The following is a 53,563-nucleotide window of genomic DNA, read 5'->3' on the forward strand; positions in this document are numbered from 1 at the left end:
GGGTGGTGGAGGCGGAGGGGGAGGGGGAGGGGGCGGCGGGGGAAGCGGTGGTGGCGGTGGGGGTGGTGGCTTCGGCGGTGGCGGTGGCGGTGGTGGCTCCGGCTCGGACGCCGCGACGCAGCCCCCGTCGCCCGCCACGGCGACCGAGGAACTGCCGTCGCCCTGCCCGATCGAGGCCACCGCGCAGTTACCGGCGGTCGCCGGCAGCGGTACGGCTGTCAGCCAGAGGAGTGCGGCGGCTGTCGTCAGCCGCGCGATGCGTGATCCGTACACGACGGGGAGCATGATCCACGCCGCCGGAGGACACGTGGTACCCGCGGGTGATTCGCCTGATCGTGGGAATAGTCGGCCATTCGTGTTTGCCTCGCGATTTTCGACCGCCGAATTCTTCTCGGCCTTCCTTTGAACACGACCCCGTCGGCCCCCCGTACCTAGGGCCATGAACGGCGCGGTCCCGCGCCGGCATCACAAGCGGTACGACGAAGCACCACGGGAGTCGACATGAACACCTGGCGCAACGCCTCGCTCGCGGTCACCGCCGCGGCTCTGTTGACGCTCACGACGGCGTGCGGTCAGGAGCAGGGCACCGCATCGCCCAACGGCCAGTCGGTGGGCAACGCCGCCCCGGCCCAGCAGCCCGCCGACAGCGGGTACGGATCGGCCGGCGGTGGATACGGATCCGGGGCCGACAAGGAGGCGGCGGAACCGAGGGAAGCCGGTCAACTGGCCGTCCAGGAAAGCAAGAAGCTCGGAAAGGTGCTCACCGACAGCGAGGGCTTCACGCTCTACCGCTTCGACAAGGACACCGCGAACCCGCCGAAGTCGGCCTGCGAGGGCGCGTGCGCCGAGATCTGGCCGGTGGTGGCCGCGGGCGGCGCCACCGCCGCGGCCGGCACCGACGCCGATCTCCTCGGGGAGGTCAGCCGCGCCGACGGCACCAGCCAACTCACCGTCGACGGCTGGCCGATGTACCGGTACGCGAAGGACACCGCCCCGGGCCAGGTCAACGGGCAGGGGGTCGGCGGCACCTGGTTCGCCGCAGCCCCCGACGGCAAGAAGGCGGCGAAGAACGCCGACAGCGAGGGCGTGGCCGAACCGGCCGACCCCGCGGGCCTTTCGGTCCGCAAGGACCCGGAACTCGGCGACATCGTGGTGGACGGCCGGGGTATGACGGTTTACCGCTTCACCAAGGACTCCGCCTGGCCGATGAAGACCGCGTGCACGGGCGACTGCCTCAAGAAGTGGCCGGTAGTGGCTCCCATGGCCAAGAACGCGGTGGACGGGGTGACGACGAAGGGATTCGTCACCTTCGACCGCCCTGACGGTGTCAAGCAGCAGACCATCGACTGCTGGCCCATCTACACCTTCGCGGGCGACGCCAAGCCCGGCGACACCAACGGGCAGGGAGTCGGCGGCACCTGGTATGCCGTTTCCCCCGATTCCGGACTCGTCGGCGCTCCCAAGTAATCACGGGCCCCGGCGAACAATCGCCCAGGAGCCCCAAGTGGCCCCGAACCACCGGGAAACGGCGTCCGGAGTGCCGGTCCGTCGCTGCGCGCATACGCGCAGCGACGGACCGGCCGTTGATGCCACCGGAGTGTGACCAATAACGGATCGCTAATTTCCGTTTCCACTCGCTCTCTTGGCGGCCGATCAGTAGCCTCTGGTCAACACTGACCATGAACATGGCCGGATCGCCGTGGCGAACTTGTTGGAGACATCGATGGAGCGTCCCGCCTGGGCACCGCAAGGCATAGATATCTCGGTGCCGAGCGTGTCTCGCATGTACGACTTCTATCTGGGCGGATCGCACAATTTCGAGGTGGACCGGGAAGCCGCGCGCAAGGCCATGGAGTTCCTCCCGGGCCTTCCCAAGATCATGCAGGCCAATCGCGCCTTTATGCGCCGGGCCGTCCGCTACGCCGTCGACTCGGGCATCGACCAGTTCCTGGACATCGGCTCCGGCATACCGACCTTCGGCAACGTCCACGAGGTCGCCCAGGCCGCCGACCCCGCTGCCAAGGTGGCGTACGTCGACCACGACCCGGTCGCCGTCGCCCACAGTCAGGCCGTGCTGGAGGGCAACGACCGCGCGGTCATCGCCGCCGCCGACCTGCGCCGCCCCCAGGAGATCCTCGCCACCCCGGAGATCACCGGACTGCTCGACCTGGACCGCCCGGTGGCCCTGCTGCTGGTCGCGGTACTCCACTTCGTCGAGGACGCCGACGACCCGCGCGCCGCGGTCGCCGAACTGCGCGAGGCGCTGGCCCCCGGCAGCCTGATCGTTCTGACCCACGCCTCGTACGAGGGCATCCCGCGGTCCCGGGAGGAGGCGGCCGGCACGGTCGGCGTCTACCGGAACATCCGCAACCCGCTGGTCATGCGCTCGCGCGAGGAGATCGGTCAGTTCTTCGAGGGCTACGAGATGGTCGAGCCCGGCCTGGTGTCGATGCCCGCGTGGCGGCCCGACACCCCGCAGGCGCCGGAGCAGGAAGACCCGTACGCCTTCTCGGGCTTCGCAGGGGTTGGGCGCAAGGCGTGAGCATTCCCGCCCAGGCGTCCGGGGAGCCGGACGCGGAGCCCGACGGACCGGAAGGCCGGCTCCGGAGATTCGCCAGAATCTGGAGCCGGGCCATCTTCCCCCTGACGGCCACCTCTCTCACCCGGCCGGAGTTCGAACAGCATCTGCTGCCCCTGGCACGCGAGCTGAACGGCATCCTGCACGCCCGCCCCTTCGACGCCTCGCCCGCCCAGCGGATCGGCGCTGCCCTGGTCGACGTGCACTGCACCGACCCGGACGCCCTCAGCTCCACGCTCGGGGTCGTCGACTCCTACCTCGTCCTGTACTGCGGCGGCAACGGACCCGGCACGCTGTCCACCGAGGACGGCCGGGCCCGCTGCGCACGGATCCAGCACACGCTGGCCGCCGGATTCTCCGCGGCCCTGCGCGAGCGCACGCTCGCCGAGCAGGAGGCCATCGCCCGCTCGGCGCTGACCGCCCGCTCGCACGCCGAACAGGCCCTGCACGCCACGGAGGCACGGTTCCGCGCGGTCTTCAAGGACGCGGCCATCGGCATCGGCATCGCCGACCTGGACGGCAACATCCTGGAGATCAACGACACCCTCACCAAGATGTTCGGCGGTCTTGAGCACCACGTCCGCAGCCACAAGGTGAACGAGTGGGTCCACCCCGAGGACTCGCCGCAGGTGTGGAAGTACTACGACGAGCTGGTACGCGGCGAACGCGACCACTACCGGGTCGAGAAGGCGTACTACCGCAACGACGGCACCGTCCTGTGGACCAACCTCACCGTCTCCCTGCTGAGGGACTCCGAAGGGCGTCCCGAGTACCAGCTCGCGCTGATGGAGGACACCACCGAGCGGCGGCTGCTCAATCTGCGGCTGCGCTACGAGGCCACCCACGACGCGCTCACCGGACTGCCCAACCGGACGCTGTTCTTCGAACGTCTGGAGAAGGCACTCGCCGCCCAGGAGGGGATCCGCTTCGGCCTCTGCTACCTCGACCTCGACGGCTTCAAGGCCATCAACGACAGCCTCGGCCACGCCGCCGGCGACCGGCTGCTCGTCGAGATCGCGGACCGGCTGCAGAGCTGCGCGCCCGCGCCCGGCGAGATGGTCGCCCGGCTCGGCGGGGACGAGTTCGTAGCCCTCACCACCGGCCCGGACACCGCCGACGAGGTGGACGAACTGGCCGGCCGCATTCTGAACGCGCTCGCCTCCCCCATCCGCCTCGACGGCCGTGAGCTGACCGTCCGCGGCTCGATCGGCGTCGTCGAGGGGCCCTCCGGGGAGCGCAGCGCCGCCGAGGTGCTGCGCAGCGCCGACATCACGATGTACCGGGCCAAGGCGGCGGGCGGCAACCGCTTCCAGCTCGCCGACGCGGAGGCCGACGCGCGCGCCATCACCCGGCACGGGCTGACCACCGCGCTCCCGGCCGCCCTGGACCGGGGTGAGTTCTTCATCGAGTACCAGCCGCTCGTGCACCTGGGCGACGGCACCGTGCACGGTGCCGAGGCGCTCGTACGGTGGTGTCATCCGCAGCACGGAGTGCTCGGCCCCGACCGGTTCATCCCGCTCGCCGAGCACACCGGGCTCATCGTGCCGCTCGGGCGCTGGGTACTGGAGGAGTCCGTACGGCAGGCGAACTTCTGGCAGGAGCGGCACAGCGACGGAGGCCCGCTGCGGATCAACGTCAACCTCTCGCCGACCCAACTGCACCACCCCCGCCTCGTCGCCGAGACGGTCGACGTGCTGGAACGTTCCGGGCTGGAGCCGGGGGCGCTCTGCCTGGAGGTGACCGAGTCCGCGCTGATCGGCGCGGACGACGATCTCCTCAAGCCGCTGCGGCAGCTCGCGGAGATGGGCGTCGACATCGCGCTCGACGACTTCGGCACGGGCTACTCGAACCTGGCGAACCTGCGCCGGCTGCCGGTGAGCGTGCTGAAGCTGGACCGTTCCTTCACCCGGGGCATGCAGCAGCACCCGGCGGACCCGGTCGACATGAAGATCGTCGAGGGCATCGTGTCGCTGGCCCACAGCCTGGAGCTGGCCGTCACGGTGGAGGGCGTGGAGACGGGCGCCCAGGCCGAGCAACTGCGCCGGCTGGGCTGCGACACCGCCCAGGGCTGGTACTACGCCCGCCCCGGGGCCCCGGACCGCATCCACTCCCTGCTGCTGGCGGACGCGGTCTGAACCGTCGCCGGGCGGGGCCAGAGCGCCCGGCACACCGGCAGGCCGCCCGGCACACCGGCAGACCAGCAGCCCGTCCTCCCGGCAGACCGTCAGGCGGCGCGTGGCGTGCCGTCCCGCCCGCCCCGCCGTCCCGCCCCCAGGTCAGCCGGGGGCCGGCCCGTGCTCCAGCAGCATCCGCTGGAGTTCGCGCGCGGCCCGGGGCGGGGCCACGTCGCTGCGGTGCGCCAGCGCGATCGTGCGCCGCAGCCCGGGCCCGGCCAGCGGGGTCCTCCGCAGGTCGTGGCCGGCCCGGGCGGCGGCCATGCCCGGCACCACGGCGATGCCGAGCCCCGCCCGTACGAAACCGAGCACCGCGTCCATCTCGCCGCCCTCGACGGTGAACGAGGGCTCGAAGCCCTCCGCGCGGCAGGCGGCGAGCGTCAGCTCCCGCAGGTTGTACCCGTGCCGGAACATCACCAGCGGAGCCCCCTCCAGATCCGCGATCCGGATCGATCCGCCCCGCCCCGGGGCCGGCTCCGCAGCCGAGGACACCACCACCAGGTCCTCGTGCAGCAGCTCCACCGTGGTCAGCGCGGGGGAGGCGGCCGGCAGGGGCAGCACCACCAGCGCCAGATCGAGCGCTCCCCGTGCCAGCTGGCGTACGAGGTCGTGCGAGCCGCCCTCCTCCAGCAGCAGCCGCACCCCCGGGTGCCGGTCGTGGAAGGCGCGCAGCACATCCGGCAGCAGCCCGGTGCACAGGCTCGGCGTCGCCCCCAGCCGCACTCGGCCGCTGCGCAGCGAGACCAGTTCCTGGACCTCCTGGCGCGCCGTCTCCGCGTCGGCGAGGATCCGCCGGGCCAGCGGCAGCAGCGCCTCGCCCGCGTCGGTGAGGGCGATGTTGCCCCGGGCCCGGCTGAACAGATCGGCGCCCAACTCCGTCTCCAGCGCCCGGATCTGCTGGGAGAGCGAGGGCTGCGAGACATGCACCGCCTCGGCGGCCCGGGTGAAGTGCCGGGCCTCGGCGACGGCCACGAAGTAGGTGAGCTGCTGGAAGTGCATACGCCCACGATAACGTCTGTCGATAGTTGATACCTATGGAGATCAGCCGTTTCATGTCTTGGACTGATCGCTTCCTTCGCCCCTACCGTCGTGTCCATGGCATTGGCAACGCGGACGGACCGACGGCCGTCGATGACGCGTACGCTCTGGGACTCGACCGTCGGCAAGAAAACGATCATGGCGGTGTCCGGCCTGATCATGCTCGGGTACCTCGTCGCCCACATGGCGGGGAACCTGAAGATCTTCTTCGGGCCCGGTGAGTTCGACGGGTACGCCCACTGGCTGCGCACCATGGGTGAACCGATCCTGCACTACGAGTGGGCGTTGTGGATCGTCCGCGTGGGGCTCGTCGCCGCCGTGGTGCTGCACGGCGTCTCGGCGTACCAGCTGAGCCGCCGCGACATCAGGGCGCGCCCGGCCAAGTACGTCCACAGGAAGCCCCGTGCGAGCTACGCCACCCGGACCATGCGCTGGGGCGGGATCATCCTCGCCCTCTTCATCGTCTGGCACGTCCTCGACCTGACGACCGGCACCGTCCACACCGGCTTCGAGGCCGGGCACCCGTACCGGAACGTCATCGACACCTTCTCGACCTGGTACGGCAACGCCATCTACATCACCGCGGTGCTCGCCATGGGCCTGCACGTCCAGCACGGCTTCTGGAGCGCCGCGCAGACCCTGGGTGTCGGCAACGCGACCCGCGACCGCATCCTCAAGACCCTCGCCAACCTCCTCGCGGCAGTGCTGACGCTGGGCTTCATCTCCGTACCCGTCGCCGTCATGACCGGAGTGGTGAGCTGACATGCCCGACTACACGCAGTACCGCACGGGCGAGCCCGCCGTCGACACGAAGGCCCCCGCGGGCCCCGTCGCCGATCGCTGGGACACCCGCCGCTTCCAAGCGAAGCTCGTGAACCCCGCCAACCGGCGCAAACACACGGTCATCGTCGTCGGCACCGGACTGGCCGGCGGAGCGGCCGGCGCCACCCTCGCCGAACAGGGCTACCACGTCGTCCAGTTCTGCTTCCAGGACTCACCCCGGCGCGCGCACTCGGTGGCCGCCCAGGGCGGCATCAACGCCGCGAAGAACTACCGCAACGACGGCGACTCCATCCACCGGCTGTTCTACGACACCGTCAAGGGCGGCGACTTCCGCGCCCGGGAGTCCAACGTCCACCGGCTCGCCCAGATCTCCGTCGAGATCATCGACCAGTGCGTCGCCCAGGGCGTCCCCTTCGCCCGCGAGTACGGCGGGCTCCTCGACAACCGCTCCTTCGGCGGCGTCCAGGTGTCCCGTACGTTCTACGCGCGCGGCCAGACCGGGCAGCAGCTCCTCCTCGGCGCGTACCAGGCGCTGTCCCGGCAGATCGCCGCGGGCGGCGTCGAACTCCACGCCCGTACCGAGATGCTGGACCTGATCGTGGTCGACGGAAAGGCGCGCGGCATCGTCGCCCGGGACCTGGTCACCGGGAAGATCGACAGCTACTTCGCCGACGCGGTCGTCCTGGCCACCGGCGGCTACGGCAACGTCTTCTACCTGTCGACCAACGCGATGAACTCCAACGCCACCGCGGTCTGGCGGGCCCACCGGCGTGGCGCGTACTTCGCCAACCCCTGCTTCACCCAGATCCACCCCACCTGCATCCCACGCACCGGCGACCACCAGTCCAAGCTCACCCTGATGAGCGAGTCGCTGCGCAACGACGGCCGTATCTGGGTCCCCAGGGCCAAGGGCGACGACCGCCCCGCCAACCAGATCCCCGAGGACGAGCGCGACTACTACCTGGAGCGCCTCTACCCCGCCTTCGGCAACCTCGTGCCCCGCGACATCGCCTCCCGCGCCGCGAAGAACGTCTGCGACGAGGGACGCGGCGTCGGCCCGGGCGGGCAGGGCGTCTACCTGGACTTCGCCGAGGCCATCGGCCGGATGGGCCGCAAGGCCGTCGAAGCGAAGTACGGCAACCTCTTCGACATGTACCAGAGGATCACCGACGAGGACCCGTACACGGTCCCCATGCGGATCTACCCCGCCGTGCACTACACGATGGGCGGCCTCTGGGTCGACTACGACCTCCAGACCACCATCCCCGGCCTCTTCGCCATCGGCGAGGCCAACTTCTCCGACCACGGGGCCAACCGGCTCGGCGCCTCCGCCCTGATGCAGGGCCTCGCCGACGGCTACTTCGTCCTGCCCGCCACGATCAACGACTACCTCGCCCGCAATCCGCACACCGGGACGGTCGACGCCCAGCACCCCGCCGTCGCCGAGACCGTCGCCGAGACCGAGGACCGCATCAACCTGCTGCTCTCCGTCGACGGCGACCGCACCCCCGACTCCTTCCACCGCGAGATCGGTGAACTCATGTGGGAGTACTGCGGGATGGCCCGCACCGAGGACGGTCTGCGCACGGCGCTCGCCAGGATCCCGGAGATCCGGGAGGAGTTCTGGCGGCGCATCAAGGTCCCCGGCACCGGCGAGCAGTTCAACCAGTCGCTGGAGAAGGCGAACCGCATCGTCGACTACCTGGAGCTCGCCGAGCTCATGTGCCTCGACGCACTGCACCGCGCCGAGTCCTGCGGCGGCCACTTCCGCGCGGAGTCCCAGACCCCGGACGGTGAGGCCGAGCGGCGCGACGAGGAGTTCTCCTACGCCGCCGCCTGGGAGTTCACCGCCACCGGCGCCGCCCCCGTCCTGCACAAGGAAGACCTCGTCTTCGAGTACGTCCACCCCACCCAGCGGAGCTACGCATGAAGCTCACCCTGCGCGTCTGGCGCCAGCGCAACGCCGAAGAGCCCGGCGCCATGGCCACCTACGAAGTCGACGGCATCTCCGCCGACATGTCGTTCCTGGAGATGCTCGACACCCTCAACGAGGAACTCACCCTCGCCGGAGACGAGCCCGTGGCCTTCGACCACGACTGCCGCGAGGGCATCTGCGGCGCGTGCAGCCTCGTCATCAACGGCGACGCCCACGGCCCGGAGCGCACCACCACCTGCCAGCTCCACATGCGGTCCTTCGCCGACGGCGACACGATCGACATCGAGCCCTGGCGGGCCTCCGCCTTCCCGGTCATCAAGGACCTGGTCGTGGACCGCTCCTCGTTCGACCGGATCATCCAGTCCGGCGGCTACATCTCCGCCGCCACCGGCACCGCCCCGGACGCCCACGCCACCCCGGTGCCCAAGCCGGACGCCGACTTCGCCTTCGAGCACGCCGAGTGCATCGGCTGCGGAGCCTGCGTCGCCGCCTGCCCCAACGGCTCGGCGATGCTGTTCACCTCGGCGAAGGTCAACCACCTCAACGTCCTGCCGCAGGGGGCGCCGGAGCGCGAGACCCGCGTCCTGGACATGGTGGCCCAGATGGACGACGAGGGCTTCGGCGGCTGCACCCTGACCGGCGAGTGCGCCACGGCCTGCCCCAAGGGCATCCCACTGCCCTCGATCGCCGCGATGAACAGGGAGTGGCTGCGGGCGACCCGTAAAGTCCGCCGCTGAAAGAGGAGTTGATCCCGTACGACTCCGAACTCGTGGGAGGCGTACGGGATCAGCGCCGCAGCGCCTTCGCCAGAAACGGCGCCGTACGGCTGCCGGCCTCCCGTGCCACCTCCGCCGGCGTCCCGGCCGCCACGATCCGGCCGCCCCGGTCCCCGCCCTCGGGGCCCAGGTCGATGACATGGTCCGCGCCTGCCACCACGGCCATGTCGTGCTCCACGACCACCACCGTGCTCCCGGCGTCGACCAGGGAGTGCAACTGCCTCATCAGCACCTCCACATCGGCCGGATGCAGTCCCGTCGTCGGCTCGTCCAGCAGATACAGGGTGTGCCCGCGCCGGGTGCGCTGGAGCTCGGCGGCCAGCTTGATGCGCTGCGCCTCACCGCCGGACAGCTCCGTGGCGGGCTGGCCGAGCCGCAGATAGCCGAGCCCCACGTCCAGCAGGGTGGTCAGCGCACGCTCGGCGGCCGGCGTCCCGGCGAAGAACCCGGCGGCCGACTCCACGGTCAGATCCAGGACCTGAGCGATCGTCAGGCCCTCCAGGGTGACGTCCAGCGTCTCCGGGTTGTAGCGGGCGCCGTGACAGTCCGGGCAGGGTGCGTACGTGCTCGGCAGGAACAGCAGCTCCACCGAGACGAAGCCCTCGCCCTGGCAGGTCTCGCACCGGCCGCCGCTCACATTGAACGAGAACCGCCCCGCGCCGTAGCCTCGCTCCCGAGCCCTCTCCGTCCGCGCGAACAGCTTCCGTACGGCGTCGAACAGACCGGTGTACGTGGCCAGATTGGACCGGGGCGTACGGCCGATGGGCTTCTGGTCGACCTGGACGAGCCGGTCCACCGCCTCCAGACCGGTGGCCGCCGCGCAGTACAGCTCGCCCGCCCCGGCCTCCTCGCCCGCCTGCCGGTCCGCCAGCACCCCGGCGAGCACCTGGCCGACCAGGGTCGACTTGCCCGAGCCGGACACCCCGGTCACCGCCGTGAACACCCCGAGCGGGAACGCCGCGTCGACGCCCCGCACGTTGTGCCGCTCCACGCCGGCGAGCCGGATCCACCCGGACGGGGTGCGCGCCTCGCGCACCGGCTCGGTGTCCTGGCCGTCCTCGGGGAACAGGAAGCGGCGCGTCGCCGACTCCGGGACCTGGGCGAGTCCCTCCGGCGGCCCGCTGTGCAGCACCCGCCCGCCGTGCTCCCCGGCCAGCGGGCCCACGTCCACCAGCCAGTCCGCCCGCCGCACCACGTCCATCTGGTGCTCCACCACGAAGACCGAGTTCCCGGCCTCCTTCAACCGCCCCAGCACCCCGAGCAGCGCCTCGGTGTCCGCCGGATGCAGCCCGGCCGACGGCTCGTCCAGGACATAGACGACACCGAAGAGCCCCGACCGCAACTGCGTCGCCAGCCGCAGCCGTTGCAGCTCACCGGAGGAGAGCGTCGGGGCCGTCCGGTCCAGGCTCAGATAGCCGAGCCCCAGCTCCGTCACCGTCCCGATCCGCGCCAGCAGATCACCCGTCAGCACCCGGGCCGTCGCCTCACCGCCCGCCCCCGCCCCGGCCAGCACCTCGGCCAGTGCGGACAGCGGCAGCCCGGCCAGCTCCGCGATGGTCCGCCCGGCGAACGTCACCGCCATCGCCTCGGGCCGCAGGCGGCTCCCGCCGCACACGGGGCACGGGGCACTGGTCAGGAAGCGCTCCGCCTTCGCCCGCAGGGTACGGCTCCTGGTGTCGGCGAAGGTGTGCAGCACATAGCGCCGCGCGCTCATGTACGTACCCTGGTAAGGGCGTTGGATCCGGCCGGCGTCCCGCACCGGATGCACCGTCACCACCGGCTGCTCGTCGGTGAACAGGATCCACCGCCGGTCCTCGGGGTCCAGCTCGCGCCAGGGCCGGTCGACGTCGTACCCCAGCGCGTCCAGCACATCGCGGAGGTTCTTGCCCTGCCAGGCGCCCGGCCACGCGGCGATCGCCCCGTCCCGGACGGACAGCGAGGGGTCCGGGACGAGCAGTTCCTCGTCCGTCCGGTGGATCCGCCCCAGCCCGTGGCACTCCGGGCACGCGCCGACGGCGGTGTTGGGGGAGAAGGAGTCGGAATCCAGCCGCTCGGCCCCCGGCGGATAGTCCCCCGCACGGGAGAAGAGCATGCGCAGTGAGTTGGAGAGCGTGGTCACCGTCCCGACGGACGACCGGGCCCCCGGGGCGGAGCGCCGCTGCTCCAGCGAGACGGCGGGCGGCAGCCCGGTGATCTCCCCGACGGCGGGCGCGCCGACCTGATGGATCAGCCGCCGGGCGTACGGGGCCACGGACTCGAAGTAGCGTCGCTGGGCCTCGGCGTAGATGGTCCCGAAGGCCAGCGAGGACTTCCCCGACCCCGACACGCCCGTGAAGACGGTCAGGGTGTCGCGCGGGATGTCGACCCGGACGTCCTTCAGGTTGTGCTCGCGGGCGCCGTGCACCCGGACGTACGGATCGTGGGGGGAGGGCATGGGGCTCGGCTCCGTACGCGTGGGGTGCTGACACCGGAAGGGACGACCGCAAGAGACGACCGGAAGGGACAAACAGTCCGATTCTAGGCGTGTGCTCCGACGGTGGGCGCCCGGGATCCGGCGGCGCGCCTCACGGGGTGCAGGCGCGGACGACCGCGTCGGTGTCCCAGTAGAACGGCCGCACCTCGGTGATCCGGCCGTCCCGGACGGTGAGGGTCTGGAGGATGGGGAACGTCAGCTCCCGCGCGGTCGCCCGGGACCTGGCGCGGACGATGGTGCGTACCACCGACGTCTCCCCGGTGGCCAGGAAGTCCTGCTCCACCAGCTCGAACTCGGTCCAGGTGTCGCTCATCGCCCGGAAGAACCGCTCCAGGCCCCGGTGTCCGCGCCAGACTCCGCCGTACGGGAGCGCCGCCGCCTGATGCAGGACCACATCCGGTGCGAAGCAGGGGGCCAGCAGGTCGAAGGAGGCCGTGCCCGGCCCGCCGGCCGCCAGATACAGGGTCTCGGCTTCGTACATGGCGGTGAGGACCGCCCGGGTGTCCGTCGTCTGGGTGTGGGTCATGCCTCCCAGCCTTCCGGGTCGTCGCGCGTGGGTCCGGCGGCTATCGGACGTCGAGGCTCCGTCGCGGAACCCGCTCGTCGGCCCGGCCCCGCGGGCGGGTGATCCGGGCGAGCCGCCGCAACGAGTCCACCAGCCCTGCCCGGTCGTACGTGCTGGTCGTGACGAGCACCTCGTCCGCCCCGGTCTCCTCGATCGCCCGCTCCAGCTGACCGGTCACCTGGGCCTCGGTACCGTGGACATGGCCGTCGAGCCCTTGCTCGTACAGCCTCCGCTCCTTGGCCGTCATGGGAAGGGCCTCGACGCGCTCGGCCGGGGTCAGCGGCGGGAAGTCCCCGTGCGTACGGGAGTACGCCATGGCCCACGCCTCCGGTACGAGCAGCCGGCGGGCCGCCTCCTCGGTGCCCGCGACGGCCACCGTGCCCGCGACGATCACCTCGGGCCGCTCGGCGCGGGCGGAGGGGCGGAAGCGGCGGCGGTAGACCTCGATGGCGCGCAGCACCTTCGCCCGGCCGCGCAGATCGCCGATGACGAGGGGGAGCCCGGCGGCCGCGGCGACGGACGCGCCCTCGCCGATCGCCAGGACGTACGCGGGGATGCGCAGGCCCTCCGCCGGATGGGCGTGCACCCCGGGGTGGGCCTGCTGGGTGCCGTCGATCCAGCCGAGCAGTTCGGCGAGCCGGCCGGGGAAGTCCTCGGCGTCCTGCTTGCCGTGGCCGAGCGCCCGGCGGACGCCGTCGGTGAACCCGACGGAGCGGCCGAGCCCCATGTCGATCCGGCCGGGGAAGAGGGAGGCGAGCACCCCGAACTGCTCGGCGACGACCAGCGGCCGGTGGTTGGGCAGCATCACTCCGCCGGTGCCGACCCGGATGGTGGAGGTCGCGGCGGCCACGGCGGCCGCCAGCACCGTCGGCGCGGACCCCGCGACCCCCGGCACGCCGTGGTGCTCGGAGACCCAGAAGCGGTGGAATCCGAGCGCCTCCGCCTCCCGCGCGAGGTCGACGGTGTCGCGCAGCGCCCGGGGGGCCCCGTGCCCCTCACGGATGCGGGAACGGTCCAGGACGGAGAAGCGGGTCGAGGCGATCACAGAGCTCACGTCTTGTTCAACGCGCTCGTTCCGTAGGGATTCCCGGGGCGTTTCCTAAGCTGGGGGAGTGAACAACGACGCACGGCCGCTGGCCGTATTCGATCTGGACGGCACGCTCGCGGACACCGGTCACCGGCAGCACTTCCTGGAGGGCACGAAGCGCGACTGGGCCGGCTTCTTCGCCGCGGCCCCGGCCGACCCGCCGCTCCCGGAGGGCGTACGGATGGTGCTCGCCAGCGCCGAGGAGTGCGCGATCGTCTATCTGACCGGCCGGCCCGAGCGGTGCCGCCGCGACACCGTGCGCTGGCTGAACCGTCAGGGGCTGCCCGAGGGCACGCTGTTCATGCGGCGCAACGACGACCGGCGCCCCGCACGCCGGACGAAGCTGGACGTCCTCCGGCGGCTGGGGCGGACGGGGCGGGTGCGCATGCTCGTGGACGACGACGAGTTGGTCTGCGATGCGGCCGAGGTGGCCGGATTTGCTGTGGTGCGGGCCCGCTGGGCCGACCCGTCGGCGGCGCTGAAGGATGCGCAGGAGCGTGAGGGGCGTACCTGATCAGGTGCTTTCGTCGAGCCTGAAGCCCACCTTCAGGCAGACCTGATAGTGCGCGATTCGGCCATCTTCGATATGGCCGCGAATTTCACCGATCTCGAACCAATCGAGATTGTGCAACGTTTCCGCCGCTCTTGCGACACCGTTCCGGATCGCCGCGTCGATGCCCTCCTCGGAGGTTCCTACGATCTCGGTGACCCGATAAGTGTGATTCGGCATTGTTTGTCTCCTCTCCTGTGACCACGTTGCCCCAATGCATGGCGCCCCGCGAGGGGGAGGGTGGGGCGAGTCGGGACGAGCGCCCGCCTTGACCTACCCATTGGTCCATACCAAAATTCAGCCAACCGCCCGTGCGAGCGCCGCCCGCAATCCCCCACACCGGGTCCCGATTTCGTTGTGCCGTTTCGCAGAAGGTGACCACGTGAAGAACCGCATACTGGCCGGAGCCGTCGCGCTTGTCTCATCCGTCGCACTCTGCGGATGCGGCTACATATCGGGCTCGGACAGCGGTGACCGCACGGTGACGGTCTGGCTGATGAAGGACAGCGTCTCGCCCGGCTTCCTGGACAAGTTCACCCGCTCGTACGAGGAGGAGAACCCCTCGATCGAGCTGGACTTCAAGATCCAGGAATGGAGCGGCATCGGCCCCAAGGTCCTCTCCGCGCTGGAGGGCGACGACGCCCCGGACGTGATCGAGGTCGGAAACACGCAGGTCGCGCAGTACGCGGAGAGCGGCGGCCTGCGCGACCTGACCCTCGAGTCGATGCGTGACCTGGGCAGCGAGGACTGGCTGCCCGGCCTGGCCCAGCCCGGCAGCATCAACGGTGTGCAGTACGGCATCCCCTGGTACGCGGCCAACCGGGTGGTGATCTACAACAAGGACATCTTCGAGAAGGCGGGCATCGACTCCGTCCCGAAGACGCGCGCCGAGTGGATCGCCGACACCGAGAAGCTCAACAACGCGGGCGACCAGGGCATTTATCTGGCCGGTCAGAACTGGTACGTGCTCGCCGGATTCATCTGGGACGAGGGCGGCGAGCTCGCCGACGAGAACGGCGGCGACTGGCAGGGCGCCCTGGACACCCCGGAGGCCCTGGCGGGCATGCGGTTCTACCAGGAACTCCAGGCGCTCGGCGACGGCCCGACCGACGCCGACGAGGAGAAGCCCCCGCAGACCGACGTATTCGCCAGGGGTGATGTCGCGCAGATCATCTCGACGCCGGGCAGCGCCGCGCTCGTCGAGCAGAAGAATCCCGAACTCAAGGGAAGGCTCGGCTACTTCCCCATTCCCGGCAAGACCGCGAAAGCCCCCGGCTCGGTATTCACCGGCGGCTCCGACCTCATCGTCCCGAAGAACGCCGACGAGCGCAGCGCCGGCATCGCCGTCGTCAAGGCGCTGGCGAGCGAGAAGTGGCAGACGGAGCTCGCCCGGGGCATGAGCTACGTCCCGAACAAGCCGAGCCTCGCCCATGTCATCGAGGGCGACGAGGGCACCGCGGCGATGGCGGAGGGCGCCACCCGCGGCCGCGCCACTCCCAACTCGTCCCAGTGGGCCAGGGTCGAGGCGGAGAACCCGATCAAGCCCTACATGACGGCCGTCCTGGAAGGCGGCGACCCGGCCCGGGAGGCCAAGGCCGCCTCCGAGCGCATCACCGCCATGCTCACCGGCAGCGGCTGATCCCTTCCGGACGGGCCTGCCCGGGAGCGCCGCGTGCCCGGGAGCAACTCGTGCCCGGGAGCGCCGCCTGCCCAGGAACGCCGCGTGCCCGGGAGCACCGCGTCCCTGGGATTCAGCCGTCGCACATCCCCGCTCCCCACAGCGGTCACGTCGAATCCAGCCGGTGACGGAAGAAGTAAGGGGCCGGGCCGCCGCACTCCCGCGACGACCCGGTAGCGCCCCCTGCCGCTTCCGCCTTCGGAGACCGCCATGACCGTGCTGCCCGTCGCCCCTCACACCCCGCTCCCCGCCGCTCCCACGCCCGTCCCCGTGCCGGCCCCCGAACCGGCCGGCACCTCCGAACCGGCCTACCGGGTGTCCCTCGCCACCTGCCAGGAAGACGTACGCGCGGCCCAGCGGCTGCGCCACCTGGTGTTCGCCGGGGAGCTCGGAGCCCGGCTGGAGGGACCCGAACCCGGCCTGGACAGCGACGCCTTCGACGCGTACTGCGACCACCTCCTGGTCCGTGAGACCGCCACCGGGGAGGTCGTCGCCACCTATCGGCTGCTGCCGCCGGACCGCGCCCGGATCGCCGGCCGCCTTTACGCGGAGAGCGAGTTCGACCTCACCCGGCTCGCCCCGATCCGCGACGACCTCGTCGAGGTCGGCCGCTCCTGCGTCCACCCCGCACACCGCGACGGCGCGGTCATCGCCCTCGTCTGGGCCGGGCTCGCCCGCTACATGGAGCGCACCGGCCACACCTGGATCGCGGGCTGCTGCTCCCTGCCGCTGGCCGACGGCGGCGCCCTGGCCGCCCGGAGCTGGAACACCGTTCGCGCGGGACACCTCGCGCCGGAGAAGTACTGGGTCACCCCGCACCGCCTCTGGGACTCCTCCGCGCACGGCACGGAGACCGGCTCCCGGGCGGACCTCCCGCCCCTGCTGCGCGGCTACCTCCGGCTCGGCGCGCAGGTCTGCGGAGCCCCCGCGTACGACCCCGACTTCAACGTCGCCGACCTGTACGTCCTGCTCTCGCTGCGCCGTACCGACCCGCGCTACCTGCGCCACTTCCTCTCCCTGGCCCCGCTGCGATGAGCACCTGGCTGCCCTTCGCCCCGTGCACCCCGCACGGCTGCGCCCGGCACACCGGAGCCGTACGCGCCCCGCTGCCCGCCGTACTCCGGCTGCTGGCCGGCTGCACACTGGTGCTGCTGGGGGTGGTCTGCGTCCCGCTGGTCCGGCTGCTCGGGGCCGCCCCCCGCGAGCTGCTGGTGCGGCGCTGGGCGCACGCCGTGACCCGCGCCTTCGGCGTACGCCTCACGGCCCGGCGGCACGCGCCGGAACCGGCCACCGGCGGCGAGCTCGTCGTCGCCAACCACATCTCCTGGCTCGACGTCCCGCTGATCGCGTCCGTACTGCCCGGCCGGATGCTCGCCAAGAGCGAGATCCGGCGCTGGCCCCTGCTCGGCCCCCTAGCGGCGTCCGGTGGCACCCTGTTCATCGACCGCGACCGGCTGCGCGCCCTGCCCGCCGCCGTACGGACCGTCGCGACGGCCCTGCGCTCCGGCTCCCGGGTCGTGGTCTTCCCCGAGGGCAGCACCTGGTGCGGACGGGGCGGCGGCGCGTTCCGGCCCGCCGTGTTCCAGGCCGCGATCGACGCCGGCGCGACGGTCCGGCCGGTGCGCATCGCCTACCGCACCGCCGCGCACGCACCGGGACCGACCGCCGGCGCCGTGGCGTTCGTCGGGGACGATCCGCTCGCCGCCTCGCTCTGGCGCGTGGTGCGGGCGGCCGGGCTCACCGCCCGGGTCGACGTTCTCGCACCGATCCCGGTGAACGGCGAGGACGGCCGCCGCGCCCTGGCCCGCAGGGCGCGAGCGGCCGTCCTCGAACCCGGAGATCCGCTCCAGGCCTCTCAGAGCCTGTCGGGTGACCTCTGACCGGGCGGCCACGCCCTGGCACGCACGCTTCCGGCGTCGGCCGAAATGCCCTGGCAGCTCCGCTACGAGGACCTCTCGGCGCCTTGGAACCGCACGCACCGGACTGCGTCCGCTTTCCGGTCGAAGGCCCCCCGACAGGCTCTCAGACCGCCGTGGCCAGTGACAGGGCGAACCGCTCCGCCGAGTCCGTCCACCACTGAGCCAGCCGCATGCCGGCGGCGGCCAGCTCCTCGCGGACGTCCTCCTGACGGAACTTCGCCGACACCTCCGTACGCAGCTCCTCACCGGCCTCGAACGGCACCACGAGGTCCAGCTCCGGGATCTTGACGGTCAGCGCCCGGCGGGCCCGCAGCCGCATCTCGATCCACCGGTCCGCCGGATTCCACACCGCGCGGTGTTCGAAGTCGCCGAGCGGGAAATCGGCCCCCAGCTCCCGGTTGACGACGCTCAGGACGTTCTTGTTGAAGGCCGCCGTCACCCCGGCCGCGTCGTCGTACGCGGCCACCAGCGTCTCCTCCTCCTTCACCAGGTCCGTGCCGAGGAGCAGCGCGTCCCCCGGCGAGAGCAGCGAGCGCACCGACCGCAGGAACGCCGACCGCTCCTCCGGCAGCAGATTGCCGATCGTGCCCCCCAGGAACACCACCAGCCGGGGTCCCGGCGTCCCCGGCAGGGCCAGACCGCCGGTGAAGTCCGCGATCAGAGCGTGGACGGACAGCTCGGGGCGCTCGGCGAGCAGCGACTCGGCCGCCCCGGTCAGCGCGCTCTCGCTCACGTCCACCGGAACGTAACTGTGCAACCCGGGGAGGACGTCCAGCAGATGGCGGGTCTTCTCGGACGACCCCGAGCCCAGCTCGATCACGGTCCGGGCACCCGACGCCGCGGCGATCTCCTCGGCGCGCGCGGAGAGGATCTCCCGCTCCGCGCGGGTCGGGTAGTACTCCGGCAGCTGGGTGATCTCCTCGAACAGCTCGCTGCCGCGGGCGTCGTAGAACCACTTCGGCGGCAGGGTCTTGGGGTGCCGGGTCAGGCCGCTGAGGACGTCGGCGCGCAGCGCCGCGTCCGTCGCGTCCACCGGCAGGGTGCGGGTCAGCAGGAAAGGACTCACGCGTTGGGCTCCTTGAGCGGGGTGAGCAGGACGTCCGTGGAGGTGGCGACCAGCAGGGTGCGGTCGGGGACCTCGCGCCAGAGCGGGTCGTCGTCGTAGGGCTCCGAGGCGACCGCGGTGCGAAGGCCCGGCATCGTGAGGTACCAGAGGGTGTCGCCCCAGGCGGTCGCCGTGATCGTCTCCCCGTCGGTGAGGAGCAGATTCAGCCGGGATCCCGGCGCGGCGGCCGCGACCTCGCGGACGGTCTCCGCGACGGCGCGCGGCACATCGTCCCCGGCGTCGGTCCGGTGCCGGATCAGCGCCCAGACCAGCGCCGAGTCGTTACGGGCGGCCAGCGACAGGAGCCTCTCGGCGGGCAGGGCGGCGGCCGCGCCGGCGAGCGAACCGGGCCAGCCCCTGACCGCCCCGTTGTGGCTGAACAGCAGCCGTCCGGCGGCGTACGGCGCGGCTGCGGCCTCCCCGTCCGCACCCGCCTCGGTGGCGTCCCGTACGGCGGCGAGCAGCGCGGTGCTGCGGACCACCCGGGCCAGATCGGTGAAGGTCTCGTCGCCCCATATCGGGCCCTGACGGCGGTAGCGTCCTGGCACCGGGTCGCCGTCCGCGTACCAACCGACTCCGAAGCCGTCCGCGTTGACCGTGCCGTAGCGCTGGCGGCGCGGTTCCCAGGACTGCCGCACCAGCGAGTGCGGGGGCCGCAGGAGAAGCTCGCCGAGCGCCGCCGGCTCGCCCACATAGGCGATATGGCGGCACATCAGGCATCCCTCGCGGTGCGGAAACCGGAGAAGATCTGCCGACGCACCGGAAGGTCCCAGTTGCGGAACGTGCCCCGGCAGGCGACCTGGTCCACGGCGAACGAGCCGCCGCGCAGCACCTTGTGCCCGGGGCCGAAGAACACCTCCGAGTACTCCCGGTAGGGGAACGCCACGAACCCCGGGTAGGGCAGGAAGTCGCTGGAGGTCCACTCCCACACGTCGCCGATCAACTGCCCCGCCCCGGAGGGCGACCGGCCTCCCGGATACGCCCCGGACCGCGCCGGACGCAGATGGCGCTGCCCCAGATTGGCCCGCTCCGGCGTCGGGTCCTCGTCGCCCCAGGGGTAGCGCCGGGAGCGGCCGGAGACCGGATCGTGCCGGGCGGCCTTCTCCCACTCGGCCTCCGTGGGCAGCCGTCGTCCCGCCCAGCGGGCGTACGCGTCCGCCTCGTACCAGCTGACGTGCAGCACCGGCTCGTCGTCCGGCACCGGCTCGGTCACCCCGAACCGGCGGCGCAGCCACTGACCCGCCTCCCGCCGCCAGAACAGCGGTGCGGCCAGGTCGTGTCCACGAACCATCGCCCAGCCCTCGGGGGCCCACCAGCGTTCGTCGCCGTACCCGCCGTCCTCGATGAAGCGACGGTACGCGCCACAGGTGACCGGCGAGGTGTCCAGGTGGAACGCCGCCACGTCACGCCGGTGCGCGGGCCGCTCGTTGTCCAGGGCCCACGGCTCGGCGGAGGTCCCCATCGTGAACGGGCCCCCGGGGATCAGGACTTCGTCCGCAAGCGCCTCGGCGCCGTCGGGCGCGGGCGGGGCGGGAGCGGTGAGCGCCGCCGGTCCCGCACGCAGTTGATGAGTGATCAGCATCGTCTCGTCGTGCTGCTGTTCGTGCTGGGCGATCATCCCGAAGGCGAACCCGGCCCGTTCCAGCGGGCGTCCGCCCTCATGCAGGGCTGCGCCCTCCAGCAGGTCCAGCGCCCGCCCCCGTACGTCAAAGGCGTAGGCCCTGGCCTCGGCGGGAGCCAGCAGCGGCAGCGAGGGGCGTGCCGCGCGCGTGTGCTCGAAGGCGTTGTACAGCCCGTCGATCTCCGGGCGCAGTGCCTCCCGGCCGCCGACGGCGCGCAGCAGCCACTGCTCCTCCTGGTTGCCGATGTGCGCCAGGTCCCAGACCAGGGGCGACATCAACGGGGAGTGCTGGGCGGTCAGTTCACCATCATCCACACTGTCGGTGAGCTGGCTGGTGCGCTCGCGCGCGGTCAGCAGCGCGTCGAAGGCACGGCGGCGCAGGGTCTCCGGATCGATGCCGGGGGCGACGGGGAAGCCGTCCGAGGCGGTGGAACGGGCCGGATCGAAGGCGTCGGAATGCCCGCGGCCTTCTCGGTGCTGGGCGTCTTCACGGTGCTCGATCATGCGGAGGCCGCCTTTCCGGGACGCGGCGGGATCGTCGGCCGGCCGGGGAGAAGACCCTCGTGGACGCCCACGGGCCGCTCGGGCGGTCCGGTCCCCAGGTCGGGGCCGGAGAGCGGGCTCACCTCGGTCAGCAGGCTCAGATCGGTCAGGTCGCCGGGCTCCGGCAGGTCGTCGGCCGGACATCGGCCCCGGGCGACATAGCGGTCGGTGAAGGCCGCCACGGCGTCGCGCACCGCCTCGCTCGCGCCCATCCGCTCCAGCGCCGGGAGCGCCGCCGCGAAGCAGACGGTGGCCGCGGCCCGCAGCTCCGGGTCGGCGAGGCCCTCGCGGGCGGCCGTCGTCCAGAGCGGGTTGCGCGGGGCCGCCGGTGCGCCCGCCGTCTCGGCCAGCGGCTTCACGGTGCGGTACACGCTCTCGGCGGCCTCCGGGTCGTCGAACAGGGCCGTGGCGACGGCGAGCGGTACCAGCCACCCGTCGGGCCCGCTCTGCGCGTCGATCATGCGCAGTTCGAGATGACCACGCGGCCTGACGGGCGGGAACAGTGTGGTGAGGTGGTAGTCGAGATCCGCCTGCACCGGCGGGCGGGGCGAGCCGGTGCGGATCCACTCGCGGAAGGTGAGCCCCTCCGGCACGTCCCACGGGCCCGCCTCGCACCGGATGCACAGCACGGAGGTGTCCAGCACATGCGCGGCCCATGCCTCGCGCGGGGCGCGCCCGAAGCCCGGCGCGAGGGTCCGGCCCGGGTCGAGGTCCGCCCACAGCGACTGCCGGGTGGAGCGCCAGCCGGTCCGGCGGCCCTGCTGGAACGGCGAGTTCGCGAACGCCGCCACCAGCACCGCGCCCAGCAGGTGCGCGAGCTGCCAGCGCCGCCCGTAACCGAGCGGACCCGGCTCCTCCTCGCCCGCGTCCAGGCAGACCTGGACCGACGCGGAGGTGCACATCATCGCCCGCCCGGCCGGGCCCGTGCGGTCCAGCGCGGCCTCCATCGCCTCGTAACGCGGCTCCCGCAGCCTGCGGCGCGGCGGCTGCCAGGGGTCGACGCCGAGCCCCACCGGCACGAGCCCCGCCGCGCCCAGCGAGGTACGCACCGCCGCCAGATCGGCCGCGGTGGTGTCGACGCACTCCATGAGGGAGCCGGCCGGCTGTGAACTGAGCTCCAGCTGCCCGCCCGGCTCGAACGTCAGCGCCGCGCTGAGCGGCAGCGCACGGACCGCCGCGACGGCGCTGTCCAGCCGCTCCTGGCCGACCGGTAGGTCAGGACGTTCCCGGTCGTGGATGAGCCATTCGAGTTCCACCCCGACGGTTCGGGGAGGGCCCGTCTTGAAACATATGCCGCGCAGTAAATCCTCTGCCGCGCTCTCGTCGAGAGGCGCGGCGTCCGGGCGTGAGCCGGATACGCCGGGAATGTCCAAGCCCATGTGGGCCTCCTTCACAGCTGCTTACCTACCAGCCAAACCCGTACCCGGAGATCGCACAAGAGTGCCCCCGGGCCGGGAAATCCGGTTGCGCCCAAGCCGGGTTCCCCATCAGCATGCCCCGTATGCACCACACGGGGGAGCGCCGGTGAGCGCGCGGCTGCGCGGCATCGCGCGCGATACGGAAGCGGTCGTCGAGGCCGGGCGATATCGCAACGCGGCAGGTCAGGACGTGTCCATCGAGCGGGCCGTGACCGCCGCGCTGTCCGGCACCAGGCTCTACGGGCCGGACCCGGTGCCCGTCGCCGCCCTGGACACCGACCGCACCCCGCGCTTCGAGGTCACCGGCGAGAGCAGCCTCGCCGCCGCCCGACGGATGACCGGCGAGGCGCCCGGCCGGGTCGCCGTCCTCAGCTACGCCTCGGCCCGCAACCCCGGCGGCGGCTACCTCAACGGCGCCCAGGCCCAGGAGGAGGCCCTGTGCCGCGGATCCGCCCTCCACACGACCCTCCTGCGCGCCCCCGAGTACTACGCGCACCACCGCGCCGAACGCAGCGCCTTCTACACCGACCGGGTGATCCACTCGCCCGCGGTGCCGGTCTTCCGCGACGACCGGGGCCGCTTCCTGGACGCCCCGTACACCGTCGGGTTCCTCACCTCGCCCGCGCCCAACGCCGGGGTGATCCAGCGCCGGACCCCCGAGGAGGCGCACCGCATCCCGGCCACCCTGGCCTCCCGCGCCGAACGGGTGCTGGAGGTCGCGGCCGTACGGGGTTACCGCAGGCTCGTCCTGGGGGCCTGGGGCTGTGGAGTCTTCCGGAACGACCCGGCGCAGGTGGCGGAGGCGTTCCGGGAACTGCTCGGCGCGGGCGGCCGGTTCGGCGGCCACTTCGAGCAGATCGTCTTCGGGATCCTGGACCGGGACCCCGACTCCCCGGTCCGGGCCGCCTTCGCCCGGGCCTTCACGTGAGGCGGGTCCTGCCGGGCCCGCGCCGCGGCAGGACCGCTCGGCTCCAGCCGTGCCGTCGGCGCGGGGGTCGCGAGGCCCGCCTGCCATCCCCCGCCCCGTCGCCGCTCAGCTCCAGCCGTACCGCTCGCGCAGCCGCCCGGTTACCCGGTCGAAACGCTCCCGGTCCAGGGCGCACGCCTCCCGGCGCATCCCGTCCTCGTGGACCCGCAGCACTCGGTCCAGATCGACCCAGGACGGCCGCCCCGAGCTGTCCCACGGGCCCGCGCCCAGTGCCACCCACTCGTGGTCCCGGTCCTGCTGCTTGCTGGAGAGCTGGACGGCGAGCAGCGTGCCCGTCTCCTCGCGGGCCACGACGAGCACCGGCCGGTCCTTACCCCGCCCGTCGTTCTCCTCGAAAGGCACCCAGGTCCAGACGATCTCACCGGGGTCGGGATCGCCGTCGCGGTCGGGGGCGTAGGAAGTGCGCACGGGGCCCACGTCGTCGGGATCGGCCTGTGCGGTGGCGGTCGGCCCGCTGCTGCCGGGCACGTCAAAGGGGTTGTCGGATCGGTACGCGCTGTCGTGGAACGTCATCGCAACACCGTAGAACCTCCACCGCCCGGTCACGGGAGCGGGGCGTCGGGCCGGGGCCGTGGGGCGGCGTTCCGGCCCGCGTGACCGAAGCTGCGGGCCCCGGGCCGAAACCCGCTCCCACGGGTCTGGAAGACTGCCCGACGCCATGAGCCAGTTACCCAAGCAGCCCGCCGAAGTCTCCGTTCCGACCAGCGCCGATGTCGCGCGCCTCGCCGGAGTGTCCCGGGCCACCGTGTCGTACGTACTGAACAACAACGCCACCGTCCGGATCAGTGAACCCACCCGACGCCGGGTCAGGGAGGCCGCCCTCCAGCTCGGCTACGTTCCGCACGCGGCTGCCCGCAGCCTGCGCGCCGGACACAGCCGCATGGTCCTGCTGCCCTCGGGACACATACCGGCGGGACCGCTGCACCAGTACTTCTTCGAGGAACTCCAGTCGGGGCTGCGCCGCCTGGACTACACCGTCGTCCAGTACGGCAGCGTCGGTCTCACCGCCGACGAGGCGGCCACGGCCTGGGCCGAACTGCGGCCCGTCGCCGTCGTCGTACCGCCGGGGATCGCCCTCACCGCGCACGGCACGGGCATCCTGACCCGCTCCGGCGCCAAGGCGGTGATCACCCTGGGCCCCCACCCGGTGGCCGGGGCGCACGGCCTGGTCCTGGACCAACGCCAGGTCGGCGGCAGCGCGGTGGAACATCTGCTCGCCCGCGGCCGTCGCCACATCGGCGTGGTCATGCCGCAGGAACCGGGCCGGGCACTCTTCTCCGAACCCCGCCTCGCCGGGGCGCGGCGCGCCGCCGAACCGGCGGGGGCCCGCGTCTGCCCGCTCCCGCTGCGGTACGAGGAGGAGTCGGCTCACCAGTTGGCCGCCCGCTGGCCGGAACTGGGACTGGACGCGGTGTTCGCGTACAACGACGAGTACGCCATGCTGCTGATGCGGGCCCTCCAGGACGCGGGGGTCGCCGTACCCGCGGACACGGCGGTGATCGGCGCGGACGACTCCCTCATCGGCAGACTGCTGCGTCCGAGGCTGAGCACCGTCCGCATGGAGCTCGCCATTCCGCACCCGCTGGCCGAGACGATCGACCGCATGGTCCAGCACCCTGGCGGGCCGCCGGTCCACCACGACCTGCTCCGCACCAGCGCCGTACACCGGGAATCCAGCTGACCGCCTCCGGCGCGACGACATGCGCGGCGCGCGGCGGATGTCTAGCGTCGGAGGCATGAGCCATCCGCAGAGTTACGAACTCCTCCTGATCCCCGACCACAGCCGGACCCGGACGGGAGCCCCCGGCCGGCCGATCCGGTCCGCGGTCGTCGCCGCCACCGGCGAGACGGGGGCCTCGGGCTACCCCCGGTACGCGGGCGAGGGCATGGAGGCGGACGTCGACCCGGAGACCCGGACGGTGGAGGCGGTGCTCATCGACGGCGAGGAGCTGGACTACGGCATGTCGGTCCGCGTGGCGGGGGCCGAGGGCGGACGCCCGGCGTCCTGAGAGCGCGTGCTCGCCGCCGCGGGCACGCACGGACCGAGGGCCCCGACCGCGAACACCGTGTCCACGGTGTCGGTCAGGGCCCCTCACCCGGTGCGGTGCGCCGGACGGGTGGCTACTGGGGCTCCGGCCGGCCCTGCCCCGCCTCGGCCGCCCGCTTCTGCTCCTCGACGGACTTGTGGACCTCGTCCATGTCCAGCTTCCGGGCCTGTCCGATGACGTCCTCGAGAGCCGCCTCGGGCAGTGCGCCGGGCTGCGAGAAGACCGCGACGTTGTCGCGGACGATCATCAGTGTCGGGATGGACCGGATCTCGAAGGCCGCCGCCAGCTCCTGCTGCGCCTCCGTGTCGACCTTGGCGAAGACCAGGTCGGGGTGGCGCTCGGAGGCCGAGTCGTAGACGGGCGCGAACTGTCGGCAGGGGCCGCACCACGAAGCCCAGAAGTCGATCAGGACAAACGCGTTGTCACTGACGACCTGATCGAAGTTTTCCTTGGTGAGCTCGACGGTGCTCATGGTCGGGGTACCTCTTCCTGTGCCCGTGGGGGTCCTGTCGGGTCCTGTCCGGCACAACGGTGACTGCACGTGCGCTATTCCGCCTGCCCATGTGGCCGGGGCGCACACCCGCGACGACACTGTTTCCATGACTGACGCAGTGAAGAACTCCGAGCGCTCCGATTACGACGTCGTGGTCATCGGTGCGGGTCCGGTGGGGGAGAACGTGGCCGACCGGGCCCGCGCCGCCGGGCTTGCCACCGCGGTGGTGGAGTCCGAGCTGGTCGGCGGCGAATGCTCCTACTGGGCCTGCATGCCGAGCAAGGCGCTGCTGCGCCCCGTCGTCGCCCGCGCCGACGCCCGCCGGGTGCCGGGCCTGAGCTCCGCCGTACAGGGCACCCTGGACGTCCAGGCCGTCCTCGCCCACCGCGACGAGGAGACGAGCCACTGGAAGGACGACGGCCAGGTCGCCTGGCTGGAGAGCGTCGGCGCGGACGTCCACCGGGGCATGGGCCGCCTCACCGGCCCCCGCGCGGTCACCGTCACTGCCCCCGACGGCACGGAGCACCGGCTCTCCGCCCGGCATGCCGTCGCCGTCTGCACCGGCAGCCGGGCCGTCGTCCCCGCCCTCCCCGGCATCGAGGAGGCACGCCCCTGGACCAGCCGTGAGGCCACCAGCGCCAAGGAGGCTCCCCGCCGGCTCGTGGTCGTCGGCGGGGGAGTCGTGGGCGTGGAGATGGCGACCGTCTGGCAGGCGCTCGGCTCCGAGGTGACCCTGCTGATCCGGGGCAGCGGCCTGCTCCCGAAGATGGAGCCCTTCGCGGGCGAGCTGATCGCCGACGCCCTCACGGAGGCCGGGGCCCGGATCCGTACCGGCGTCTCCGTCACCGAGGTCCGGCGCCCCGCACCCGACGGCCCGGTCACCGTCGACCTGGACGACGGCGACCGCATCGAGGCCGACGAGATCCTCTTCGCCACCGGCCGGGCCCCGCGCACGGACGACCTGGGCCTGGAGACGATCGGCCTCGAACCCGGCTCCTGGCTCACCGTGGACGACAGCTGCCGTGTCGAGGGCACGGACTGGCTGTACGCGGTCGGGGACGTCAACCACCGCGCCCTGCTGACCCACCAGGGCAAGTACCAGGCCCGGATCGCGGGCGCGGCGATCGCCGCCCGCGCCCGGAAGGCCCCCCTCCTGGAGACCGGCCCCTGGGGCGCCCACGCGGCCACCGCCGACCACGCGGCCGTTCCCCAGGTCGTCTTCACCGACCCCGAGGCCGCATCCGTCGGCCTCACCCTCACCGACGCCGAACGCGCCGGCCACCGCGTACGCGCCGTCGACTACGACCTCGCCTCGGTCGCCGGCTCCGGCCTCTACGCCGACGGCTACCGGGGCCGCGCCCGGATGATCGTGGACCTGGACCGTGAGATCCTCCTCGGCGTCACCTTCGTCGGCCCGGGCATCGGGGAACTCCTGCACTCGGCGACGGTCGCGGTCGCGGGGGAGGTCCCCATCGACCGCCTGTGGCACGCGGTTCCGGCGTACCCGACCATCAGCGAGGTGTGGCTGCGGCTGCTGGAGACCTTCAGGGGGTAGGAACCGCCGTCGAGTGCACCCAGCGGGGAGACCGAGGTGGCCTTCTTGGGGTGGCTCCCCGCATTCCGTCCGCAGCCCACCCTCCGGGCGCTCGGCCTGTTTGCCCGCCATCTGCGGGCCACCGGCCGCGACATCGGTATACGGCCGACCGGCAAGGAGGGGGGACGGACCTGTCGCAGTGCGTCATGGGGTCGGCTTTCGTCTTCCGGGGAGCGGGGGAGGCATCAGGTGCCGGCGGGCCACGGCCACGAGCAGGACATAGGCGAGCACCACCAGCACGACCGTGATGATCCACGCACGCGATCCGGTCGGCCCGTAGACCCGTCCCGCGTTGCCCACGTCCACGGCCGGCGCCGTCTGTCCGGCCTCGAACGTGTCCCGGCCGCTCCCGTACAGCTTGACGCCCACGAGCTCCACAGTGCCGTCGTCGGACCGGAACGTGCCCGACCACTCGCACGTGGTGTGCCCGGAGTGACCCGCGCACACGAGACGGGCGGCGGTGAAGGTACCCCGCGGCCCGTCCGCCGTGGCGGCCCTGGCAGCGGTGCCGAGGTTCGGCACCGTCACCCAGAACAGCAGGACTCCGGCCAGCAGGAGCAGCAGGGACACGAACCCGGAGGGCCTGCTCCCGCCCGAGGCCATGCGTTCAGTCCTTCGGCGCGCAGGCACACCGTGCGGTGGCGTTGTCCGGCCGGTCCGCGCGGGTGTGCAGGTACATCGCCACCACCATGGGGATCGTCACCAGGGTGTTGTAGAAGAGGTGCAGTTCCACCCGGGGCATGATCAGCTGAACCAGGCTCATGGGAGCGGACTTGCCCAGCAGGTGTGCTCCCGCGAGCACTTGGACCAGGAGCAGCAGGTGCTCCAGGTGATGCCACACCTGGATCCCCAGCGACACCTTCCACCAGGTACCCGAGCGGCCGGTGAAGCCCGGGCGAAGGAGGAACAGGCCGACCATCATCACCAGGGCGTAGCCATAGTGCATCCACTCCGAAGTGACGAGCCACGGGAACGGCATCCCCAGCACGCCGCGCGCCTCCGGGATCGGCCAGCCCATGACGTAGATCTGGTACGCCTGGACCAGGTGTTCCGCCCAGTGCGCGACGACGATGAACATGAAGAGACGCAGGCCGAGTTGATGATGACGGCTGTTGAGCGAGTCGAGCCCGCCTCGCAGGATCTGTGGTGAGGCTCCCGTGCTGATGGCCATGCCTGAACCTCCACGGTCGGGGAACGGTGGCTCATTACATCAGCACCGCGCATGGGTGGGCTTCTCCCGGAGTGCTCTTCTTGAGGGCCGGTTCGCGGACGCCCGCGCCCCTGCCGAACGGCCCGGGGCACACCCGCGGTGTGCGCGGCGCCGGACGCCCCGGCAGCCGCCGAACAGATGCCGCTGCTCCGGGGCTTGATCGCAGGAGGACGGGGCGTCCCTTCCTTGTGCTCGGTCGGAGGTCCGGCCGTGACACCGGGTGTTCCCTTGTTCCGAGGCGCAGTTGCCACGGACAGGACGGTTCATTAGCTTCCTGGCATCACGAGGCCCGGTCGCTCCGCCGCCACTTGACCCTCGCCGGACGTCTGTCTCCCCCTTCTCCTGGAGGAAGAGCCATGCCCCATATCGCACTGAACAACGACCTCCCCGGAATCACCGGACTGATGGCCCACCGTCCCGGAACCGGCGGGCCGCTGGGCGACCTCGCGGACGCTCTGCTGAGGGCGCCGTCCTCGCTCGAAGCGGGAGAGCGTGAGCTGATCGCGGCGTACGTCTCGCGGCTCAACGGCACCGAATTCTGCTCCTCCTCGCACGGGGCTTTCGCCGCCGCGCAGTTGGCCGGCGGACAGGAGCTGGTCCGGGCCGTGCTGGCCGACCCCGAAACCGCACCGATCAGTGGCCGGCTGCGTGCGTTGCTGGGCGTGGCGGCCGAGGTCCGGAGTGCCGCGCGTCCGGTCTCCGACAAGGCGATCGCGGCGGCTCGCGCCGAGGGCGTGGACGACACTGACCTGCACGACACCGTTCTGATCGCCGCGGCGTTCTGCATGTACAACCGCTACGTCAGCTGCCTCGCAACGGAGCTGCCCAAGGACGACGAGTACTACCAGCACGCCGCCCGGCGGATCGTGGCCGACGGCTACCGGGCCGGGATCGTCCGGGGAAGCGGGTCTGCCGTATGACGGACAGGGCCGCTGAACCGCTGCCGGACACCGTCCACCACCTCACCTACCGCGCCTGTCGGGAGAACATCACCCGACTCGTCACCTCGGGCCCGTCGGTCGCGGAGCTCCCCGTGCCGGCCTGTCCCGGCTGGAGCGTGCGCGATCTCGTCGGACACCTCGTGGTGGTCTGCCGCATGGCCGTCGACGAGGAGCCGGGCGAGATCAGCGAGCCGCCGCCTCCCCCTCCGGACATACCTGTCGCCGAACTCGTCCTCACTTGGGCCGAGTTGGAGAAAGAGCTGCCAGGGGTGCTGCCGCGTGCGGACTGGCTGCGCCGCCGCATACTTCCTCTGGACGCGCTCTCGCACGAGCTCGATCTCCGTTCGGCCCTTGGCATACCCCCGCCCGACCGTTCCCCCGCCCTCGCCGACGCGCTGGATCTCGCCGTCATGGGCTTCACCCTGTCACTGAACGGGCATGGCCTGCCTCCGTTGCGTATCCGGACGCCCGACCGGGTGTGGACCGCGGGGGAGGGCGAACCGGCCGCCACGTTGCGCGGAGGGAGTCTGGAGATCTTCCGCGCTCTGACCGGGCGGCGTACGGTCCGGCAGGTCGGCGAGCTGTCCTGGAGCGCCCCGTCGGCCATGTGGCTGCCCGCGTTCACCTGGGGTCCCTTCACGCCGCCGACGCGCACCGTCGAGGGGGCGGCGCCCACCGGTCCGGCACCGGGCCTCCACTCCCGCAACTGATGATCGTCGCCAACCGGGAGGCCGAGTGGCGACGATCATCAGAGCCCGGGGCCGCGTACTCCCGTCGGCTCCCGCTCAGCCGGCTGTCTCCAGCCGGCGGCGCCGCTCGCCGGCGGGGCGGCCCGACGCCGCGCGGAAGACGATGGGGCGGGCGATGGCCTGGAAGTCCACGTCGGGGTCGAGACGGCGGACCGTCTGCTCCACCATGAGGAGCGCGAGGAGGGGGAACACGAACTCCGACGAGGCGTAGATGCCGTTGCGCCGTTGGCTGGCGAACAGCTCGGTGGAGAAGGCGATCAGGTCGAAGTCGCGGGCGGTGGTGCCGCCGTACCGGTCGACGAGGCGGGTCATGTCCGCGGTGAAGGCGGCGGTGTCGCTGCGCCGGTCGACCAGTTCGGCGCTGGCCAGGACCGCTTCGGCGCACCGGGGGCCGTTGCGGAAGCCGAGGTTGAGGAAGAACAGGGCCAGGTTCTCCCGTACGACTTCGGGGACGCGGTAGACGAATCCGGCGTCGAGTACGACCACGGAGCCGGAGCGGGTGAGACGCAGGTTGCCGGGGTGCAGGTCGCAATGGACCAGCCCGGTGCAGAACAGCATCTCGAAGACGGCCCGGAGAGTCTGGTCGGCGAGTGCCCGCCGGCGCTCCGTGCTCAGCTCGGCCACCTCGACGTGGTCGTGCACTCCGGGCACGAAGTCCATGACCACACAGGCCTCGCCGCTCAGCGCGGCTACGGGCGCGGGTACGGCGATGAACTCGAGGGTGGAGAGGTCGTCGTGGAGCAGGGCGAGGTTCCGCGCCTCGGAGTCGAGGTCGAGTTGGCGGAGCACGCTCGCCCCGACGGCGTGCGCCATGTCGGCGAGAGGGGCTCCGCGCAGGCCCGGCAGGCGTCCCGCGAGCGCGAAGACCGTGCTGAGGATGGTGACGTCGCGGCGGACCGTTTCGGTGAGTCCGGGCCGGCGGAGCTTGACCGCCACCCGGGTTCCGTCGCTCAGACGGGCCGGGTAGACGCAGGCGATGCTGCCCGACCCCAGGGGCTCGGGGTCGAAGTCCGTCAGCGACTGCGCCCAGCCGGGGCCGAGATGCTCCGCCAGCACGTGATGGACGTCCCGGGGCCGCATGGGTTCGACGCTGTCGTGGAGCCGTTTGAGCGCCGTGCAGGCGCGGGGCGGCAGGACGTCCTCGCGAGTGCTGGCGATCTGGGCGAACTTGATGAAGGCCGGGCCGAGTCGCTCGACGATCCGCGCGAGCTCCTCGGGCCAGTCCGCAGCGGTGACCGGCCGCCCCCTCAGGCGCCCCCAGGAGCGTCGCACCAGGTGGCGGGCGGTGCCCGCGGAGACGGTCGACAGGATCCGGCCGAGGCGCAGGAGGGCTGCGGTGGTGGTCACGGAGGGCAGATCAGGACGTTCAGCTCGTTCCATATGGCCACACGTTCCTTAAGTAGATGATCTACGGGACCCAGTATCCGCCAAGGCGCCCCTGGAGGCATCGTGCTTGACAGGTGGATGTGACTTAGTTTTCATATAACTACCTCGCACGGGGTGCACTACCTAACTGCGGAGGAAACATGACCCAATCGATCGAATCCCGGATGCAGGAAGGCCTGGTGGCCCTCACGCCGCCGCCGGCCGCCCGGTACAACGACCCCGCGGAGTACCTGGACTTCGCCCGGCCGATCACCGAGAAGTTCCTGCCGTACGACACCCGTAGCGACACTGAGCTCCGGGAGGTCACCGAAGGGCACGAGAGCCCCCTGGAGCGCGAGCGCGCGCTGTGGGAGTTCGCCGACCGCAACCCGGAGGAGAGCCTGGCGTTCATCTCCGACACGATCGGCACCGAGAAGGACCGCCTGGTCCGCTCGGGCGCGCTGTGGCTGGCCCTGCGTTCGGCCGGCCCGAGGGCCATGGACGTCCTCGCGAAGTACGCGACGGACGACGACCCCGAGGTCGCCGACTGGGCGCGCGTACTCACCGGTGACATCACCGGCGTGAAGCCGCAGCGGGTGTACAGCGAGGCCGAGGTCGAGGAGACCGGGTACTTCGACCAGACGGTGCCGCTCATCATCGGCGGCCGGGTCGTCATCATGACCCCTGGCGTCGGCGCGGTCCGTGCGGTGCTCTCGCCGCTGTGGTTCGACTCCATCCTCGGCCGTGTGCTCGCGAGCACCAACGTCGAGACGATCCGGACCGACCTCACCGTCGAGAAGGAGCTCAAGGGTCTGAACGAGGACGGCTCGTGCCACTACGAGATCTTCCCGTTCCGCGGGCTGAGCGTCGAGTACGACGGCAACAACCTGGAGCACAACTACCTCTCCGAGACGCTGCGTCCGTTCTACCCGAGCGGCTTCGTCGGCAAGGGTGAGATGGTCGAGGTGCCCGTGTCGCTCGGCCGTATCGCGCTCACCTCGCTCGCCCGCAAGGGCGAGGTGGCCATCCAGGGCGACGGTCCGCGTGCGCAGCGCCTGCGCGACGCCGACATGCCGTTCGTGGAGAGCGTGCGCGGTCGGTACTACGGCTGGGCCGCGGTCAACCTGGACCGCACCTTCGACCGTGGCACCGTCGGCGCCGGCGACGTGCAGCTGTCGAACCCGACGGACCCGATCGCGGGCCCGATGACCAACGCCAAGCTGTACGGCACGTTCCGCGGCAAGACGGGTGACTACACCGGCGCGGGCCGCTACACGCTCAACTCGATCAAGTGCCACGGCCGTCCCGACGGCAAGATCGACGTGGTCCAGGGCGGTGCCGAGCTGGCCGCCGAGTGACCTGTGTCGTGACGTGACGGTGCACCCCCACGAGGTGTGGGGGTGCACCGTTGTGTCGTGCCCGGACCGGTGCCGGGTGTCGAAGTGGCCGGGCCCGCGGGCCGGTCCGCCGGCCCGGGCGGCTCAGAGCCTGTCGGGTGACCTCTGACCGGGCGGCCACGCCCTGGCACGCACGCCTCCGGCGTTGCCGAAATGCCCTGGTGGCTCCGCTACGAGGACCTGTCGGCGCCTTGGAACCGCACGCACCGGACCGCGTCCGCTTTCCGGTCGAAGGCCACCCGACAGGCTCTCAGTCCAGGCCGAGCATCAGGGTGCAGCGGAGCACGGCATCCGGGTCGCCCTTGATCCGAACGTCGCCGGTGGCGAGGGCCTGGAACGGGGAGAGCAGCCGCGCCCCCACCCGGACGAACGTACCGGCGTCGCACTCGATGGTCAGCGCGGGCTCCGCAACCGCGCCGCGCTCGAAGGACACCAGGCCGTCGCGCACCAGGATCTGGAAGGTCTGCTCGCCGACCCTGAACTCGTAGACCTCGTCCACCTGGGGGACGGCGTCGTCGACGATCATCGCCTGCACGGCGAGGAAGCCCCACTCGGCGCGGGTCGCCCCGTCGGCATCCGACTCGTCGAGGAACTTCAGGCCCCAGCGCGCGAGCGTGAGGACGGGCTCCCGCAGCTCCTGTCCGGACTCGGTGAGCCGGTAGAGCCGGGCGCGCCCGTCGTCGGCCACGGACGTCTGCTCCACCAGGCCGTGGTCGCCGAGCATCCGCAGCCGGTCGGTGAGCAGGTTGGGGCCGATCCCGGGAAGGTTCTCCAGCAAGCTCTTGAAGCGGGCGGGACCGATCAGCAGCTCCCGCACGATGAGGAGTGTCCACCGCTCACCGATGACGTCCAGCCCGGCGGCCAGACCGCAGAACTGTCCGTATTCTCGTTTCACGGCGGCCTCCTTTACTCTCGTTGTCGATAGTAACATTCGTGCTCTTTACAAGGGAGTGCGGAGAGGCCGGTGGGCGGGCGGTGCGACGGCCGGCCGGGCTGGTGAGGCGATCCTCGCGTCGGGTCCGGGTGGGCGGGTGCGGCGGGGCAGTGCCGGGAGGCCGCGTCGAGCCGCTGCGGGGCCCCCGTCGGCCCGGTTGGTCCCGAGGGGGCCGACAGTCGCCACCACCCCTGCTGGACAAGGCAGTTCAGCTGTGGAGCGGAGGCGCCACGTCTCCCATGTCCGCCGTACCGTGGGCAGGCCGGGACGGCGGATCCCCGTCGGTCCGCCGTGGCGGGGGCATGTGCCGACGGCACGGTGCCCCGGCGGGCGGACCTGGTACGGATGCGACGTCATGCGGGTCGTGGGGCGCCCGACGTGATCCTTGCCACTCACTACGTATTCGTATAGCCTCCTGCCGGACAGCTCGATTCACAGGCCTCTTTTCCGGGGCTCAAATCTCGCTGGGGTGGTGGATTCCGTGTATCTCATCTGGTTCCTGCACAGGGTGCCCAGGTCACGCGAAGAGGATTTCCGCGCCGTCGTCCACGACGCCGTAGAAGTGTTCCGGCGGCACGGTGCCATCGGCGGCACCGTGATGGAGGTGAGCGACCCCGAGGCGAAATACGGCTGCTCGGACATCGCCTCCGGTGTCGACGTGGCGCCGGACGAGGTGATCTACGCCGAACTCACCTACTTCCACGACCGGGCGCACTACGACGAGGTCATGCCGAAGGTCGACGCCGATCCCGAGTTGGCGGAGCTCTACGAAAAGCTCGTGGAGACAGTCGATATCTCAAGGATTCTGCGCAGCGAGATGAGCACGGTATTCGAGCTGATGAACACCGAGGAGTACGCCAAGTACCGGCGGACTCCGCACAGGCATTGGCATCCGGCGCACCAGGAGACAGCGTGACGACTGAACACCAGGACGGGACCGATTCGGCGACAGCCGAACCCCCGTGGAACTTACGGGCCGTCACCTGGTTGTCCGGCACTCAGTTCTTCATGTTCGGCATCGCCATCGGTGTGATGACGGTCGCCTGGGCGGAGGTCATCCGCTCCCTCGACCTGAGTGACGGGTTCTTCGGCACCGCGCACCTGCTGCTTCCGGTCGTCGGACTGCTGACGCTGCTCGCCGCCAAGCGGATCTACCGCTACCTGGATCACCGCTGGATCGGCATCTACGGCCAACTCGCCCTCATCGGACTGCTCGTGATGCTGGCCGTGAGCGACCACTTCGTGGGTCTGCTGATCGCCTTCGTCCTCGCCGGCCTCGGGTCCGCGCTGGTCGACACCGCCACCAACAGCGTGTTCATGGAGATCCAGGCCCGCGGCGGCCGCGAAGTGATGAACATGATGTACGCGATCAACAGTGGCGGCACGGTCATCAGCGCCCTCGGCGCGGGCGCGCTGATCAGCCTGGGCATGGACTACCGCTGGGTCGCCGTGCTGTTCGCCGTCATCATGGCGCCGGTGCTCGTCGCCTCGTTCGTGATCAGGTACCCGCCGGTCAACCGGGACGAGCCCGAGGAGGCGCCGAGCGGCGCCGAGGCAGCCGAGGGCGACATCGGCCTCATCAAGCTGATGCGCAACCCGCTGTTCCGCGTGGTCTTCGTGATGACGGTCCTCGGCATCGCGGTCGAGAGCATCGTGCAGGTCTGGTCGGTCATCTACGTCGACCAGCTCCTCGACGCCCCCATCGTCTACGGCGGCGCGGCCTTCGCGCTCTTCAGCCTCACGATGATGATCGGGCGGATGATCAACGCCTGGCTGGTGGCCACCCTCGGCATCCGCAGGTCGTTCCTGATCTCCGCAGCCGGAACCGCCCTGTCCGGGGTGCTGCTGATGGCCGCCTTCGACCTGTGGCTGTCCGTCTTCGCCTTCCTGCTGATGGGCATCGCCGTCGCCGGCGTACAGCCCACGTGCCTCAGCGCCGCGGCCCGGGTGGCGCCCAGCCGCGTCAACATCGTCGCGGCGGCCATGATGGTGCCCGCGTACGCGGCGTTCATCGCGACGCCGACGGCCTACGGGTGGCTCTCCGATGCGACCTCCCTGAACACCGCCATGGTGCTCGTAGTGATCGCGGGCGTCGGCATCGGCGTGCTCGCCCTCGGCCGCCCGATCGCCGAGGCCGACCGCGCGGCAGCCCCGGCCGCGTCGGCCGAGTCCGGGGACTCCACGCTCACCGCCCAGACCTGACCGACCCGGCCCCGCCGTGTACCGCCCGCACATCCCTCCATCGCTGGTGCCGTGACCGGCGACGTCCGCCCCGTCGCGACGCCCGGCACGCTCGCTCCCCGCACCGGCCGGAATCCCGAGTACGTCCGGTACGAGGGCTTCCGGCCGGCACACCGGGAGCACGCACCGGACGCCACTCCTTGACGGGCAGATGTCGCCTGCCACGGCACCAGGACTCGCAATCCCCCTGCCCGCCCACGCACAGAAACGGAGTTCATGATGAGCGGATCGCTCAGCGCCCTCGGAACGGCATCGCGTACGGCACGCACGGCGAGGCTGGACCGGGTCCTTCCGGCGACGCCCGACGAGGTGTGGCGGGCCTGGACCGAACCGGACCGGCTGCCTCACTGGTTCGGCCCGGTCCTCGAGGGCATACCGGGGCCTGACGTGGAGTACGTCCTCGAGGGCCGCGGCGAGCACGGCGACACCATCGTCTGCCGTGTTCTCGCCTGGGAGCCCTCCACCCGGCTGCGCATGACCTGGCGCTACACCGGCGAGACCGAGTCCGAGCTGCGGCTGGACCTGTCCCCTGCGGACGACGGCGGCACCCGACTGGTCCTGGAGCACGTGGGGTTCGGACCGGAGGCCGACCCGGTCGACTACGCGGCCGGCTGGCACATGTACACCGACAACCTCGAAGCACACCTGGCCGGCACGCCCGGTGTGGCGGACTCCGACGCGCGCTGGATGGAACTGATGCCCGTCTACGCCGCCGCGTCCGCCGACTGAGTTCACAGAACCAAGGAGAGAGCACGGCATGAGCACCACCGACGAGAACGGCATTCCCCGGGGCGCCGTTCAGGTCCCTGACATCCTGCATTCCACGCTGGTCCGCGCGGCGCCCGAGGCCGTGTTCGACCTGCTGTCCAGTGGCACGGGCTGGGACAAGTGGTTCACCAACGGCTCAACCTTCGGCCCGTCCGAGGGCAGCCCGGTGCACCTGGTCTGGCGCGGGTGGTCGGACGACGGCAGCGATGTCACCGACGACGGGGTGGTCATGGAGTGCGTGCGATACGAACGCTTCGCGTTCACCTGGGGCACACCGCCCTCGCTGGTCACCTTCACCACCGCGGAGCACCCGGACGGCACCTGGCTCACGGTGGTGGAGAGCGGACTGCCGCAGACCGCGGCCGGTCTCGCCCGGTTCGGGGAGTGCGCGCCCGGATGGGGCGAGGCCCTGACGCTCGTCCGCTGCTACGCCGAACACGGAATCCGCCTGTCCACCTGAGCGGGCACCGCCCCCGCCGACACTGGAGCTGATGTCCATGACCGACCCCCGCACACCATCACGTGTCGCTCTGATCACCGGCGCCAGTACCGGACTCGGCGAGACCATCGCCGAGTTCCTCGGCGGTGCGGGCTGGCGACTGGTGCTCACCGCACGGACCGAGTCCGACCTGACGGCGGTCGCCAAGCGGCTCACCGACCGGGGCGCCACCGTCGTCGCGGTGGCGGGGGACGTGGGGGAGGCCGCGCACCGGGAACGGCTGATCACCGAGGCCGGCTCGCTCGGACGCCTCGACTGGCTGGTGAACAACGCCTCCCAGATGGGGGTCAGTCCGATCAGGCCGCTGCTCGACCACCCGGTGGACGTGTTCGAGAAGGTACTCCGCACCAATGTGGTCGCCCCCGTGGCACTGGCGCAGCTCGCTCTGCCGCTGCTGCGGGAGACCGGCGGGCTGGTGGTCAACCTGTCCAGCGAGGCGGCCGTGGACGTGTTCCCGTGCGCGGGTATCTACGGGGCCAGCAAGGCCGCCCTCGACCAGGCCTCGCGCATCATCGCGGAGGAACTGGCCGACACCGGCGTGGGGGTCACCTCCGTCGACCCGGGCGGCATACGCACGCGCGGCTACGCCGAGGCGGAGCCCGGCTTCGACCTGTCGGGCGTGCCGACCCCGGACGTGACGCTGCCGTTCTGGAAGTGGCTGGCACAGACCACGTCGGGGGAGGTCACCGGCCGGCGGTACATGGCGCAGGCCGGCCCGTGGGACGCGAGGTGAGCCCCCGGCCGGAGGCGAGCGACGGGTACGGGGCTCCGTACAGCGCGCTCGCCCAGGTCTACGACCGGTGGATGGCCGCGGACCGCGTCCCGTACGAGCAGTGGCTCGGTTTCACGGGGAAACGATTCGTCGAATCCGGTCTCGAGGTGCGGAACGTACTCGACGTCGCCTGCGGCACCGGTATGACGATCAAGGCGCTGCAGGACCACGGCTACGAGGTCACCGGGGTCGACGCGTCCGCCTCGATGCTGGACGTCGCCCGCACCCGCACCGCCCCCGGCACCGAACTGCTCTGCCTGGCAGTCCCCGACGAACGGCTCGCGGAACTGGGACCCTTCGACGCGGCCCTCGTCTGCTTCGACGGGGCGAACTACCTGACGGGCCAGGACGCCCTCGCCACCACCCTGCACCAGCTCGTCGGGGCGCTCCGGCCGGGCGGGGTGCTCGTGTTCGACCTGAGTACCCGGCGCACCTTCGAGGAGATCGCCGCCCTCGGCGAGTTCGGCGAGGACTTCGGCGACTTCGCCTACATCTGGAACACCCGGCACGAGCCGGACACACCCGTGTACGAATACCTCGTGTCCCTCTTCGTGCCCGAGGGAGAGCTGTTCCGGCGATCGGTCGAGCAGCACGCGCAGCGCCACTTCACCCGTGACGAGGTCCACAACGCGCTGCGCGCCACCGGGTTCACCGACATCGCCGTCTGGGACAACTACACCGAACGCGACGCGACCGACACCTCCCGGCGGGAGACCTGGAGCGCTCGCCGCACGACCGGCTCCATCCCACGATGACGCCCAGGAGGCTCTGATGCTGCACCGTTTGTGCACCGCCACGCTCGCCACCGCCATGTTCTGCGGACTGATGACCGGTGCCGCCTCGCAGGCCGGGGCCGGCGGACGGCTCGACGTGGTCGCCGAGAACCTGGTGACCCCGCGCGGGCTCACCTGGGACGCCCACGCCGGGCGCGTCCTGGTCACCGAGGCCGGCCGGGGTGGACCCGGCCCGTGCGCGCCAGGCGTGGGCGGGTACCCCGCCTGCTTCGGCGCCACCGGGGCCATCACTGCGTACACCCCGGGGAAGAAGCGCGGGACCGAGCGCATCGCCACCGGTCTCCCCTCGGTGATCAACGAGTTCAGTGTGCTCGGCCTGCACGACGTCGACGCGAGCCGCGGACGGATCTCCGTCGTCTTCGGCCTCGGCGGCGAGATGGCCACCCGTAACGGTCTGGGCCCGGCCGCGCGGGGGCTCGCGCAGACCGGCACCATCGACCGGAAGGGCCGCCTCCACCCGGTCGGAGACCTCCTCGCGTTCGAGCAGCGGTACAACCCGCACCGCGCTGACGTCAACGCCAACGCCTACGGGATCGTCCGGGTTCCGGGCGGGACGCTGGTGGCGGAGGCCGGCGGCAACAACATCCTGTCGGTGACCGACAACGGATCGGTCCGCATGGTGGCCCTGATGCCCGACCAGATCGTCGACGGCAAGACGATCGAGTCCGTGCCGTCGACCATCGTGAAGGGGCCCGACGGCGCCTTCTACATCAGCGAGTACAGCGGCGAGCCGACCCAGCTGGGCAAGGCCCGGATCTGGCGCATGGAGCCCGGACGGAAGCCGGTCGTCGTGACGAGCGGGTTCACCGGCATCATCGACCTCGCCTTCGACCGCCAGGGACGGATGCTGGTGCTCGAACTGGCCGAGAAGGGCTTCGATTCGCCCGACCGCACCGGGCGACTGGTGCGCGTCGAGAGGGACGGACGCCGGACGGTCCTGGCGCGCGAGGGGCTGGAGCACCCCGGCGGGGTCACCGTCGCTCCGAACGGCGACATCTACCTGACGAACCGGACGACCTCGCTCGGCGAGCCGGACGGACAGCTCCTGCGGCTGCGTCCGGGCCGATGACCCCCGGGGCCGCCGGCGACGGCGTGGACCGTCCCGCGGCGGCCCCGGCACCGGGCGGCGGCGTCAGGAGTCGCAGTGGCCGCAGCCGTCCTCTCCGGTCCCGTCGCCGTAGTCGTCGTGGTGACGGACCCAGTTCATGATCCCGGCCTCCTCCTGGCGCCCGAGGGGGGTCAGGTCCAGGTAATTGAAGGTGCCGTTGAGGAGATCGGTGCCACGCGAGTACGTCGAGTAGGTGTGGAACACACGGTCGTCCTCGCGGAGGAAGACGCTCAGACCGTGCTGCTCACCGCTCAGGGCCCAGGAACCGATTCCGGCCTCCCGCAGTTCTTCCTTCGTGCGGAAGTTGAAGAGAACGGGTGTCACGGATTCATCCATCGTGACGTGGAAATCGTAGTTGAACGACGTTCCGTGGGAGGAGAACCAGGGGAAAGTCCACCCCATGCGTTCGCGGAACTTCGTGATGTTCGAGAGAGGTGCGCGGGAGACCGCGGCGAATGACGTGCCGGCCGCGCGCAGATGGGCCAAGTGACCGATGTTGTCGGCGAGGAGCGAACACCCGGTACAGCCGGCGTCCCAGTCGGGCGCCAGCATGAAGTGATAGACGATGAGTTGACTGCGGCCGTCGAACAGGTCGATGAGGGTTGCCGCGCCGTCCGGTCCTTCGAAGACGTACGGCTCGGTGATCTCGACCATCGGCAGGGCCCGGCGCTGTGCGCTGAGCGCGTCCCGTTCCCGGTCGAACTGCTTCTCCCGAGCCAGCAGTTCCTTCCGGGCCGCTAACCATTCTTCCCGCGACACAATCGCCGGACCGTTCATTCTCCGGGCCTCGCCTTCGTCGTGCTTTCCCAGCAGGGCGAACCCTACCGGAAGAGCGACGGCCGCAGCGTTCGGTCTCCGCTGGTGGCGCCCGGTTCATTCACGCCCCGGACCGGGCGTCGAAACCGCGCTCCCACGCGCCGGTGTACGGGACCGGGAATAGGGAGCGCACATTTCGAGTAGACAGCGGACCGGAACCGCCGGGTACATTCGGCATTGCTTTTCCGCACCGGCTTGAGGCACCCAAACGAGGGGGTACCGCACAGTGACGGCTGGATTACGTGCGCTCCGGCGCAGAATATTGACCCCCGCCCTGTCCAGCACCAGTCTGGAAGTACGCGGATTCCGGAAGAAGAACCCCGCGGCCCAGGAACTGTTGGAAACCGTCGGCCGTAGCTTCCTCGAAGGCTACGGGCAGATCGCCGAGGCACCGGATGCGCGAGCCGCGGAACCCCGACTGGAAGCGATTCCCCGGGAGTTCCGGGGATTCGCCTACGAGGGTGCGGCCATGGCGTGCTCCGTCATGGACGCGCTGCCCGGCAGCAAGGGGCAGCGCCTGAGCGATCTGCTGGCCGGACGCGGCGGAGCACACACGTACATGGCCTACGTCGGTATCGGCTGGGCCATGGCCCGGCTGCCACGCATGCTGCACCCGGACACGGAGGACGCCGACCCGCTCCTGCGGTGGCTGATTCTGGACGGATACGGCTTTCACCAGGCCTACTTCCACACCGACCGCTACGTTCGCGGGCAGCATCGTGAGCGGAAGCTGCCATGGCCGCAGGACCAGGCCTCCTACGCGCACCGCGCGGTGGACCAGGGGATCGGCCGGGCGCTGTGGTTCGTCGGCGGCACCGACGTCGACGCCGTCCTGGCGCTCGTAGACGCCTTCCCGCCGGCCCGACGCGGAGACCTGTTCGGCGGGGTGGGCCTGGCCGCGACCTACGCGGGCGGCGCCGGTGCGGACGAGTTGCTGCGTCTGCGGGAGAGAGCCGGCGAGTACCGGCCGCAGCTCCTCCAGGGCTCGGCGTTCGCCGCGGAAGCACGCGAGCAGGCCGGGCTGACGGTGCCTCACACCCAGCTCGCCACCGAGGTGCTGTGCGGCATGAAACCGCACGAGGCGGCACGCGTCTGCCGGGAACTGCGGCCGGGCGCGTCCGACCGGGTGGACCCGCCCGCGTACGAGACATGGCGTCAACACATAGCCGGAGCACTCGTTTCCGAGGGAAGGAGCTAGTCACGTGTCAACCGTGCGATCCCGCCTCTATCTCAAGCTCCCCGGAATCGTCGCCGTCCTGCTCATGGTGGTGACCTATGTCGTGGTGCGCCCGGCGACACCGTCCGCGGCGCAGACGGACGAGCTGGCGAGCTCCTTCGCCTTCACCCCCAAGACCATCGCCATGCCCGCGGGCTACGACCAGCAGGAGATCCGCGAGGTCAACAAGGCCTACCGGCACATCGAGGCGTGGATCTCCTCGGTGGGCGCCGGCATCGCCATGAACGACGTCGACGGCGACGGCTTCTCCAACGACCTCTGCGTCACGGACCCCCGGATCGACCAGGTCGTCGTGACGCCCGCCCCCGACGAACGCGGCGACCGCTACACGCCGTTCGTCCTCGACCCCGCCCCGCTCCCCATGGACGACGTGATGGCCCCGATGGGCTGCGTCGCCGGGGACTTCAACGAGGACGGGCTCAGCGACCTGCTCGTCTACTACTGGGGCCGCACCCCGGTCGTCTTCCAGGCCCGGACCGGCCGTGACGACATGACCGCCGACCGCTTCGAACCCGTCGAGCTGGTCGCCGACGTGGGCGGGGCGCGGTACACCGGGCCCCGGTGGCACAGCAACGCGGTGACGATCGCCGACTTCGACGGTGACGGCCACGACGACGTCTTCATCGGCAACTACTTCCCGGACAGCCCCGTCCTCGACCCCTCCGTGCGGGGCGGCGTGGTCATGAACGACTCGCTGTCCAACGCCCTCAACGGCGGCGAGGACCACATCCTGCGGTGGACCGAGGACGGCTTCGTCGAGGCCGAGGACGTCATGCCCCGCGACATGCGCATCGGCTGGACGCTCGGCGCGGCCGCCACGGACCTGGACGGCGACCAGCTGCCCGAGCTCTACGTCGCCCACGACTTCGGCACCTCGCGACTGCTGCACAACAGGTCGAAGCCCGGCATCATCAAGTTCGGCGAGGTGAAGGGCGCGCACAACCCGATGGTGCCCAAGTCCAAGCGAATAGGCGCCAGTTCCTTCAAGGGGATGGGGATCGACTTCGGAGACCTGAACCAGGACGGGCTGTACGACATGTTCGTCTCCAACATCACCACCTCCTTCGGTCTCCAGGAGAGCAACTTCTCGTTCATGAGCACCGCCGACGACACGGACGACGTGCGCGCCCGGATGAGCCGGGGCGAGGCGCCGTACGTGGACCGCAGCGGTCCCCTCAACCTCGCATGGTCGGGCTGGGGCTGGGACGTGAAGATGGGCGACTTCGACAACGACAGTCAGCTGGAGATCACCCAGGCCACCGGTTTCGTCAAGGGCCGGAACAACCGCTGGGCCCAGCTGCAGGAGCTGGCCACCGCCAACGACGGCCTGGTCGCCCACCCCGGCTGGTGGCCCCACGTCAGGAAGGGCGACGACCTGGCCGGAGACCAGACCATGCGGTTCTTCGCCAGGACCCCGGACGGCGACTACGCGAACCTGTCGGACCGACTCGGCCTGGCCGTGCCCATCCCCACCCGTGGCATGGCCGTCGGGGACTCCAACGGCGACGGCAGGCTCGACCTGGCTGTGGCGCGGCAGTGGGGTGAGCCCGGCTTCTACCTGAACGAGAGCCCCGCCGCCGGCGACTTCCTGGGCCTGAAGCTGACCCACCCCTCCGGATCACCGGTCGTCGACGCCCAGGTGACCGTGACGCTGCCTGACGGCACCCGGCGGGTCAGCCGGGTCGACGGCGGCGGCGGCCACTCCGGCAAGCGCAGCCACGACGTGCACATCGGCCTCGGAGAGCAGAGCGGCACACCCCTGCCGGTACACCTGAAGTGGCGCGACCGCTCCGGCGCGGTCCACGAGAAGGACCTGCGGCTGGCCCCCGGCCGGCATGACCTCCAGCTCGCGTCCGACGTCAAGGAGAAGTGATCGCGATGACCGAGGCACCCACCACACCCCCACGGCACGACCCGAAGATCGTGACCGCGCTGCGTCGGTTCGCCATCTCGATCACCGTGCTCAACATCGCCGGCTACACCGTGCTCGGTTTCGAACAGCCCTGGCTGTGGCCCTTCATCGCGGTCGCCGTCGCCTACTCCGTCGAAACCGTCCTGGAGTTCATCGGAGCCCGGGTCGAGGGGCGCCGGCCGCGCTACGCCGGGGGCGGGGTGAAGGGGGGCCTGGAGTTCCTGTACCCCAGCCACATCACCGCGCTCGCCGTCAACATGCTGCTCTACGTGAACGACCGGCTGTGGGTGATGGTCCTCGGGGTCGTCATCGCGGTCTCCGCCAAGTGGGTCCTGCGCGCACCGGTACGGGGCAAGCCGCGGCACTTCATGAACCCGTCCAACTTCGGCATCGCTGTGGTGCTGCTGCTGTTCCCCTGGGCCAGCATCGCGCCCCCGTACCAGTTCACCGAGTACACCGACGGTGCGGTCGACTGGATCATCCCCGCGGTGATCGTCGTCCTGGGGACCCTGCTCAACGCGAAGCTCACCGGACGCATGTGGCTGATCGGCGGATGGCTGGTGGTCTTCGTGCTCCAGTCCGTGTTGCGGGGAGTGCTCTTCGACACCGCGATCCCCCCGGCCCTGGGCATGATGACCGGGGTGGCCTTCGTCCTGTTCACCAACTACATGGTCACGGACCCCGGCACCACGCCGTCGCGGCCCGTCGCGCAGGTCGCCTTCGGCGGCGGCGTCGCCGTGACGTACGGGATCATGACCGGGCTGGGCATCGCGTACGGGCTGTTCTTCGCCACCGCCGTGGTCTGCCTGGTGCGCGGCGGCTACCTCTGGCTGGTGCACCTGCGCACCGAGTCGGCCGCGACGACCGGCCCCGCCCCGGTGCAGGCCGTCGAGGGCCGGGACGTCCCGTCGGAGACCGGGAAGGCACCGGTGGCGGCATGACGCGCGTAGCGATCATCGGCATGGCCTGCCGGTTCCCGGACGCCGCGTCGCCCCGCGAGCTGTGGGAGAACGCGGTGGCAGGCCGGCGCGCCTTTCGCCGCATCCCCGACGTACGCATGCGCCTGGACGACTACTGGGATCCGGACCCGGCCGCACCCGACCGGTTCTACGCGCGTACGGCCGCCGTACTGGAGGGCTACGCCTTCGACCGCGTCGCGCACCGCGTCACCGGCAGCACCTACCGTTCGACGGACCTCACGCACTGGCTGGCCCTGGAGACGGCCGGCCGGGCGCTGGCCGACGCCGGATTCCCCGAGGGCGGCGGACTGCCGCGAGCCAGGACCGGTGTCGTCGTCGGCAACACTCTCACCGGGGAGTTCACCCGGGCCGGCGGAATGCGGCTGCGCTGGCCGTACGTACGCCGCGTGTTCGCGGAGGCGCTGCGAGGCCAGGGCTGGGACGAGGACCGGCTCGCCGTGTTCCTCAACGGCGTCGAGACTGCCTACAAGCAGCCGTTCCCCGCGATCGACGAGGACTCGCTCGCCGGAGCCCTGTCGAACACCATCGCCGGCCGGATCTGCAACTACTTCGGTCTGGGCGGTGGCGGCTACACCGTCGACGGAGCGTGCTCCTCCTCGCTGCTCTCGGTCACCTCCGCGGCCGGCTCCCTGCTGAGCGGGGATCTCGACGTCGCCGTCGCCGGCGGTGTCGACCTGTCCATCGACCCGTTCGAGATCGTCGGCTTCGCCAAGACCGGTGCCCTCGCCCGGTCCGAGATGCGCGTGTACGACCGCGGCTCCAACGGATTCTGGCCCGGCGAGGGTTGCGGCATGGTCGTGCTGATGCGTGAGGAGGACGCCCGCGCGGCCGGCCTGCGCCGCTACGCGACGATCGCGGGATGGGGTGTCTCCTCGGACGGGCAGGGAAGCATCACCCGCCCCGAGTCGGGCGGCTACCGGCTGGCCCTGGCACGCGCCTACGAACGGGCCGGGTTCGGGATCGAGACCGTGCCGTTCTTCGAGGGGCACGGCACCGGCACCCCGGTGGGCGACGCCAACGAGCTGGGCGCGCTCACCGCCGCCCGTGCTGAGGCCGACCCAAGCGCACCGGCCGCCGCCATCGGCTCCGCCAAGGCGATGATCGGCCACACCAAGGCCGCCGCCGGGGTCGCCGGACTGATCAAGGCCGTGATGGCGGTGGACGCGCGCCTCCTGCCCCCCACCATCGGCTGCCAGGAGCCGCACGAGCTGCTCACCGGACCAGAAGCGGGCCTGCGCGCGCTGCGTACCGCGGAGCCGTGGCCCCGGGACATGCCGCTGCGCGCCGGGGTCACCGCGATGGGCTTCGGCGGCATCAACACCCATGTCGTCATCGACAAGGAGGAGCCCCCGCGCCACCGGGCGCCCCATCGGCGCCATCTCACGCTCGCGGGCTCCCTCCAGGACTGCGAACTGCTCCTCCTGGACGGCGAGTCGTCGGCAGAGCTGCGTGAGCGTCTGGTCAAGGTGGCCGGCCTCGCGCCCCGCCTGTCCTACGCGCAACTCGGCGATCTGGCCCACAGCCTCCAACGCGACCTGCGGGAACTGCCGTGGCGCGCGGCCGTGGTGGTGACCTCGCCGGACGACGCGGAACGCCGGCTGAGGCAGTCGATCGACGCGCTGGACCAGGACCCGGGCCAACTGGTCACCGTCGACGACCGGGCCTTCATCGGGTGCGCGGGAGGCGAGGCCGGGAGCATCGGCTTTCTCTTCCCCGGCCAGGGTTCCGGCCGGGGCGCCGACGGCGGCGCACTCCGTCGGCGCTTCGCCCAGGCCGCCGAGGTCTACGAGCGGGCCGGGCTGCCCGGCGCCGGGGACCCGGTGGCGACCGACGTGGCGCAGCCGCGGATCGTCACCGCCGCCACCGCCGGACTGCGCGTGCTCGAGTGGCTGGGCGTGGAGGCCGATGCGGCGGTCGGGCACAGCCTGGGCGAACTCGTCGCCCTGCACTGGGCGGGAGCCCTGGACGAGGCGCGGCTGTCGGAGGCGGCCCGGGTGCGTGGCGAGGCCATGGCGACGTACGGCGAGCCCGGCACCATGGCGTCCCTGTCGGCGACCCCCGAGCGGGTACGGGAGCTGACGTACGGCATCGACGTGGTCATCGCCGGGTACAACGGTCCCGAGCGGACGGTCGTCGCCGGACCGGCCGAGGCCGTGGCAGCCGTGACGGAGCGGGCCTCCCGACAGAGCGTCGCCTGTACGCCGCTCGCGGTGTCCCATGCCTTCCACTCCCCGCTGGTCGCATCCGCCGCCGACGTCTTCGGGGGCTGGCTGGTCGACATACGGTTCGGGCCGGTGCGGCGCCGGGTGCTGTCCACCGTGACCGGGCGGGAACTGGCCGAGGACACCGACCTCTGCAAGCTGCTGCACCGGCAGATCACCGAGCCGGTGCTCTTCACCCGGGCGGTCCAGGAGGCGGCTCGGGACGTCGGCCTGTTCGTGGAGGTGGGGCCGGGCCAGGTGCTCAGCTCACTGGCCACCGGCGCGACCGGCGTTCCGTCCGTCGCGCTGGACACCGACGAGCAGTCCTTGCGAGGTCTGCTCCGGGTCGCCGGAGCCGCATACGTGATCGGCGCCCCGCTGATGCACGAGCGGCTGTTCACGGACCGGCTCACCCGGCCCCTGGACCTCGACGCCGAGTTCGACTTCCTGGCGAGTCCCTGCGAGAGCGTCGCGCCTGACGGGCTGTCGGCCGTGCCGTCCCCGGGGGAGCGGCGCGGGAACGCAGCCGGGTCGGCCGGCGGGGATCCGCACGCGAGCGGCGACGGCGGGCCGGCCGTCGGCGAACCGGTTGGCGGCGAGGGGCAGTCGGCCATCGAGGTGCTGCGCGCCCTGGTGGCCGAGCGGACCGAACTCCCCGTGGAGCTGGTGCGGGACGACAGCAGCCTCCTGGACGACCTGCACATGAGCTCCATCACCGTGGGGCAGATCGTCAACCAGGCGGCCACCCGCCTCGGCCTCGCCACCGCCCACGCCCCTGCCAACTTCGCCACCGCCACCTTGGCCGAACTCGGCGATGCACTGGAGTCGTTGGCCGGCATCAGCCCGGACGGCGGCGCCGGGACGGGCCCGGCCGTGCTGGGCGCCGCCTCCTGGGTCCGGGCCTTCGCCGTGGACCTGTCCGAGGAGCCGCCCGCGGCGGTCCAGGCCGAAGCATCCGACGGCGACTGGGAGTTGTTCGCGGAAGACGAGCACCCGTACGCAGAGGAGCTGCGGAGCGCGCTCCGCAGCGCCGGAGTGGGGCCCGGAGTCCTGGTGTGCCTGCCGCCGCGGTGTCCCCGCGACCGGCTGAGGGTGGCGCTCGACGGTGCGCGACGTGCCCTCGTGGGCGAGGCAGGGCAGCGGTTCGTCCTGGTCCAGGAAGGTCTCGGCGCGGCCGGTCTCGCCAAGTCCCTCCACCTGGAGGCCTCCCACCTGCGGACCACTGTCGTGGACACCCCGGCAGTGGACGGGGTCGTGGACCGGATCGTCGCCGAGGTGGCGGCGACCACGCGGTTCACGGAGGCGTGCTACGACGCCGCCGGGATCCGCCGGGTGCCCGTGCTGCGGATGCTGCCGGTGCGCGGTGAGCACACCGACCAGGTGCTGGACTCCTCCGACGTCCTCCTGGTGACCGGGGGCGGCAAGGGCATCACCGCTGAGTGCGCGCTCGCGGTGGCCGCCCGGACCGGGGCCGCCGTGGCGGTCGTGGGCCGCTCCGACCCGGCCCGCGACGAGGCCCTCGCCGCGAACCTGCGGCGGATGGCCGACCGGGGCGTCCGGGTGGGCTACGCCCGCGCGGACGTCACCGACCCGGAGCGGGTGAGCGCGGCGGTCGCCGAACTGACCGCCGAACTCGGGCCAGTCACCGCGGTGCTGCACGGCGCCGGACGCAACGAACCCGCCGCCCTCGCCGATCTGACCGAGGAGGACTTCGAGCGGACCCTCGCACCGAAGGTCGACGGGCTGCGGGCCGTCCTCGCGGCGGTCGACCAGAACGCCCTGAAGCTGCTGGTCTGCTTCGGCAGCGTGATCGGGCGTACCGGACTGCGCGGCGAGGCCCACTACGCCACCGCCAACGAACGGCTCGCCGACCTCGCCGAGCGGTTCGCCGACGCGTCGCCGCACTGCCGTGTGCGGTGTGTGGAGTGGTCCGTGTGGTCCGGTGTCGGCATGGGCGAGAAGCTGTCCGTCGTCGAGTCCCTGGCCCGCGAGGGCATCACCCCGATCTCCCCGGACCAGGGCGTGGAGGTGCTGCTGCGTCTGATCGCCGATCCGGACGTCCCGCCGGTCACCGTCGTCACCGGCCGCACGGGGGAGCTGGACACCCTGCGCCGGGAGCTGCCGCCGCTGCCCCTGCACCGGTTCACCGTCGCCCCGCTGGTCCGCTACCACGGCGCCGAGCTGGTCACGGAGGCGGAGCTGAACGTGGGCACCGACCCGTACCTCGGTGACCACCTGCTCGACGGCAACATGCTGCTCCCCGCCGTGATCGGCATGGAGGCGATGTGCCAGGTGGCCGCCGCGGCCACCGGGTGGAGCGGTGTCCCGGTCCTGGAAGACGTCCGGTTCCTGCGCCCCGTCGTGGTGCCCCCCGACGGCACGGCCCGGGTGCGGATCGCCGCCACCGTCACGGACGTGCACACGGTGGAGGTCGTCCTGCACGCCGAGGAGTCCGGCTTCGTCGCCGAGCACTTCCGGGCACGGCTGGTGTTCTCCGGCCCACCGGTGCCCGAAGGGCCTCCCGCGCCCTGCGGGCCGGGCCTCGGGGACGTACCGCTGGATCCGGCGGCGGACCTTTACGACGACGTGCTCTTCCAAGGCGACCGCTTCCGGCGGTTGCGCCGCTTCCACCGTGTTTCGGCGCGGCACGTGGACGCGGATCTGTCGGTGGACGAGGTGTCGGGCTGGTTCGCCGCCTACCTCCCGGGCGCGCTGCTCCTGGCCGATCCGGGAATGCGGGACGCGCTGATGCACGGCAATCAGGTGTGCGTCCCCGACGCCACCCTGCTGCCGTCGGGCATCGACCGGTTGTACCCGCTCGCCGCGGGCGCCGATGTACCGAAGGAGCTCCGCTACTGCGCGGTCGAGCGGGAACGCGAGGGTGACACGTACGTGTACGACGTCGCCGCCTACGCCCCCGACGGGCGCGTTGTGGAACGGTGGGAGGGGCTGCGCCTGGCGGCCGTGCGCAAGAGGACGCGGAACGGTCCGTGGGCCGCGCCCCTGCTCGCGTCCCATCTGGAACGAACTGTGGAGGAACTGACCGGGCAGCGGGTGGCCCTGGCGGTGGAACCCGACGAGGGGCAAGGGCCGGGCGGGGCATCGGCGGACGCTGGAGTGCGGCGTTCGCGGACGGCGCGGGCCGCGAGCCGTGCCCTGGGCGCTCCCGCCGCTGTCACCTACCGGCCGGACGGGCGGCCCGAGCTTTCGGACGGCTTGGTCATGTCCGCCTCGCACACGGCCGGATGGACGCTGTGCGCGGTGGCTGACGCCGCCGCTGTGGGCTGCGACATCGAACGCGTCGTGGCCAGGCCGACAGCCGAGTGGGAAGGGCTTCTCGGCGATCACGCCCCGCTGGCCGCGTTGGCGGCAAAGGAGACGGGAGACAGTTACGACACCGCGGCCACCACCGTGTGGACCGCCCTCGAAAGCATGCAGAAGGCCGGCCTCACCACGCACGCACCACTCTCGCTGACACCGCGCACCGTCGACGACTGGACGGTGTTCGCCTCGGGTGGACTGCGCGTGGCGGTCCTGGCCACCCGTCTCAAGGGCGTGCCGGACCCGGTGTCGGTCGCGGTCCTCGTCGCGGCGGAGCCACGCTCGTGACGGTCACCCCGGGCTCACGCGTACCCGCCGCACCCGTGCGGCCGGCTCCGCACCGCTCTGAAGGAAGGGAGAGGTTCGTGGCGGACCACTTCGAGTACCGGCATGTCGTCGGCTTCGAGGAGACCAACCTCGTCGGCAACGTCTACTACGTCAACTACCTCCGCTGGCAGGGGAGGTGCCGTGAGATGTTCCTGAAGACCCATGTCCCGGAGCTGCTCGCCGACATCCTCGCTGACCTCAAGCTGTTCACCCTGAAGGTCGACTGCGAGTTCTTTGCCGAGATCAGCGTGTTCGACGAGCTGTCCATCAGGATGAGACTGACCGAACTCCGCCAGACGCAGTTGGAGTTCACCTTCGACTATGTCCGACTCGATCCCGAGGGATCCGAGAGACTGGTCGCCCGGGGCCGGCAGCGGGTCGCGTTCATGCGAGGCCCGAACACGGCCACGGTCCCGACTCCCGTGCCCGGATCATTGGTCCGGGCACTGGAGGCGTACGCTCCGTCGTCCCGGCCCCGGACCGGGTGGAGCGCGTGACCGGCCGGCGCGAGATCGGCCTATCGCTGCCGAGGCGGCGGGACACGGACGCGAAGGAGTTGCGTCGCGCGTTCGCGGAGTTCGCCACCGGGGTGACCGTGGTGACGGTGGGCGGGCCCTCCCCGCGCGGCATGACGGCGAACTCCTTCACCTCCGTGTCCATGGGCCCGCCGCTGCTGCTCGTCTGCGTCAACAACGAAGCCGTCATGCGGCAGGCTCTCCTCCCCGCGCGGCACTTCGGAGTGTCGGTGCTCAGTGCCGCCCAGGAGGCCGTGGCCCGGCACTTCGCCGACGATTCCCGCCCTGCGGGCCTGCAGCAGTTCGACGCGGTCGGCTGGTCCCCCGGCACCACCACCTCGGTACCTCTGATCGATGGAGCGCTGGCGCGTTTCGAATGCGAGAAGTGGCGTGCGTACGACGGCGGTGATCACACCATCCTCGTCGGAGCAGTGGTCGGTTGGAACCGGCCGCCTGTGATGGATGCGGGGTCCACGGAGCCGGGAACGTCCGAGGACGCTCTGCTGTACTTCAGGGGCCGGTTCCGTGAGCACGGCCTCGGGGCCGAGGGGCCGCCCCTGTGAGGCGGGGACCGGGGCCGGTCGTGTCATGGACCGGCCGGGGCTGGGCGCAGCCCTTGCCCGGGTGCCGAGCAGAGACGAAGGGTGGCCAGGTTCACCCGGTACAGGCGGATCTCGACCGGTTCCAACGCGTGGTCCGCTGATGCGGTGATCGGACCGAAGCCGCCGACCGTCGGTGTGTGACGGGCCTGCCGCCCTTCGCCGGGCCTCTGCGTCACGGAGCGTGCCAGCACATGCCAGCTTCCCGTAGGGACGTTGTCGAGTACGAAGGCCCCAGGGCGGGGCAACACCGTGCACCGCACGGGGTGCCCCTGCGGGAAGGGGGCGGGGAAGAGCCCCACGAAGACCACCCCCGACTGATCCTCAGCGGGCGCTTGCACGTGTCCGTGGAGCGGTGTCGCCGCCGTCGGGGCGCCGATGGCCCGGTGCGGATCCCCTGTGGCGGCGAGGGGGTTCGCCGAGCGGAGCAGTCGGTACGCGGACGGGGTGATGCCCGTACAGGACTTGAAGCATGAGCTGAAGGTCCCGACACTGCTGTACCCGACTGTGTGGCTGATCTCCGCTATGTTGAGCCGGGATTCGGTGAGGAGCCGCTTCGCTTCCTCGAAGCGGATCGCTCTGAGGAAACGTCGGGGAGAGACCCCTACCAGGTGTGTGAACTCCCGGGTCAAGTGGAATCTGCTGAATCCGGCTGCCTGGGCTATGTCGTCAATGGTCAGATCTTCCCTGAAGTTGTGATACATATTCGCGATCACATGGACCACGGCTCGCGTAATTGCAGACTCCATAACCTCTCCCTCATCAGGAATTACAGTTATCGAAGATCTCGTCGTGCGATAGAGCGAGGTGAACGAGCGAATGTGTGGCAGGGTGTTTCAGATTAAAAATGGGGCAGCGCCCAGCCGCGTCCAGTTGGAGAACCCGTGCAAACGGACGAGGCGGTTGAAGATTGAATATCTGCTCCTCGGCTTGAAAGGGATGGAGGGTTTCCAGCCGATTCCGGTCTCCCTGCCCCGGCTTGGTCGATGTGATCATTGGAAGCCCTGACATCGTGACCGGATCTGATCAGCGGCGACAGGATGCCCTCTGTCCGGCGGCTGATTTCGACAGTTTTTCTGCCCGTCTCGCCCTGATACGTAGCGTAAAATTGGCTGAAAAATGCTGCAATATTCGGTCTCCGGTGGCTTGTGTCTGTGTGTCAGGAGTGGCGAATGTGGCAGGTGAGTAGAGAGAGGGGTGGGGCGGGCCGCCGGGCGCTTCAAGCCGACGGCCGACGCTCGCGATTCTTGGATTCCTGCTCATCCGACCCGTCCGGCGCAGTCTCGATTCAGTTGATTCCTGAGTGAGTTGGAGATTCGCATCTCCCGTGGCGGCTGGGCCCGGTGGGCCCTTGCAGGGGGCAGGAGGCGGCCGCGACGCCTGCAGTTCGGTACGCCGCGGGATCTGCCCCTAAGAGCTCGTAACACGATCATGATCGGGACTTCTTGAGGCGTCTCCAGCAGATGAGGCTGCAGGCGAGGGAGACGAAGGCGTCGTGGAGTTCGGTGCG

Annotated in this window: 47 protein-coding genes; 30 read left to right on the forward strand and 17 right to left on the reverse strand. The window is 71.2% G+C overall.

Features of this window, described 5'->3' with window-relative positions:
* Positions 1 to 501 precede the first annotated feature (501 nt).
* The 3 genes from IG90_RS0133705 (at position 502) to IG90_RS0133715 (ending at position 4,713) form a co-directional block, all read left to right on the forward strand.
* Positions 502 to 1,467: an SCO0930 family lipoprotein gene (locus IG90_RS0133705; protein WP_030593408.1), complete on the forward strand. Its 966-nt coding sequence runs from the start codon at positions 502 to 504 to the stop codon at positions 1,465 to 1,467.
* A 256-nt stretch (positions 1,468 to 1,723) separates the two neighbouring features.
* Positions 1,724 to 2,542 (forward strand): SAM-dependent methyltransferase, encoded by an 819-nt coding sequence (locus tag IG90_RS0133710; RefSeq protein WP_030593411.1) that lies wholly within the window; start codon positions 1,724 to 1,726, stop codon positions 2,540 to 2,542.
* The gene (locus tag IG90_RS0133715) at positions 2,539 to 4,713 is read left to right on the forward strand and encodes a putative bifunctional diguanylate cyclase/phosphodiesterase (RefSeq protein WP_030593413.1); all 2,175 of its coding nucleotides are present in this window, start codon (positions 2,539 to 2,541) and stop codon (positions 4,711 to 4,713) included. Before IG90_RS0133710 ends, IG90_RS0133715 begins: the two co-directional genes overlap by 4 nt.
* Positions 4,714 to 4,854: 141 nt before the next feature.
* Here the strand turns inward: IG90_RS0133715 and IG90_RS0133720 are convergent, their stop codons facing one another.
* Positions 4,855 to 5,751, reverse strand: coding sequence for a LysR family transcriptional regulator (locus tag IG90_RS0133720; RefSeq protein ID WP_030593416.1), 897 nt, complete (start codon positions 5,749 to 5,751; stop codon positions 4,855 to 4,857).
* Positions 5,752 to 5,883: 132 nt separating this feature from the next.
* Here IG90_RS0133720 and IG90_RS0133725 point away from each other — a divergent pair, with 132 nt between their 5' ends.
* The 3 genes from IG90_RS0133725 to IG90_RS0133735 are packed head-to-tail and all read left to right on the forward strand — an operon-like array spanning position 5,884 to position 9,246.
* Positions 5,884 to 6,552 (forward strand): succinate dehydrogenase, encoded by a 669-nt coding sequence (locus IG90_RS0133725; RefSeq protein WP_030593419.1) that lies wholly within the window; start codon positions 5,884 to 5,886, stop codon positions 6,550 to 6,552.
* Between the two features lies 1 nt (position 6,553).
* A complete protein-coding gene (locus tag IG90_RS0133730) occupies positions 6,554 to 8,503 on the forward strand; it encodes a fumarate reductase/succinate dehydrogenase flavoprotein subunit (RefSeq protein WP_030593422.1) in 1,950 nt (649 codons plus the stop codon).
* Positions 8,500 to 9,246, forward strand: coding sequence for a succinate dehydrogenase/fumarate reductase iron-sulfur subunit (locus tag IG90_RS0133735; RefSeq protein ID WP_030593425.1), 747 nt, complete (start codon positions 8,500 to 8,502; stop codon positions 9,244 to 9,246). Before IG90_RS0133730 ends, IG90_RS0133735 begins: the two co-directional genes overlap by 4 nt.
* A 49-nt stretch (positions 9,247 to 9,295) precedes the next feature.
* Here IG90_RS0133735 and uvrA read toward each other — a convergent pair whose 3' ends face one another.
* The 3 genes from uvrA to IG90_RS0133750 form a co-directional block, all read right to left on the reverse strand.
* On the reverse strand, positions 9,296 to 11,719 hold the full coding sequence (gene uvrA, locus IG90_RS0133740; protein WP_030593429.1) for an excinuclease ABC subunit UvrA: 2,424 nt from the start codon (positions 11,717 to 11,719) through the stop codon (positions 9,296 to 9,298).
* A 130-nt stretch (positions 11,720 to 11,849) separates the two neighbouring features.
* Complete coding sequence (locus IG90_RS0133745) at positions 11,850 to 12,284, reverse strand: nuclear transport factor 2 family protein (protein ID WP_030593432.1); 435 nt, start codon at positions 12,282 to 12,284, stop codon at positions 11,850 to 11,852.
* Between the two features lie 40 nt (positions 12,285 to 12,324).
* Positions 12,325 to 13,377: an MsnO8 family LLM class oxidoreductase gene (locus IG90_RS0133750; protein ID WP_030593435.1), complete on the reverse strand. Its 1,053-nt coding sequence runs from the start codon at positions 13,375 to 13,377 to the stop codon at positions 12,325 to 12,327.
* Positions 13,378 to 13,435: 58 nt separating this feature from the next.
* On the opposite strand from IG90_RS0133750, the gene IG90_RS0133755 reads away from it, so the two are divergent.
* Positions 13,436 to 13,924, forward strand: coding sequence for a phosphatase domain-containing protein (locus IG90_RS0133755; RefSeq protein WP_030593438.1), 489 nt, complete (start codon positions 13,436 to 13,438; stop codon positions 13,922 to 13,924).
* On the opposite strand, the gene IG90_RS0133760 is transcribed toward IG90_RS0133755, so the two are convergent.
* On the reverse strand, positions 13,925 to 14,140 hold the full coding sequence (locus IG90_RS0133760; RefSeq protein ID WP_030593441.1) for a dodecin: 216 nt from the start codon (positions 14,138 to 14,140) through the stop codon (positions 13,925 to 13,927).
* Positions 14,141 to 14,342: 202 nt separating this feature from the next.
* Here IG90_RS0133760 and IG90_RS0133765 point away from each other — a divergent pair, with 202 nt between their 5' ends.
* From IG90_RS0133765 to IG90_RS0133775, 3 genes are all read left to right on the forward strand, one after another.
* Positions 14,343 to 15,599, forward strand: a complete 1,257-nt coding sequence (locus IG90_RS0133765; RefSeq protein WP_030593444.1) for an extracellular solute-binding protein — start codon at positions 14,343 to 14,345, stop codon at positions 15,597 to 15,599.
* Between the two features lie 249 nt (positions 15,600 to 15,848).
* On the forward strand, positions 15,849 to 16,673 hold the full coding sequence (locus IG90_RS0133770) for a GNAT family N-acetyltransferase (RefSeq protein ID WP_030593447.1): 825 nt from the start codon (positions 15,849 to 15,851) through the stop codon (positions 16,671 to 16,673).
* Positions 16,670 to 17,518, forward strand: a complete 849-nt coding sequence (locus IG90_RS0133775) for a lysophospholipid acyltransferase family protein (RefSeq protein WP_030593450.1) — start codon at positions 16,670 to 16,672, stop codon at positions 17,516 to 17,518. Before IG90_RS0133770 ends, IG90_RS0133775 begins: the two co-directional genes overlap by 4 nt.
* A 142-nt stretch (positions 17,519 to 17,660) precedes the next feature.
* Here IG90_RS0133775 and egtD read toward each other — a convergent pair whose 3' ends face one another.
* From egtD to egtA, 4 genes are read right to left on the reverse strand one after another with little or no spacing between them, the layout of a single operon-like run.
* The gene (gene egtD / locus IG90_RS0133780) at positions 17,661 to 18,623 is read right to left on the reverse strand and encodes an L-histidine N(alpha)-methyltransferase (RefSeq protein ID WP_030593452.1); all 963 of its coding nucleotides are present in this window, start codon (positions 18,621 to 18,623) and stop codon (positions 17,661 to 17,663) included.
* Entirely contained in the window at positions 18,620 to 19,375 is a 756-nt protein-coding gene (egtC, locus tag IG90_RS0133785; RefSeq protein WP_030593454.1) for an ergothioneine biosynthesis protein EgtC, read from the reverse strand. The genes egtD and egtC overlap by 4 nt, the downstream gene beginning before the upstream one ends.
* Positions 19,375 to 20,787: an ergothioneine biosynthesis protein EgtB gene (gene egtB / locus IG90_RS0133790; protein ID WP_030593457.1), complete on the reverse strand. Its 1,413-nt coding sequence runs from the start codon at positions 20,785 to 20,787 to the stop codon at positions 19,375 to 19,377. Before egtB ends, egtC begins: the two co-directional genes overlap by 1 nt.
* Entirely contained in the window at positions 20,784 to 22,205 is a 1,422-nt protein-coding gene (gene egtA / locus IG90_RS0133795) for an ergothioneine biosynthesis glutamate--cysteine ligase EgtA (protein WP_030593459.1), read from the reverse strand. Before egtA ends, egtB begins: the two co-directional genes overlap by 4 nt.
* Before the next feature lie 145 nt (positions 22,206 to 22,350).
* Here egtA and IG90_RS0133800 point away from each other — a divergent pair, with 145 nt between their 5' ends.
* Positions 22,351 to 23,172, forward strand: a complete 822-nt coding sequence (locus IG90_RS0133800; RefSeq protein WP_030593463.1) for a TIGR02452 family protein — start codon at positions 22,351 to 22,353, stop codon at positions 23,170 to 23,172.
* Positions 23,173 to 23,277: 105 nt separating this feature from the next.
* On the opposite strand, the gene IG90_RS0133805 is transcribed toward IG90_RS0133800, so the two are convergent.
* Positions 23,278 to 23,745 (reverse strand): type II toxin-antitoxin system PemK/MazF family toxin, encoded by a 468-nt coding sequence (locus IG90_RS0133805; RefSeq protein WP_030593466.1) that lies wholly within the window; start codon positions 23,743 to 23,745, stop codon positions 23,278 to 23,280.
* Positions 23,746 to 23,890: 145 nt separating this feature from the next.
* Between IG90_RS0133805 and IG90_RS0133810 the strand changes: the two genes are divergently transcribed.
* Positions 23,891 to 24,913, forward strand: a complete 1,023-nt coding sequence (locus tag IG90_RS0133810; RefSeq protein ID WP_030593469.1) for a LacI family DNA-binding transcriptional regulator — start codon at positions 23,891 to 23,893, stop codon at positions 24,911 to 24,913.
* A 55-nt stretch (positions 24,914 to 24,968) separates the two neighbouring features.
* A complete protein-coding gene (locus tag IG90_RS0133815; protein ID WP_030593471.1) occupies positions 24,969 to 25,241 on the forward strand; it encodes a hypothetical protein in 273 nt (90 codons plus the stop codon).
* Positions 25,242 to 25,353: 112 nt separating this feature from the next.
* On the opposite strand, the gene trxA is transcribed toward IG90_RS0133815, so the two are convergent.
* Positions 25,354 to 25,752, reverse strand: a complete 399-nt coding sequence (trxA, locus tag IG90_RS0133820; RefSeq protein ID WP_030593474.1) for a thioredoxin — start codon at positions 25,750 to 25,752, stop codon at positions 25,354 to 25,356.
* A 127-nt stretch (positions 25,753 to 25,879) separates the two neighbouring features.
* Here trxA and IG90_RS0133825 point away from each other — a divergent pair, with 127 nt between their 5' ends.
* Positions 25,880 to 27,328 carry a dihydrolipoyl dehydrogenase family protein gene (locus tag IG90_RS0133825; protein ID WP_030593478.1) on the forward strand — a complete coding sequence of 483 codons (1,449 nt, stop codon included), beginning with the start codon at positions 25,880 to 25,882 and terminating at the stop codon, positions 27,326 to 27,328.
* 183 nt (positions 27,329 to 27,511) lie between these two features.
* Here IG90_RS0133825 and IG90_RS0133830 read toward each other — a convergent pair whose 3' ends face one another.
* Both IG90_RS0133830 and IG90_RS0133835 read right to left on the reverse strand, forming a co-directional pair.
* On the reverse strand, positions 27,512 to 27,970 hold the full coding sequence (locus IG90_RS0133830; RefSeq protein WP_030593481.1) for a hypothetical protein: 459 nt from the start codon (positions 27,968 to 27,970) through the stop codon (positions 27,512 to 27,514).
* Positions 27,971 to 27,974: 4 nt separating this feature from the next.
* Positions 27,975 to 28,538, reverse strand: coding sequence for a hypothetical protein (locus tag IG90_RS0133835; RefSeq protein WP_030593484.1), 564 nt, complete (start codon positions 28,536 to 28,538; stop codon positions 27,975 to 27,977).
* Between the two features lie 395 nt (positions 28,539 to 28,933).
* On the opposite strand from IG90_RS0133835, the gene IG90_RS0133840 reads away from it, so the two are divergent.
* Together IG90_RS0133840 and IG90_RS0133845 are read left to right on the forward strand one after the other, a co-directional pair.
* Positions 28,934 to 29,497 (forward strand): carboxymuconolactone decarboxylase family protein, encoded by a 564-nt coding sequence (locus IG90_RS0133840; protein WP_030593486.1) that lies wholly within the window; start codon positions 28,934 to 28,936, stop codon positions 29,495 to 29,497.
* Positions 29,494 to 30,228: a maleylpyruvate isomerase family mycothiol-dependent enzyme gene (locus IG90_RS0133845; RefSeq protein WP_051860371.1), complete on the forward strand. Its 735-nt coding sequence runs from the start codon at positions 29,494 to 29,496 to the stop codon at positions 30,226 to 30,228. The genes IG90_RS0133840 and IG90_RS0133845 overlap by 4 nt, the downstream gene beginning before the upstream one ends.
* A 75-nt stretch (positions 30,229 to 30,303) precedes the next feature.
* On the opposite strand, the gene IG90_RS0133850 is transcribed toward IG90_RS0133845, so the two are convergent.
* Positions 30,304 to 31,614, reverse strand: coding sequence for an ABC1 kinase family protein (locus tag IG90_RS0133850; RefSeq protein WP_233436158.1), 1,311 nt, complete (start codon positions 31,612 to 31,614; stop codon positions 30,304 to 30,306).
* Between the two features lie 179 nt (positions 31,615 to 31,793).
* On the opposite strand from IG90_RS0133850, the gene IG90_RS0133855 reads away from it, so the two are divergent.
* Complete coding sequence (locus tag IG90_RS0133855) at positions 31,794 to 32,990, forward strand: HEAT repeat domain-containing protein (RefSeq protein WP_030593510.1); 1,197 nt, start codon at positions 31,794 to 31,796, stop codon at positions 32,988 to 32,990.
* A gap of 289 nt (positions 32,991 to 33,279) precedes the next feature.
* Here IG90_RS0133855 and IG90_RS0133860 read toward each other — a convergent pair whose 3' ends face one another.
* Entirely contained in the window at positions 33,280 to 33,924 is a 645-nt protein-coding gene (locus IG90_RS0133860) for a winged helix-turn-helix transcriptional regulator (protein ID WP_030593513.1), read from the reverse strand.
* Between the two features lie 520 nt (positions 33,925 to 34,444).
* Here IG90_RS0133860 and IG90_RS0133865 point away from each other — a divergent pair.
* The 7 genes from IG90_RS0133865 to IG90_RS0133900 all read left to right on the forward strand — a co-directional run bounded on the left by IG90_RS0133865 (position 34,445) and on the right by IG90_RS0133900 (position 40,106).
* Positions 34,445 to 34,879: a DUF1428 family protein gene (locus IG90_RS0133865; protein ID WP_030593515.1), complete on the forward strand. Its 435-nt coding sequence runs from the start codon at positions 34,445 to 34,447 to the stop codon at positions 34,877 to 34,879.
* The gene (locus tag IG90_RS0133870) at positions 34,876 to 36,165 is read left to right on the forward strand and encodes an MFS transporter (protein ID WP_233436159.1); all 1,290 of its coding nucleotides are present in this window, start codon (positions 34,876 to 34,878) and stop codon (positions 36,163 to 36,165) included. Before IG90_RS0133865 ends, IG90_RS0133870 begins: the two co-directional genes overlap by 4 nt.
* Positions 36,166 to 36,423: 258 nt before the next feature.
* Positions 36,424 to 36,933, forward strand: coding sequence for an SRPBCC family protein (locus tag IG90_RS0133880; RefSeq protein WP_233436160.1), 510 nt, complete (start codon positions 36,424 to 36,426; stop codon positions 36,931 to 36,933).
* A 28-nt stretch (positions 36,934 to 36,961) separates the two neighbouring features.
* Entirely contained in the window at positions 36,962 to 37,432 is a 471-nt protein-coding gene (locus IG90_RS0133885) for an SRPBCC family protein (RefSeq protein WP_030593523.1), read from the forward strand.
* 31 nt (positions 37,433 to 37,463) lie between these two features.
* Positions 37,464 to 38,204 (forward strand): SDR family NAD(P)-dependent oxidoreductase, encoded by a 741-nt coding sequence (locus IG90_RS0133890; protein WP_233436161.1) that lies wholly within the window; start codon positions 37,464 to 37,466, stop codon positions 38,202 to 38,204.
* Positions 38,201 to 38,998 carry a class I SAM-dependent DNA methyltransferase gene (locus IG90_RS0133895; RefSeq protein ID WP_124265320.1) on the forward strand — a complete coding sequence of 266 codons (798 nt, stop codon included), beginning with the start codon at positions 38,201 to 38,203 and terminating at the stop codon, positions 38,996 to 38,998. Before IG90_RS0133890 ends, IG90_RS0133895 begins: the two co-directional genes overlap by 4 nt.
* Positions 38,999 to 39,014: 16 nt before the next feature.
* Positions 39,015 to 40,106, forward strand: a complete 1,092-nt coding sequence (locus IG90_RS0133900; RefSeq protein ID WP_030593533.1) for a ScyD/ScyE family protein — start codon at positions 39,015 to 39,017, stop codon at positions 40,104 to 40,106.
* A 63-nt stretch (positions 40,107 to 40,169) separates the two neighbouring features.
* On the opposite strand, the gene IG90_RS0133905 is transcribed toward IG90_RS0133900, so the two are convergent.
* Positions 40,170 to 40,922: a DUF899 domain-containing protein gene (locus tag IG90_RS0133905; protein ID WP_030593536.1), complete on the reverse strand. Its 753-nt coding sequence runs from the start codon at positions 40,920 to 40,922 to the stop codon at positions 40,170 to 40,172.
* A 265-nt stretch (positions 40,923 to 41,187) separates the two neighbouring features.
* On the opposite strand from IG90_RS0133905, the gene IG90_RS0133910 reads away from it, so the two are divergent.
* From IG90_RS0133910 to IG90_RS0133935, 6 genes are all read left to right on the forward strand, one after another.
* Positions 41,188 to 42,159, forward strand: a complete 972-nt coding sequence (locus tag IG90_RS0133910) for a DUF1702 family protein (RefSeq protein WP_030593538.1) — start codon at positions 41,188 to 41,190, stop codon at positions 42,157 to 42,159.
* A gap of 64 nt (positions 42,160 to 42,223) precedes the next feature.
* On the forward strand, positions 42,224 to 44,071 hold the full coding sequence (locus tag IG90_RS0133915) for a CRTAC1 family protein (RefSeq protein WP_078585505.1): 1,848 nt from the start codon (positions 42,224 to 42,226) through the stop codon (positions 44,069 to 44,071).
* A 5-nt stretch (positions 44,072 to 44,076) separates the two neighbouring features.
* Positions 44,077 to 45,051 carry an RnfABCDGE type electron transport complex subunit D gene (locus tag IG90_RS0133920; RefSeq protein WP_030593544.1) on the forward strand — a complete coding sequence of 325 codons (975 nt, stop codon included), beginning with the start codon at positions 44,077 to 44,079 and terminating at the stop codon, positions 45,049 to 45,051.
* Positions 45,048 to 50,900 (forward strand): type I polyketide synthase, encoded by a 5,853-nt coding sequence (locus IG90_RS0133925; RefSeq protein WP_030593547.1) that lies wholly within the window; start codon positions 45,048 to 45,050, stop codon positions 50,898 to 50,900. Before IG90_RS0133920 ends, IG90_RS0133925 begins: the two co-directional genes overlap by 4 nt.
* 77 nt (positions 50,901 to 50,977) lie before the next feature.
* Entirely contained in the window at positions 50,978 to 51,436 is a 459-nt protein-coding gene (locus IG90_RS0133930; protein ID WP_030593550.1) for an acyl-CoA thioesterase, read from the forward strand.
* A complete protein-coding gene (locus tag IG90_RS0133935; RefSeq protein ID WP_233436163.1) occupies positions 51,433 to 52,017 on the forward strand; it encodes a flavin reductase family protein in 585 nt (194 codons plus the stop codon). The genes IG90_RS0133930 and IG90_RS0133935 overlap by 4 nt, the downstream gene beginning before the upstream one ends.
* Positions 52,018 to 52,040: 23 nt before the next feature.
* Here IG90_RS0133935 and IG90_RS47205 read toward each other — a convergent pair whose 3' ends face one another.
* Complete coding sequence (locus tag IG90_RS47205) at positions 52,041 to 52,802, reverse strand: helix-turn-helix transcriptional regulator (RefSeq protein ID WP_051860373.1); 762 nt, start codon at positions 52,800 to 52,802, stop codon at positions 52,041 to 52,043.
* Positions 52,803 to 53,563 lie beyond the last annotated feature (761 nt).

The organism is Streptomyces anulatus (genome assembly GCF_000721175.1).
Taxonomy (GTDB): domain Bacteria; phylum Actinomycetota; class Actinomycetes; order Streptomycetales; family Streptomycetaceae; genus Streptomyces; species Streptomyces anulatus_C.

Excerpts from the sequence above, each read along its gene's own strand:
- IG90_RS0133840 (WP_030593486.1), top strand. The coding sequence starts at position 28,934 with ATGCCCCATATCGCACTGAACAACGACCTCCCCGGAATCACCGGACTG.
- IG90_RS0133760 (WP_030593441.1), bottom strand. The coding sequence starts at position 14,140 with ATGCCGAATCACACTTATCGGGTCACCGAGATCGTAGGAACCTCCGAG.
- egtB (WP_030593457.1), bottom strand. The coding sequence starts at position 20,787 with ATGATCGAGCACCGTGAAGACGCCCAGCACCGAGAAGGCCGCGGGCAT.
- IG90_RS0133900 (WP_030593533.1), top strand. The coding sequence starts at position 39,015 with ATGCTGCACCGTTTGTGCACCGCCACGCTCGCCACCGCCATGTTCTGC.
- IG90_RS0133775 (WP_030593450.1), top strand. The coding sequence starts at position 16,670 with ATGAGCACCTGGCTGCCCTTCGCCCCGTGCACCCCGCACGGCTGCGCC.
- IG90_RS0133825 (WP_030593478.1), top strand. The coding sequence starts at position 25,880 with ATGACTGACGCAGTGAAGAACTCCGAGCGCTCCGATTACGACGTCGTG.
- IG90_RS0133725 (WP_030593419.1), top strand. The coding sequence starts at position 5,884 with ATGACGCGTACGCTCTGGGACTCGACCGTCGGCAAGAAAACGATCATG.
- IG90_RS0133810 (WP_030593469.1), top strand. The coding sequence starts at position 23,891 with ATGAGCCAGTTACCCAAGCAGCCCGCCGAAGTCTCCGTTCCGACCAGC.
- IG90_RS0133835 (WP_030593484.1), bottom strand. The coding sequence starts at position 28,538 with ATGGCCATCAGCACGGGAGCCTCACCACAGATCCTGCGAGGCGGGCTC.
- uvrA (WP_030593429.1), bottom strand. The coding sequence starts at position 11,719 with ATGCCCTCCCCCCACGATCCGTACGTCCGGGTGCACGGCGCCCGCGAG.
- IG90_RS0133890 (WP_233436161.1), top strand. The coding sequence starts at position 37,464 with ATGTCCATGACCGACCCCCGCACACCATCACGTGTCGCTCTGATCACC.
- IG90_RS0133745 (WP_030593432.1), bottom strand. The coding sequence starts at position 12,284 with ATGACCCACACCCAGACGACGGACACCCGGGCGGTCCTCACCGCCATG.
- IG90_RS0133880 (WP_233436160.1), top strand. The coding sequence starts at position 36,424 with ATGAGCGGATCGCTCAGCGCCCTCGGAACGGCATCGCGTACGGCACGC.
- egtA (WP_030593459.1), bottom strand. The coding sequence starts at position 22,205 with ATGGGCTTGGACATTCCCGGCGTATCCGGCTCACGCCCGGACGCCGCG.
- IG90_RS0133905 (WP_030593536.1), bottom strand. The coding sequence starts at position 40,922 with ATGAACGGTCCGGCGATTGTGTCGCGGGAAGAATGGTTAGCGGCCCGG.
- IG90_RS0133730 (WP_030593422.1), top strand. The coding sequence starts at position 6,554 with ATGCCCGACTACACGCAGTACCGCACGGGCGAGCCCGCCGTCGACACG.
- IG90_RS0133925 (WP_030593547.1), top strand. The coding sequence starts at position 45,048 with ATGACGCGCGTAGCGATCATCGGCATGGCCTGCCGGTTCCCGGACGCC.
- egtC (WP_030593454.1), bottom strand. The coding sequence starts at position 19,375 with ATGTGCCGCCATATCGCCTATGTGGGCGAGCCGGCGGCGCTCGGCGAG.
- IG90_RS0133845 (WP_051860371.1), top strand. The coding sequence starts at position 29,494 with ATGACGGACAGGGCCGCTGAACCGCTGCCGGACACCGTCCACCACCTC.
- IG90_RS0133920 (WP_030593544.1), top strand. The coding sequence starts at position 44,077 with ATGACCGAGGCACCCACCACACCCCCACGGCACGACCCGAAGATCGTG.
- IG90_RS0133815 (WP_030593471.1), top strand. The coding sequence starts at position 24,969 with ATGAGCCATCCGCAGAGTTACGAACTCCTCCTGATCCCCGACCACAGC.
- IG90_RS0133770 (WP_030593447.1), top strand. The coding sequence starts at position 15,849 with ATGACCGTGCTGCCCGTCGCCCCTCACACCCCGCTCCCCGCCGCTCCC.
- IG90_RS0133885 (WP_030593523.1), top strand. The coding sequence starts at position 36,962 with ATGAGCACCACCGACGAGAACGGCATTCCCCGGGGCGCCGTTCAGGTC.
- trxA (WP_030593474.1), bottom strand. The coding sequence starts at position 25,752 with ATGAGCACCGTCGAGCTCACCAAGGAAAACTTCGATCAGGTCGTCAGT.
- IG90_RS0133855 (WP_030593510.1), top strand. The coding sequence starts at position 31,794 with ATGACCCAATCGATCGAATCCCGGATGCAGGAAGGCCTGGTGGCCCTC.
- IG90_RS0133805 (WP_030593466.1), bottom strand. The coding sequence starts at position 23,745 with ATGACGTTCCACGACAGCGCGTACCGATCCGACAACCCCTTTGACGTG.
- IG90_RS0133735 (WP_030593425.1), top strand. The coding sequence starts at position 8,500 with ATGAAGCTCACCCTGCGCGTCTGGCGCCAGCGCAACGCCGAAGAGCCC.
- IG90_RS0133710 (WP_030593411.1), top strand. The coding sequence starts at position 1,724 with ATGGAGCGTCCCGCCTGGGCACCGCAAGGCATAGATATCTCGGTGCCG.
- IG90_RS0133915 (WP_078585505.1), top strand. The coding sequence starts at position 42,224 with ATGGTGGTGACCTATGTCGTGGTGCGCCCGGCGACACCGTCCGCGGCG.
- IG90_RS0133705 (WP_030593408.1), top strand. The coding sequence starts at position 502 with ATGAACACCTGGCGCAACGCCTCGCTCGCGGTCACCGCCGCGGCTCTG.
- IG90_RS0133720 (WP_030593416.1), bottom strand. The coding sequence starts at position 5,751 with ATGCACTTCCAGCAGCTCACCTACTTCGTGGCCGTCGCCGAGGCCCGG.
- IG90_RS0133830 (WP_030593481.1), bottom strand. The coding sequence starts at position 27,970 with ATGGCCTCGGGCGGGAGCAGGCCCTCCGGGTTCGTGTCCCTGCTGCTC.
- IG90_RS47205 (WP_051860373.1), bottom strand. The coding sequence starts at position 52,802 with ATGGAGTCTGCAATTACGCGAGCCGTGGTCCATGTGATCGCGAATATG.